The sequence below is a fragment of the Rhizobacter sp. P2_H2 genome (genome assembly GCF_056403375.1).
The window spans coordinates 1-40,480 of sequence record NZ_JBFUFP010000006.1; the positions used below are offsets into that span (position 1 = coordinate 1).

Sequence of the window (40,480 nt, forward strand, 5' to 3'; positions counted from 1 at the left end):
GTGTCGAGGCGGTGAATCTAGGATTGCGCCGTTGCATTTGAAATAGGCAGGCAGGCAAGCGATGGATGCACAGACGCAATCAAACGGAAGCTCGCCGATCGGCGCCGGCGAGCTGGCCGTGCTGCTGGCGCTGGTGCGCGGCGGCACGCTGGCGGCGGCCGGCGCGCTGGCCGGCGTCGACGGTTCGACGGTGTTCCGCACCGTGCAGCGCTGCGAGAAGGCGCTCGGCCAGCGGCTCTTCGAGCGCTCGCGCAGCGGCTACCTCGCGACCGAGCTGGGGCTGCAGCTCGCGCAACATGCCGAGCGCATCGAGGCCGAGCTGGAGTCGGCGCGCAGCGCGGCGCGGCTCGATGCCGGCGCGGTCGGCGGCCTGGTGCGCATCAGCACCACCGACACGATCCTGAACGGCCTGCTGCTGCCGGCACTGGCCGGCCTGGCGGCGGCGCACCCGCTGCTGCGGCTGGAGATCACCGCGCGCAACGAGCTCGTGAACCTGTCGCAGCGCGAAGCCGACATCGCCTTGCGCGCGACGGTCAAGCCGCCGCCGCACGTCGTCGGCCGCGAGCTGGGGCCGATCCGCTCGGCGGTCTACGGGCTGAAGCCGGCGATGCGGCAGCGCAAGCCGATCGACCTGGCCGACCTGGCGACAGCGCGCTGGATCGCCGTCGACGATGCGCTGCCCGAACACCCCTCGGTGCGCTGGCGCAGGAAGCACCTGCCGAAGGTGGAGCCGGTGCTGCGCGTCAACAGCGTGCAGTCGGTGGTCGATGCGATCGCCGCCGGGCTGGGCGTCGGCATCGCGCCGGTGTTCCTCGCGTCGCAGCGGCGCGCGCTGCAGCCGCTCGGCGAACCGCTGGCCGAATGCGAGACGCAGCTGTGGCTGCTGACGCATCCGGAGTCGCGCCACCTGCGACGCATCGCGGTGGTGGCGGCGCACCTGGCATCGGCCCTGCGGATGGATGCGCACCCACCCGCCGCCTGACCCCTCGTGACCCCTTGCCGAAGGCAGCGCGCCGTGCAGTCCTGCACGGCACGCCGGCAAAACCGGGAAAACCACCCCGTCACGGCCGCGGCGCAGTGCCACACTCGGCGGCACCGCGCAGGTCGTCAACGCGCGGACCCTCGCCGTGCCGCTCTCCTCGCCTTTGCCCCTTCTGCCGCGCGAACCGCTGGACCGGCTGGTGGCCCGGTTGTTCTTCGGCGTCGGCGTCACGATCTCGCTGCTGGGCGCGCTGATCTACCTGTCGCCCGCCCTGCCCACCCGCCCCGGCATGCGGGCCCTGCTGGTCGGCGATTGCCTGGTGCTGGCAGCGTGCTTCGCGCTCGGCCTGTGGGGCCTGCGCCGCATGGCGCTGCCGAAACTGGTGCATGTGATGGGCTGGATCGCCGCCATCGCGGTGCTGATCACCGCGATCGGCCTCGGCCAGGGCGTGCATGCGCTGAACCTCGGCTACCTCGGGCTGCTGATCTGCGTCGTCACCGTGCTGTCGAGCCCGGCCGCGGGCATCGTGCTGACGCTTGCGATGGCTGCGGCGGTCGCGGGCCTGGCCCTGGCGAACAACAAGGGCTGGCTGCCCGGGCCGATCCCGTCGGATGCCATCCCGCTGCCGGTGCGCGTGCTGACGCACTGGCTGATCTTCGCGTCGGGCGCGACCTGCGGGATGCTGATCGCCGGCGTGGTGCGCCGCGCGCTCGGCGAGGCGCGCGACCGCGAGGAGCGCTTCCGCAGCCTGCTGCTGATGGCGGCCGACTGGTACTGGGAGCTCGATGCCGACCTGCGCTTCACGCACATCAGCGACAAGCTGAACCAGTACTCCGGCATCGACGCGGCGGAGCGCCTGGGCCGCCGCCCGTGGGAGATGCCGCAGATCGGGCTGGACGCCGACACGCTGGCCCGCCACCGCGCCGACCTCGAAGCCCACCTGCCGTTCAGCAACCTGATGGCCAGCCGCCCGGGCGAGCACGGCGAGCTGCGCCACAGCGTGGTCAGCGGCCGGCCGCGCTTCGATGCCGATGGCCGCTTCCTCGGCTACTGGGGGCTGGGCCGCGACATCACCGCCGAGGTCGAGGCACGCCGCGCCACCGCCGAGAGCGAGCGCCGCTACCGCGAGCTGTTCCAGCGCTCGCCGACCGCGCTGGTGCTGCACCGCCACGGCATTGCGGTCGACGCCAACGATGCGGCCGCGCGCATGTTCGGCTTCGCGTCGGCCGCCGCGATGAAGGGTTTCGACCTGACAAGCCTCTACCCCGACGACGAAGCGCGGGAACAGGTTCGCCGGCGCGTCGCGACGCTGGAGGCGCTGCCCGTCGGCGAGGGCCTGGGCGTCGCCGACTCCACCCTGGTCTCGCTGGACCATCGACCGCTGAGCGTGCAGGCCTCGGGCATGCGGGTCAGCGCACCCGACGGCCCGGCGACGCTGTCGATGTTCCACGACATCACCGCACGCGTGCAGGCCGAGACCGCACAGCGGCGCTCGCAGGCGCTGCTGTCGCACCTGGTGGCGACCAGCCCCGACTGCATCACGCTGACCGAGGTCGCGAGCGGCCGCTACGTGATGGTCAACGAGAGCTTCACGCGCATCACCGGCTGGCGCAGCGACGAGGTGGTCGGCCGCACCGCGCTCGAGATCGGCATCTGGCACCGGCAGGCGCACCGCGAGGCGCTGGTCGCGGGCCTGGCCCAGGGCGACCTGGTGACGGACCTGCCGGCCACCTTCGTGCGGCGCGACGGCAGCATCGTGTCGCTGCTGCTGTCGGCGGCGCGCTTCCGGATGGACGACCAGGACTACCTGGTGCTGAACGGCCGCGACGTGACCGAGACCGAACGGGTGCGCCTGGAGCACGAGGCGATCCTGCAGAACGCGTCGATCGGCATTGCGCTGACGCGCGACCGCCGCTTCATGCAGGCCAACCCCTGCTTCGAGGCGATGTTCCGCTGGCCGCCGGGTGCGCTGATCGGCCTGCCGGGGCAGGTGGTGTGGAGCGACGCGGCCGCCTATGCCGAGATGGGCGCGCTGGTCGGCCCGCGGCTGGCGCAGGGCGAGCCGGTGGAGGTCGAACGCATGATGCGGCGCGGCGACGGCAGCAGCTTCCTGTGCCGCCTGCTCGCGCAGGCGGTGGACCCGACGCACCCGAGCCAGGGCGGCACGATCTGGATCGCCGAGGACGTGACCGAACGGCGCGCCTTCGAGCAGGCGCTGGCCCATGCGCGCGACGTGGCCGAGGCCGCCAACCAGGCCAAGAGCGCGTTCCTCGCGAACACCAGCCACGAGATCCGCACGCCGCTGAACGGGCTGCTGGGCCTGGCGCGGCTCGCGATGCGCCCGGGGCTCGACGCGCTGCGCCGCGACCAGTACCTGGCGCAGATCCAGGACAGCGCGCAGAACCTCGCGAGCATCATCTCCGACATCCTCGACCTGTCGAAGATCGAGGCCGGCAAGCTCAGCGTCGAGGCGGTGGCCTTCGACCTGCGCGGGCTGCTGGTGGCGGTGCACCGCGCCTACCAGTCGCTCGCGCAGGCGCGCGGGCTGTCGCTGCGGCTCGCGATGACGCCCGAGGTGCCGGGCACGGTGCTCGGCGACCCGGTGCGGGTGCGGCAGATCCTCAGCAACTACCTGACCAACGGCATCAAGTTCACCGAGCGCGGCCACGTGACGCTGGACGCTTCGGTCGGCAGCGACGGCCTGGTGCAGCTCGCGGTGCTCGACACCGGCCCCGGCATCGACGAGGCGACCCAGCAGCGGCTCTTCCAGCCGTTCACGCAGGCCGATTCGTCGACGACGCGGCGCTTCGGCGGCACCGGCCTGGGGCTGTCGATCTGCAAGGAGCTGGCGACGCTGATGGGCGGGCGCGTCGGCGTCGAGAGCGYGCCGGGCCGCGGCAGCCGCTTCTGGGCCGCGCTGCCGCTGCCGGCCACGCCGGCGCGCGAGGTCGGCACCGATGCCGAATCGCTCGACACCGCATCGCTGGCCGGCGCGCACGTGCTGATGGTGGAGGACAACCCGGTCAACATGATGATCGGCGTCGCGATGCTGGAGCAGTGGGGCATCGACGTGGTGCAGGCCGTCGACGGGCTGGAGGCGCTGGCGGCGGTGCGGCGCTCGGTCGACGACGGCCGGCTGTTCGATGCGGTGCTGATGGACGTGCAGATGCCGCGGCTGAGCGGCCATGAGGCGGCACGGCAGCTGCGCGAGCGGCACCCGGCCGACGAGCTGCCGATCATCGCGCTGACGGCGGCCGCGCTGGTGTCCGAGCGCGACCAGGCGCTGGCCGCGGGAATGAACGAGTTCCTGACGAAGCCGATCGATGCGCACCGCTTGCGGCAGGCCTTGCTGCGCGCAGTGGCGCAGGCGGAAAAGCGCCCCTGACGCTACAGGACCAGCGGCAGCGCACGCTGCCGCTTGCCCGTCAGCGCATACAGCGCATTCGCCAGCGCCGGGGCCGCCGGCGGCGTGCCGGGCTCGCCCATGCCGCCGGGTGCGCGGCTGCTCGGCACCAGGTGGGTCTCGATGCGCGGGCACTCGGCCAGCGTCAGCACCTTGTAATCCGGGAAGTTGCGCTGCTTCACCGCGCCGCCCTCGATGTCGATGCGGCCGTACAGCGCCGCCGAGAGGCCGAAGATCACGCCGCTCTCCATCTGCTGCGCGACGATGCCCGGGTTCACCACCGTGCCGATGTCGGCCGCGCAGACCACGCGGTGGATGCGCGGCCGGCCATCGGCCAGCGACACCTCCATCACCTGCGCGACGATGCTGCCGAAGCTCTCGTGCAGCGCCACGCCGCGCGCCTGGCCCACCGGCAGCGGCCGGCCCCAGCCCGACTTCGCGGCAGCGAGCTTCAGCACCGCGGCATGGCGCGGCATGTCGGCCAGCAGGCCGAGCCGGAACGCCACCGGGTCCTGGTGCGCCGCCTCGGCCAGCTCGTCGATGAAGCATTCGCTGAAGAACGCATGGTGCGAATGCCCGACCGAGCGCCAGTAGCCCACCGGCACGCCGCTGTGCGTGGCGACCTGCGCGATGCGCTGGTGCGAGATGCCGTACGGCAGGTCGTACAGGCCCTCGGCCGCGCTCTTGTCCGGCGTGTCGACCGGCCCGGCCAGCGCCGGCAGCACGCGCTCGATCCAGCGCGGCGTGATCGCGTCGCCGGCCGAGGTGATCGACAGGCCCGAGACCATGCCCTTGGCGTCCAGGCTCGCCTGCATCAGCGCGACGCCGGCCGGGCGGTAGAAATCGTGCGCGATGTCCTCTTCGCGAGGCCACACCAGCTGCACCGGGTGCCCGCCGCATTCGATCGCGATGCGCACCGCCTGCGCGACGAAGTCGACGTCGAGCCGCCGCCCGAAGCCGCCGCCCAGGTAGCTGACGTGCAGCGTGACGGCCTCGAGCGGCACGCCGGCCACGCGGGCCGCGATCTCACGCGCCATGTCGGGCACCTGCGTCGGCACCCACAGCTCGACGCCGCCGTCGTGCACGCGCGCCGTGCAGTTGATCGGCTCCATCGGCGCATGCGCGAGGTAGGGGGCGCGGTACAGCGCCTCGATCTGCCGCGCGGCGCCGGTGCGCGCCTGCTGCACGTCGCCGCGGGTGTGGAACGCGAAGCCGCCGCCGCTGTGCGCGGCCTCGCGCGCGGCCTGCTCCAGCGCCTCGTCGATGCGCTTCGTGTCGGCCCCGCCGGCCGGCGGCGGCGCCCAGTCGATCTCCAGCGCCTGCGCACCGCGCCGCGCATGCCAGGTGCTGCGGCCGACGACGGCCACCGCCGCCGTCGAGCCGGCATACGGCCCGAGCCGCACGACGCGCTGCACGCCGGGCAGCTGCATCGCCGCCTCGACCTTCACGCGCTGCGGGCTGCCGCCGAGCATCGGGCAGTGGCGCACCACCGCATAGAGCTGGCCCGGCTGGCGCACGTCGAGGCCGAAGCGCGCACTGCCGTCCACCTTGGCGGCCAGGTCGGTGCGCGGCGCGGGCGTGCCGATCAGCGTCCAGTCCTTCGGGTCCTTGGTGCGCACGTCGCCGATCGGCGTCGCCGCGGCCAGCTTCGCGAGCTCGCCGAAATGCGCATGCGGACCCGACACATGGCTGACGATGCCGCCATGCACCTGCAGCTCGGCGCGCGGCAGCTTCCATTGCAGCGACGCCGCGCCCAGCAGCTGCGCGCGTGCGGTGGCCGCGGCCAGGCGCAGCACGTCCCACGCGTCGGCGACGCTCGACGAGCCGCCGGTCACGCTGACCCCCAGCTCGCGCGCGAACTTGCTCACCATCCACTGGCCCGCCTTGACGGTCGCGGTCTCGCGGCCGGGCTCGGTGTCGTCGGGATGGAAGGGCAGCGCGCCGACGAACATCGCGACGTTGCCGTACAGCGACTGCGGCGCGGCCTGCACCAGCTTCACGCGCGACAGCGGGGTGTCGAGTTCGTCGGCCACCAGCATCGCGAGCGCGGTGTGCACGCCCTGGCCCATCTCGCTGCGCGCCATCGCGAGCTGCACCTGGCCGTCGGGCTCGATGCGGATCCAGCCGTTCAGCGTCACGCCGCCGTCGGCATCCGGCAGCAGGTGCGACGTGCCGATGCGGTTGCGCGGCGGCAGCGCGCTCCAGCCGACCAGCAGCGCGCCGCCGCCGGCCAGCGCGCTCAGCAACAGGCTGCGCCGCTTCATGCGCGCGCCTCGCTGCCCTTGTCCTGCCGCGGGGCGTCGCCACGCAGCGCGGCGGCCGCCCCCTTGATCGCGTCGCGGATGCGCGGGTAGGTGCCGCAACGGCACAGGTTGGTGATGGCCGCATCGATGTCGGCATCGCTGGGCGACGGGTTCTTCGCCAGCAGGTCGGCGGCCGCCATCAGCATGCCGCTCTGGCAGTAGCCGCATTGCGGCACCTGGTGGGCGATCCACGCCTGCTGCAGCGGGTGGGGCCGGCCGGGCGCGCCCAGCGCCTCGATGGTGCGCACCGGCTTGCCCTGCACGGCCGAGAGCGGCGTCACGCACGAGCGCACCGCCTGGCCATCCACGTGCACCGTGCAGGCACCACAGGCCGCGACGCCGCAGCCGAACTTGGTGCCGGTCAGCATCAGCACGTCGCGCAGCACCCACAGCAAGGGCATGTCGGGCGCCACGGCCTCGGGCGGCAGGGGCAGCGTCTGGCCGTTGACGTTCAAGTCCATGGATCGGGTGCTCCGGTGTCGGTCCCCATTCTGGGCCGGCCACGGGCGCGCCGATGTGGCGTCAACGAAACGGGGTGTGACCGGCCGCACACGCGTCCGGGTTTATCCTGACGGGCCTTTTTCCGAATCCATCCAACGTCCCTGCCGGAGTTCCGCTGCATGAACCGTCGTCTGTCCTGCCTGGCCGCTGCCGCGGTCGCCCTCACGCTGCCTGCAGCCGCTTCCGCGCAAACCGCTTCATCGCCAGCTTCGTCCGTCACGCTGTACGGGCTGCTCGACATGTCCGCCGGACGCTTCCAGGATGCCGGTGCGCAACGCACGCTGCGCGCCGAGAGCGGCAAGATGACGTCCAGCTTCCTGGGCTTCAAGGGCGCCGAGGACCTCGGCGGCACGCTGAAGGTGAAGTTCGCGCTCGAGCACTACCTGCGCGCCGACACCGGCGCGGCCGGCCGTGCCAACGGCGAGGCGTTCTGGGGGCGCAATGCCTATGTCGGCGTCCAGGGCGATTTCGGCACCAGCACGCTCGGGCGCAACACGACGCCGCTGTTCGTCTCGACGCTGTCGTTCAACGCGATCGGCGATTCGTTCGGCTCCTCGCCGAGCATCCGCCAGGTGTTCGCGCCGAGCACCGGCCTTGCTTTCCAGGGCGACACGGCCTGGAACAACTCGCTGCTCTACAACACCTCGAACACCGAAGGCTACAACGTCGGCCTGATCGCCAACCTGGGCGAAGGCGCGCCCGGCGCGACCGGCCGCAACATCGGCGGCAACTGGGTGCTGCTGACCGACACCTGGGGCGCGACGATCGCGTACCAGCAGGTGAAGAACGGCCTGGCCGCGGTGCCGGCCGGCTTCGAGCGCCAGGAGACGCTGCAGTTCGGCGGCTCGTACGACTTCAGCGTCGCGAAGCTGTATGCGCAGGCCACGCGCGTGAAGACGCGGGCGACGGTCGACACGAAGTCGACGATCTACGGTCTGGGGGTCGCGGTGCCGGTGGGCGCGCTCGGCAAGGTCGTGGCGCAGTACGGCCAGGCGAATGCCGATTTCAACCCGGGCGAGGTGAAGAACCGCACCGTCACGCTCGGCTACGACCATGCGCTGTCGAAGCTGACCGATGCGTATGCGGTGGTGATGAGCGACCGGCTGACGAACGCCGAGAACGGCACCAGCGTCGCGGCCGGGCTGCGCGTGCGGTTCTAGGGCCTGTCGGCAGGGCGGGAAGGCGCGGCCTCGAGCGAGCGCAGGCCGGCGAGCACCGGGTCGAGACGCTCGACCACCGCCGCGAGCAGCGCGTCGAGGTCCGCCGGGCCGGCTCCGTTCGAGCAGGCATGTTCCAGCGCCCCGGCGACCGCGCACACGGCCGTCGCCCCCAGCGTGCCGGACACGCTCTTCAGGTCGTGGGCCAGGCGCGTGGCCGTGGTCATGTCGTGCGCCGCACGGGCAGCGCCGAAACGCGCCGCAAAGCCGGCTTCCCGATCCCTGAACTTGCCCAGCAGGCGCCGATAGAGTCGCTCGTCGCCCATCAGCGCGGCCAGCGCAGCAGCGCTCTCGATGCCCGGGAAACCGTGGCCCGCCCCGGCAGCGCCTGGCCGGACCCAGCGCGCCAGCGTGGCGAACATGTCGACCACGTCGATCGGCTTGGCGATGTGGTCGTTCATCCCGGCCGCCAGCACCTTCTCGCGGTCGCCGACCATCGCGTTGGCCGTCATCGCGATGATCGGCAGGTCGCGCCACGCCGGGTCGCTGCGCAATTCGCGCGTGGCCGCATAACCATCCATCACCGGCATCTGGCAGTCCATCAGCACCGCGTCGAAGCGTTCGCGCGCCAGCATCCCGATGGCTTCGCGGCCGTTGTTCGCCACCTGGACCTCGATCCGCGCGCGGCCCAGCAGGTCACTCGCCAGCTCCTGGTTGAACGGGTTGTCCTCGACCAGCAGCACGCGCGTGCCGGCCAGGGCGGCGCAGTGGCCTTGCAGCGCTTCTTCGCGCAGTCCGCTTCGCAGGGCATGCGGCCGCGGCACGCCCCGCACCTGCAGGCAGGCGTCCAGCAACGTCGAAGGCGTGACCGGCTTGGTCAGCGTCGCCGCCACGCCGAGCCGCTCGGTCGCCAGCAGGCGCGCCACTTCATCGCGGGAAAAGGCGGTGACCATCAGCAGGGTGGGTGGCGGGTGCGCCAGCGGCATGCGCGCCAGCTGCCTGGCACAGTCGACGCCGTTCATGCCCGGCATTTTCCAGTCGAGCAGGAGCAGGTCGAAGGGCTCGCCGCGTGCATCCGCCGCCGCGACCGCGTCGATGGCCTCGTGGCCCCCGCGCGCGTCCGACGCGCGCAGCCCGAGCGCGCCGGCCATCTGCACCAGGATCTCGCGCGCGGCGCCGTTGTCGTCGACGACGAGCATCCGGGCACCCGGCAGGCCGCCGTCCTGCGCAGCCGCGTCGTGGGTGGCAGGTTCAGCCCCGAGGCCGAAGCGCGCACTGAAGTGGAACCGGCTGCCGCGCCCGGGCGTGCTGTCGACCCCGAGTTCTCCTTCCATCATGTGCACCAGGTGCTGACTGATCGCAAGGCCCAGCCCGGTGCCGCCGAAGCGGCGGCTCGTCGATGAGTCGGCCTGCGAGAACGGCTTGAACAGCCGCTGCTGATCCTCGGGCGTGATGCCGATGCCGGTGTCGCGCACCTCGAAGCGCAGGCGCACCGAGCTCGCATCGCGTTCGATCACCTCGACGGCCACGACGACCTCGCCCCGTTCGGTGAACTTGACCGCGTTGTTGCCCAGGTTGATCAGCACCTGCCCCAGCCGCCAGGGGTCTCCCACGAGCATGGCGGGCAGGTCCTGCGGCAACGCGAACACCAGCTCCAGGCCCTTCTCCTCGGCGTTCATGCCGACCAGGTTCGCGAGGTCGTCCATCACGTTGCCGAGGTCGAACGTCAGGACCTCCATGTCGAGCTTGCCGGCTTCGATCTTCGAGAAGTCGAGGATGTCGTTGATGATGCGCAGCAGCGATTCGGCGGATCGGTGCACCTTGCGCATGTAGTTGTGCTGCTGCGGATCGAGGTCGCCTTGCAGCGCCAGGCGCGACATGCCGAGGATCACGTTCATCGGCGTGCGGATCTCGTGGCTCATGTTGGCGAGGAATTCGCTCTTGGCCTGGTTCGCGACCTCGGCCCGCTGCATCGCTTCGTCCAGTTCCGCGGTGCGCTCGCGCACCGCCTCCTCCAGGTGGTCGCGATGGCTGCGCAAGTCCTCGAGTGTCCGCTTGCGTGACGTGATGTCGCTGACCAGCCCGTGGCATCCGGCCGGCCCGCCGCCTTGCTGCCACGCGTTGAGCTGGACCCAGACCGGGCTGCCGTCGGCGCGCGTCAGTTGCAGTTCCATGCCGGCGATCTCGCCGTCGCGTTCGAGTGCGGCGAACAGCGAGGCCGTCTGGTCCGGCGTGAACAGGGGCCGGCGGGCGGGCGGTGCATCGTTCACGGCCGCCATCAGCTCGACGGGCGTGGCGTAGCCCATCAGCCGGGCCAGCGCCGCGTTGGCGTCATGCAGGCTCCCCGACCGGTCCAGGTGAAAGATGCCCTCCAGCGAATTCTCGAAGATCCCCCGGTAGGTCGCCTCGCTGTCGCGCAATTGCCGGGCGGAGTCGCGCAGCCGGTCCGCCATCGCGTTGACGCGCAGGGCCAGCCGGCCCAGTTCGTCGCTCGATTCGACCGCACAGCGCGCGTCCATGTCACCGATGGCGATTCGATCCACCGTCGCCTCCAGGCGTTGGATGGGCGCGCTCACCATGCGCCTGAGCAGCAGGAAGGTCGCTGCATACAGCACGGCCACGATCGCGGCGACCAGCGCGAGAATGGTCCGGCGGGCCGTGGCGATGGCCGCCTCGACCACCGCGCGCGTCAGCACGACACGGACTTCCCCGATCTTCTGCCGGGCACCGCCAGGGGGCGCGTACTCGATCGACTGCACGCGCACGATCGGGTTGACCAGGTCCCGCGACTGGATCCGGGTCACCGCGGACACCGTGCCGTCGCCGACCGTCGTGACGCTGAACTGGGCGACCTCCGGATTGGGGGCCAGCGCCGCGAGCTGGCTGTCGATCGCGGCATGGTCGACGTTCCAGAGGGGGTAGGCCAGCGAGCGGCTGAACAGTTCGGCAATGCGCGCGGCCCGGCCCTCCAGCTCCAGGAACCGACGCTCGCGCTCGCGTTCGATCAGCACATAGGCCGCAGCGAGCGCCACCAGCGCGACCAGGATCGCCAGCGCCAGCATCAGCTTGCTGTGCAAGCTGCCGGCCCGCGGGATCACCCGAAATCGCAACGCCATGTCGGTTGTTGCTCCACCGCGCTTCGCACGACCTCCGGCGCATGAAGCGCTGCCAGCGGAGGACTGAAATGGTGTATACGTTTCGATGTTAAGACAATGCCGAGCGAGCCGACAAGCGAGAGGAGTTCCCGCATGCGAAGAACGACGATCCAGGGCGTTGGCGTGCTGGCACTGCTGGCATCGCTGCTCGTGCCGTCCGGCGCGGCCGGGCAGGCCATCCGGGTGGTGGCTGCCGAGTTCCCGCCGCTGACGACCCAGGCGGGCGGCCAGCCGGGCGGCGTCGTGCTGGAGGTGGTCCGCGAGGCCTGCCGGCGGGCGGGCATTTCACCGGCGTTCAGTTTCCTGCCGTGGCAGCGGGCGCAACTGGAAACCCAGGCCGGGAACGACGTGCTGATCATTCCGTTCACCCGCACGCCCGGGCGCGAAGCGCAGTATCAATGGGTTGCACCGGTGCTGGAGTTCCATACGGTCTTCGTGACCCTCGCCACGCCGCCCTCTTCCATCGAAGAGGCGCGGACGCTGGTCGTGGGCTATGTCCGCGGCACCAGCTTCAAGGACGAGGCGGAACATGCGGCATTGCCGTATGTCGAGGAAACCGACGACGACCTGACGAATGCCCGGAAACTGAAGCTGGGACGCATCGGCGCGTGGATGACGACGGACCTGATGGCGCACGGCGTGTACCGGCAAGCCGGCTTCGACCCCACCGAACTGAAGTACGGCCCCCGCCTGGGGCCGGTCAAGGTGTCCTGGGTCGCCGCATCCCACGGTTTCCCGAAGGAGATCGCCAGGCGGATCGCTGACGCCATCGACCAGATGAGGGCGGACGGCTCCTACCAGGCGATCGTGAAGCGCTACCGATGAAGGGCGGCTACGCCGCCCTCGCGGCGCCGTAGCCGCGCGGAATCGCCCCCAGCAAGCGCTTCGTGTACTCCTGCTGCGGCTGCTCCAGGATCTGCGCGACGCTCGCCTGCTCGACGACCTCGCCGTCCTTCATGACCAGCACCTCGTCGGCCATGAAGCGCACCACCGCCAGGTCATGGCTGATGAAGATGTAGGCGAGGCCCAGCTCGTCCTGCAGGTCCTTCAGCAGGTTCAGCACCTGCGCCTGCACCGACACGTCGAGCGCGCTGACCGCCTCGTCGAGCACCAGCACCTCCGGGTCCAGCGTCAGGCAGCGCGCGATCGCCACGCGCTGGCGCTGGCCGCCGGAGAACTCGTGCGGGTACTTGTGCATCGCGCTGTCGTCCAGCCCGACCTTGTTCAGCAGCGCCCGCGCGCGCTGCTCGCGCTCTGCGCCATCGGCGCCGATGCCGTGGATCGCCATCGGCTCGGTCAGCGTCTGCCCGATCGTGAAGCGCGGGTTCAGCGACGCATACGGGTTCTGGAACACCACCTGGATGCGCCGGCGCATCGGCAGCAGCTCGCGCCGGCTCAGCGCCAGCAGGTCCTGCCCGTCGAACATCACCTTGCCGCCGACCGGCCCGCCGTTCACCTCGTGCAGGCGCAGCAGCGTCAGCCCCATCGTCGTCTTGCCGGATCCCGATTCGCCGACCACGCCCAGCGTGTGCCCGCGCCGCAGCGTGAAGCTCGCGCCCTTCACCGCGCGGAACTCCTTGCGGCCGAACACGCCGCTGCGCAGCCAGAAGCTCTTCGTCAGGTTGCTGGCATCGATCACGATCGGCGCCAGCGCGTCCTTCGGTGCCGGCGGTGCCGCCGCCGCGCGGCCGGCGATGTGGTCGTCGATCACCATCAGCCGCGCACCGCGTTGCGCAAGCGTCGGCCGGCAGGCCAGCAGCGCCTTGGTGTACGGGTCGCGCGGCGCAGCGAAGATCTCCGCCACCGATCCCTGCTCGCGCACCGTGCCCTGGCGCATCACCACCACCTGGTCGGCAATCTCGCCGACCACGCCCAGGTCGTGCGTGATGAACAGCATGCTCATGCGGTGCTGCGTCTTCAGCTTCGCGAGCAGTTCCAGGATCTGGCGCTGGATCGTCACGTCGAGCGCCGTCGTCGGCTCGTCGGCGATCAGCAGCTTCGGCTCGCACGACAGCGCCATCGCGATCATCACGCGCTGCTGCTGTCCGCCCGACAGTTCATGCGGATAGGCCGCCAGCCGCCGCTTCGGCTCCGGCAGGCCCACCTCGACCAGCAGCGCCTCGGCACGCGCCAGCGCCTGCTTGCGCGAGAGCCCCAGGTGGCGCACCAGCGGCTCCACCAGCTGCTGCCCGACGGTGAACACCGGGTTCAGCGAGCTCATCGGATCCTGGAACACGCAGGCGATGTCCTTGCCGCGCAGCGCCTGCAGCTCGGGCAGCGTCGCGGCCAGCAGGTCGCGGCCCAGGAAGCCGATCGCGCCCTGCCGCTCGGCATTGCTCGGCAGCAGGTTCAGGATCGACATCGCGGTCACGCTCTTGCCCGAGCCCGACTCGCCGACCAGCGCCACCGTGGTGTTCTCCGGCACGTCGAAGCTGACGCCGACCGACTGCCCGTCGATCTCACGGCCCACGGCCTGCGTACGCTGCACCACCCCACCCTCGTGGCCCACGCGGAACGACACGCGCAGGTCCTTGATCGTCAACAGGCTCATTCCAGTCCCCGCAGCTTCGGATCCAGCGCATCGCGCAACGCATCGGCGAACAGCGAGAACGCCGTCACGAACACCGCCATGAACGCGGTCGCCGCCACCAGCTGCCACCAGTAGCCGAGGATCAGCTCGCTCTGCGCCTCGGCCAGCATCGTGCCCCACGACACGTCGTCGACACCGACGCCYAGCCCGAGGTACGACAGGATCACCTCGAACTTGATGAAGCCCACCACCAGCAGCGACATGCGCACCAGGATCACGTGGCTGATGTTCGGCAGGATGTGCCGGAACATGCGCGACGCCGCCGACGCACCGATCGCCTCGGCCGAGCGCACGTATTCGCGCACCGAATGCTTCAGGAACTCGGCCCGCACCTGCCGGTACATGCCGGTCCAGCCGACCAGCGCGAGGATGATGGCCACGCTGCCGATGCCGCGCCCGAAGATCACCGCGAACGACAGGATCAGCAGGATGTCCGGGATCGACGTGAACACGCTGTACAGCCACTCGAGGAAGTCGCCCATCCTGCCGCCGAAGAAGCCCGCCAGCGCGCCCAGCAGCGTGCCGATCACGCTGGCCACGATGGCCGCCAGCAGGCCGACGAACACCGAGGTCTGCGTGCCCTTCAGCGCCTTGGTCAGCACGTCGCGCCCGATGCGGTCGCCGCCGAACGGCAGCGTCTCGCGCTTGACGCTGTCCTCGGTCTTGAACTTCGCGGCGCGCTCGTCCCACTCCTTGTAGCGCGGCGCCAGCGGGTCGACCGCCGAGAGATCGACGTTCGGCCCCTTCGGCACCGGGATCGCGCTCTGCTCCACCGCGGCCGCCGGCCCCATGAAGGTCGGCGGCGCATTCGGCACGCCCACTTCCTTCTGCCAGCCGCGCGCCAGCAGCCCGACCGACCCCAGCAGCACCAGCAGCGCGAACGCCGCCACCACCACCATCGACACCATGCCGACACGGTCCGCCCGCAGCCGCTTCCAGGCGGCCTGCCAGACGCCCATCGATTGCCGTGCAGGCAGCCCTGCAGGAGAAAGCACCGCGCTCATTTGAGGACCACCCGGGGATCGATCAGCTTGTAGAGGATGTCCGCGCCCAGGTTCACCAGCATCGTCAGCATCGCCAGGTAGACGGTGACGGCCTGGATCACCGGGTAGTCGCTGCGGTTCACCGCGAGGATGATCTCGCGGCCCAGGCCCGGGATCGAGAAGAACACCTCGATCAGGAACGAGCCGACGAACACGCCCGGCAGCGCCAGTGCGATGTTGGTCACGATCGGGATCATCGCGTTGCGCAGCACGTGCTTGAACAGCACCGTGCGCTCGGTCATGCCCTTGGCGCGCGCGGTGCGCACGTAGTCGTGGCCGAGCTCGTCGAGGAAGAAGGTGCGGTACAGCCGCGTCTGCGGCGCGAGGCCCACCAGCAGCGCCAGCAGCACCGGCAGCGGCACGTAAGTCACGAGGTTGGTCCAGGTGCTGTCGCTCCAGCCCTGCACCGGGAACCAGCCGAGCTGGAAGCCGAACACGTACTGGCCGACGATGATGTAGACCAGGAACGAGACCGACAGCGCGATGGTGGAGATCACCATGATGCTGCGGTCGGCCAGCGAGCCACGCCGGTAGGCCACCCACATCGCGATCGGCAGCGCGAGCAGCGTGTCGAGCGCGAGGATCGGCAGCATCACCGTCAGCGTGGCCGGTGCGCGGGTCGCGAAGATGTTGCTGACGGCTTCCTGCGTGGCCCAGCTGTGGCCCCAGTCCAGCGTCACGATGCTGCGGAAGTAGATCAGCAGCTGCTGCCACACCGGCTTGTTCAGCCCGAGCTGCTCGCGGATCGCATCCACCTGCTGCGGGGTGGCGTTCAGGCCGCCGAGGATTTCGGCGGGGTCGCCACCGAAGTACTTGAAGAGGAAGAACACCAGCAGCACCACCCCGATCAAGGTCGGGATCATTTGCCACAGGCGCCGTATCAGGTAGGCCGCCATATCGTCGTGAGCGTCTCGGGTCGAGAAAAGAGGACCGGCCCGCCCCGCCGGCCCGGGTCGGGAGGCGGCACATGCCGGAATCTGGGCAGGCGCGAGTCTAAGGCCCGGTCCGAAGCCCCCTTCCCCGCGTTTGCCCTCAGGAACTTCGCAGCGCACGCAACTTGCATGCCGATCGGAAGTTCCCCGCGTGCAGGCCGGGGCAAGCCCGGAGGCCAGCGGCCCCGGGCAGGCCCTAGACTTCGCGCCTTCGGCATGCCGCCGCGCCACGAGCGCCGGCGGCGTGCCCTCCCACCAGGAGTTCGTGACCATGATCCGACGCGGCGCAGCCTGGCTGCTCGCCTTGCTTGCCTTCCTCGCCTCGGCCGCGGCACCCGCGCAGCCGGCGGCCCCAGCGCCCAAGGTGCTTCGCTATGCCTTCCCGGTCGCCGAGACCGGCTTCGACCCGGTGCAGCTGAGCGATCTCTATTCGCGCACCGTCACCGCCGGCATCTTCGAGACCCCGCTGACCTTCGACTACCTCGCGCGGCCGGTCCGCATGAAGCCGAACACCGCGGCGGCGCTGCCGGAGATCAGCGACGACTTCAAGACCTTCACGTTCCGCCTGAAGCCGGGCACGTACTTCCAGGACGACCCCGCCTTCAAGGACCGGCGCCGCGAACTGGTCGCGCAGGACTACGTCTACACGCTGAAGCGCCACTACGACCCGCAGTGGAAGAGCCCCAACCTGTACCTGCTCGAGAACGCGAAGCTGCTCGGGCTGTCGGAGMTGCGACAGCAGGTGATCGCTTCGAAGCAGCCGTTCCCGTACGACCGCGAGGTCGACGGCCTGCGCGCGCTCGACCGCTACACCTTCCAGGTCAAGCTGGCCGAGCCGTCGCCGCGCTTCCACCAGCAGATCATGACCGACGCCGGCGCGTTCGGCGCGATGGCGCGCGAGGTGGTCGAGTTCTACGGCACGGCGATCATGGCGCACCCGGTGGGCACCGGCCCGTTCCGGCTCGCCGACTGGCGCCGCAGCTCGCTGATCGTGCTGGAGCGCAACCCCGGCTTCCGCGAGCTGCGCTACGACGAGGAGGCGCCCGCCGACGACCCGCGCTCGCAGGCCATCGCCCGCGCGATGAAGGGCAAGCGCATCCCGATGCTCGACCGCGTCGAGATCTCGATCATCGAGGAGACGCAGCCGCGCTGGCTGAGTTTCCTGAACCGCCAGAGCGATTTCCTCGACCGGCTGCCGGCCGAGTTCTCGGGCATCGCGATCCCGCGCAACCGCCTTGCGCCCAACCTCGCGAAGCAGGGCATCCAGATGGACCAGGCGCCGCTGGTCGATGCGGTGATCGCCGGCTTCTTCAACCACGAAAACCCGGTGGTCGGCGGCTACACGCCCGAGAAGGTGGCGCTGCGGCGTGCGATCTCGCTGGCCTACAACACGCCGGCCGAGCTGCAGATCGCGCGCAAGAACCAGGCGATTCCGGCGCAGACCGCGATCGCCCCCGCCGTGTACGGCTACGACCCGACGGTCAAGACCGAGATGAGCGACTACGACCCCGACCGGGCGCGCGCGCTGCTCGACACCTACGGGTATGTCGACCGCGACGGCGACGGCTGGCGCGACCTGCCCGACGGCAGCCCGCTGCTGATCGAATACTCGACCCAGCCCGACCAGCTGAGCCGCCAGCTCGTCGAGCTGTGGGACAAGAGCATGCGCGCGGTCAACATCCGCATGGTCTTCAGGACCGCGAAGTGGCCGGAGAACCTGAAGGCCTCGCGCGCCGGCAAGCTGATGATGTGGGGCGTGGCCTGGAGCGCGACGACGCCGGATGCCGACACCTTCCTCGCGCTCGCGTACGGCCCGAACAAGGGCGGCGCCAACCACTCGCGCTTCGACCTGCCGGCCTTCAACGCGCTGTTCGAGAAGCAGGGCCGCATGCCCGACGGCCCCGAGCGCGAGGCGGTGCTGCGCGAGGCGAGCAAGCTGATGGTGGCCTACCTGCCGTACAAGATCAGCGCGCACCGCATCGCCACCGACCTGATGCACCCCTGGGTGCTGGGCTACCGCCGCAACCCGTTCATCCGCGAGTTCTGGAAATTCCTCGACATCGACACCGCGCTCGAGCAAGCGCGCACTGCCCCATGATCCGACGCCTCCTCCTGATCGCCGCTGCCGCGCTGGCGGCCGTGGCCGCCACCGCCGGCCACGCCGCCGCACAACCGCAGGCCGCTTCGGCGCCGCCCACCGGCGCGCCGTTCGCGAAGACCTTTCGCTGGGCCTTCGTGGCCGCCGAGACCGGGTTCGATCCGGTGAAGATCAGCGACCTGTACTCGCGCTACGTGACCACGCACCTGTTCGAGGCGCTGGTCCGCTACGACTACCTGGCCCGCCCGTTCAAGGTGCGGCCCGAGGCGGCGGCCGCGATGCCCGAGGTGTCGGAGGATTTCCGCACCTACACCTTCCGCATCCGCCCGGGCGTCTACTTCCAGGACGACCCGGCCTTCAAGGGCCAGCGGCGCGAGCTGGTGGCGCAGGATTTCGCGTATGCGATCAAGCGCTTCTTCGACCCCGCCAACGCGAGCCCGGCCTACTCCGACATGAACGACCAGGGCTTCGTCGGCCTGGACGAACTGCGCCAGCAGGCGATCGCGAAGAAGACGCCGTTCGACTACGACAAGCCGGTCGAAGGCCTGCGCGCGCTCGACCGCTACACGCTGCAGGTCAAGCTGAAGAGCCCGCGCCCGCGCCTGCTCTACACGCTGGCCGACAGCAGCCTGTACGGCGCGGTCGCGCGCGAGGTGGTGGAGCACTACGGCAGCGAGATCTCCGCGCACCCGGTGGGCACCGGGCCGTTCCGGCTCGCGTCATGGCGGCGCAGCTCGCAGATCGTGCTGGAGCGCAACCCCGGCTACCACGAGGCCTTCTACGACGCCGAGCCGAATGCCGACGACGCCGAGGGCCAGGCGCTGCTGCAGCGCTTCAAGGGCCGGCGGCTGCCGATGATCGACCGTGTCGAGTTGTCGATCATCGAGGAGAGCCAGCCGCGCTGGCTGGCCTTCCTGAACCGCGAGATCGACCTGATCTCGGTGCCGCTGGAGTTCGCGAACCAGGCGGCGCCGAACGGCAAGCTGGCGCCGAACCTGGCCAAGCGCGGCATCCGGATGCAGCGCGTCGTCAACCCCGACCGCACGCTGTACTACTTCAACATGGAAGACCCGGTCGTCGGCGGCTACACGCCCGAGAAGGTCGCGCTGCGCCGCGCGATCCGGCTGGCCACCGACGTGCCGCGCGAGATCGCCGGCGTGCGCCGCGGCCAGGCGATCCCGGCGCAGAGCATGGTGGCGCCCGCCACCTTCGGCTACGACCCGAACTACAAGACCGAGAACAGCGACTACAACGTGCCGCGCGCGAAGGCGCTGCTCGACATGTACGGGTACGTCGACCGCAACGGCGACGGCTGGCGCGAGATGCCCGACGGCAGCCCGCTCGTGATCCAGTACGCCACCTCGCCGGACAGCCTGTCGCGCCAGTTCGACGAGCTGTGGAAGAAGAACATGGATGCGATCGGCGTGCGCATCGAGATCAAGCCGGCCCAGTGGCCGGAGAACCTGAAGGCGGCGCGTGCCGGCCAGCTGATGGTCTGGCAGCTCGGCTACACCGCATCGACACCCGACGTGCAGGACGCGATGCAGCTGCTGTACGGCCCGGCCTCCGGCGGGCAGAATCTCGGGCGCTTCAAGAACGCGCGCTTCGACGAGATCTACGAGCGCATGCAGAGCATCGGCGACGGCCCGGAGCGGCTGGCGCTGCTCGACGAGGCGAACCGCATCGCGACGGCGCTGGCGCCGCACAAGTACAACGTGCACCGCATCGTGACCGACCTGACGCAGCCATGGGTGATCGGGTACCGCAGGCCGTTCTTCGTCAGCCGCTTCTGGCAGTACCTCGACATCGACGACAGCCTGCGGGGCGCCCGCTGAACGGCGCGGCGCTGCAGGCATGACGCTGACGCGCCGCACCTGGCTTGCCGCCTCGGCGGCGTTGTCGTGCGGTGCGCCGCGCCGCGCCGACGCGGCCGACAAGACGCTGCGCCTGGCCTTCAGCGTGGCCGAGACCGGCTTCGATCCGTGCCAGATCTCCGACGTCAACTCCGCGCAGGTGGCGAGCGCGATCTTCGAGCCGCCGCTCACCTACGACTACCTCGCGCGCCCGGTCAAGCTGCGCCCGAACACCGCCGTCGCGCTGCCCGAGATCAGCGACAACTTCAAGACCTTCACCTTCCGCATCCGCCCCGGCATCTTCTTCGCCGACGACCCGGCCTTCGGCGGCACGCCGCGCGAGCTGGTCGCGCAGGACTACGTCTACAGCGTCAAGCGCTTCTACGACCCGCGCCTGAACTGCGAGAACATCTACGTGTTCGAGAACGCGAAGCTGCGCGACCTGAGCGAGCTGCGCGCGCAGGCGCGCCGCAGCGGCAAGCCGTTCGACTACGACCGCGAGGTGGAAGGCATCCGCGCGCTCGACCGCTACACCTTGCGCATCCGCCTGGCCGAGCCGAACCCGCGCTTCCACCACTGGTTCACGCAGGGCGCGCTGGTCGGCGCGGTCGCGCGCGAGGTGGTCGAGCACTACGGCGCCGAAATCGCCGCGCACCCGGTGGGCACCGGCCCGTTCATGCTCGCGGCCTGGCGCCGCGGCTCGCGCATCGAGCTCGTGCGCAACCCGCGCTTTCGCGAGCTGCACTTCGAGGCCGAGCCGGCACCCGGCGATGCGCCCGCGCAGGAGATCGCGCGCCAGCTGGCCGGCCGGCGCCTGCCGGTGGCCGGGCGCATCGAGGTCAGCGTGATCGTCGAGGCGCAGCCGCGCTGGCTCGCCTTCGTCAACGGCGCGCTCGACGTGCTGGAGCTGCCGGTGGAGTTCACGCCGATCGCGGCGCCCGGCAACCGCATCGCGCCGCACCTCGCGCGCCAGGGCGTGCGGCTGCAACGCAGTGCGCTGGCCGACATGGCGCTGACCTACTTCAACATGGACGACCCGGTGGTCGGCGGCAATGCGCCGGACAAGGTCGCGCTGCGCCGCGCGATCTGCCTGGCCTATGACAACCGGCAGGATCTCGAGGACCTGCGCCACGGCCAGGGCATCCCGGCGCAGTCGGTGGTCGCGCCGTTCACCTCGGGCTATGAAGACGACTACCGCAGCACGATGAGCGAAACGAGCGTCGCGCGCGCGGCCGCGCTGCTCGACCTGTACGGCTACGTCGACCGCGACGGCGACGGCTGGCGCGAGGCGCCCGACGGCCGCCCGCTGGTGCTGCGGCTCGCGTCGCGGCCGGACCAGCGGCAGCGCCAGTTCAACGAGCTGTGGCGCAAGTGCATGGCGGCGGTGGGGCTGCGCATCGCGTTCGACATCGCGAGCTGGCCCGAGCTGCTGAAGATGGGGCGCGCCGGCAAGCTGATGATGTGGGGCTTCAGCTGGGTGGCGGGCACGCCGGACGGCGGCTTCTTCCTCGGCATCGGCTACGGGCCGAACGCGAACGAATCGAACGATGCGCACTTCTCGCTGCCGGCCTACGATCGCCTGTTCGAGCGGCAGAACGTGCTGCCCGACGGGCCCGAGCGGCTGGCGCTGATGCGCGAGGCGAAGAACATCCTGGTGGCGTACATGCCGTACAAGGCGCATGTGCACACCGTCGTCAGCGACGTGCTGCAGCGGCGCGTGATCGGGCACCTGAGGCATCCGTTCATGCGCGACACCTGGCAATACCTGGGCATTGAGTGAGTTCACCATGGCCGTACCGCGACCCCAGATCCTGCGCTACACCGACTGGCTGGCCCGCGAGCGCGGGCTGCGGTTCGATGCGACCACCAACGAAGGCTACGACGCGCTGTGGCGCTGGTCCGTCACCGATCTCGAGGCGTTCTGGCGCTCGATCTGGGAGTTCTATGGCCTGCAGTCGCCGACGCCGTTCACGCAGGTGCTGGCCGACGACCGCATGCCGGGCGCGCGCTGGTTCGACGGCGCGCAGCTGAACTACGCGCAGCAGGTGTTCCGCCATGCCGACGCGGCGCATGCGGCCGGGCATCCGGCGATCGTTTTCCAGGACGAGCGGCTGCGCGACTGCGCGAGCCTGCTCGAATGGAGCTGGCCGAAGCTGCGCCGCCAGGTGGCCTCGCTCGCGGCGCACTACCGGCAGCTGGGCATCGTGCGCGGCGACCGCATCTGCGCCTTCATGCCGAACACGCCGCAGGCGGTGGTCGCGTTCCTCGCGGCCGCCAGCCTCGGCGCGGTGTGGTCGGTCTGCTCGCCCGACATGGGGCCGGTCGCGGTGCTCGACCGCTTCCGGCAGATCGAGCCGACGCTGCTGGTCGGCTGCGACGGCTATGTGCATGGCGGCAACACGCACGACCGGCTCGCGCTGCTGCAGGACCTCGTGAAGGCGCTGCCGACGCTGAAGCACGTGCTGCTGTGGCGCAACCTCGGCGACGCGCTGCCGGCCGGCTGGCACGACTTCGACGCGCTGCTGTGCGGCGACGCGCCGCTGCAGGTCGACCCGCTGCCGTTCGACCACCCGCTGTGGATCGTCTACTCCAGCGGCACCACCGGGCTGCCGAAGGCGATCGTGCACGGCCATGGCGGCGTCGTGCTGGAGCACCTGAAGTTCATGGGCCTGCACAACGACCTGGGCCCGAGCGCCGAGGGCGGCGACCGCTTCCACTGGTACAGCGCGACCGGCTGGATCATGTGGAACTGCCAGCTCGCCGGGCTGCTGAACGGCACGACGATCTGCCTGTACGACGGCAGCCCGGCGGGGCGCAGCGGGCAGCCCGACTGGAACACGCTGTGGCGCTTCGTCGCCGACGCGAAGGCGACCTTCTTCGGTGCCGGTGCCGCGTTCTTCGCGAGCTGCATGAAGGCCGGCATCGAGCCGGCGCGCCTGCCGGGGCTGGCGCGGCTGCGCGCGCTCGGCAGCACCGGCTCGCCGCTGTCGGCCGACGTGTACCGCTGGGCGGCGCAGCACCTGCCGCGCGTCGCCGACCGGCCGATGTGGCTGACCTCGCTGTCGGGCGGCACCGATTTCGCCGGCGCCTTCGTGGCCGGCCTGCCGACGCTGCCGGTGGTCGAAGGCGAGATGCAGTGCCGCTGCCTGGGCGCCGCGGTCGAGGCCTGGAGCGAGCCCGATCCGGCGACCGGCCGAGGGCAGGCGCTCGTCGACGAGGTCGGCGAGCTGGTGTGCACGCGGCCGATGCCGTCGATGCCGCTGTATTTCTGGGGCGATGCCGACGGGCAGCGGTATCGGGAGAGCTACTTCGACATGTACCCCGAAGGGAATGGAAGACCTGCGGTGTGGCGCCACGGCGACTGGCTGCGCATCACGCCGCGCGGCGGCGCGATCATCTACGGCCGCAGCGACGCGACGATCAACCGCCACGGCATCCGCATGGGCACGGCCGAGCTGTACCGCGCGGTCGAGGCGCTGCCCGAGGTGCTCGACAGCCTGGTGGTCGACCTGGAGTACCTGGGGCGCGAGAGCTGGATGCCGTTGTTCGTCGTGCTGCGCGAAGGCCGCGTGCTCGACGAGGCGCTGGTCGCGCGGCTGAAGCAGGAGATCCGCAGCGCGCTGTCGGCGCGACATGTGCCGAACGAGATCTTCCAGGTGGACGCGATCCCGCGCACGCTGTCGGGCAAGAAGATGGAGCTGCCGGTGAAGAAGCTGCTGATGGGCACGCCGGCCGAGCAGGTGTTCAAGCTCGACGCGATGGCGAATGCGGGCAGCGTGGCGTGGTTCGCCGAGTTCGCGCGGCGCCGCAACGCCAGTTAGAGAGGCAGCTCGGTGAAATAGCGGCCGCCGTGATAGATCAGCGGTTGTGCGCCCTCGCGCCGCTCGCAGCGCTCGACCTCGCCGACGAAGATGACGTGGTCGCCTTCTTCGTACTGGCTGCGGTTGAAGCACTCGAACACCGCGGCCACGCCTTCGAGCACCGGTGCGCCGCCGACGCCTTCGCGGAAACGCAGCCCGGCGAAGCGGTCGACGTCTTTCGCGGCGAAGCGCTCGGCCAGCGGGCGCTGGTCGGCGGCAAGGATGTTGATCGCATAGTGCGAGCCGCGCGTGAACGCCGGCATCGATCCGGCGCGCCGCGACAGGCTCCACAGCACCAGCGGCGGCGACAGCGACACCGAATTGAACGAATTGGCGGTCAGGCCGACCGGGTTGCCGTGCAGGTCGCACGCGGTGACGATCGTGACGCCGGTGGCGAACATCCCGAGCGCAACGCGGAACTCCTGGGCCGAGAAACTGGGTGCCATGGGGCGCAGCATTGCATTCATGCCGGAATTGTGGAGGGCGGCGGCAGGCGCCGCCAACTCTCATTTGAGGGGGTCGGGCAGCTCCTACACTCGTTCAGCATGACACGATACCCGATGATTCGGCGGGCGCTGCAGGGCGTCTGCATGATGTTGGCCTGGGCGCTCGCGCCGCCGGCGCAGGCCGAGGCGCCCTGCGCCGAGCTGGTCCGCCGCCTGCCGAACCTCGGCACCGCGCTGTGCGAGCGTGCCGCGCTGAAGCCGTCCGGCGCCGCGTCGGTGAAGGGCGTGGCGCTTTACCAGCGCGACGTGCCGGCACCCCAGCCGCTGCTGCTGCCCGACGACCCGCCGCCGCCCGCGCCGCGCCGCGTGCTGGTGCTGGGCGGCATCCACGGCGACGAGCTGTCGTCGAGCGCGCTCGTCTTCCACTGGATCGCCCAGGCCGGCGACACCGGCGCCGGCCTGGACTGGCGCTTCGTTCCGGCGCTGAACCCCGACGGCCTGCTGCTGCCGAAGCCGACGCGCACCAATGCGCACGGCGTCGACCTGAACCGCAACTTCCCGACGCCGCACTGGGACAGCGACGCGCCGGTCTACTGRCTCAAGCGCACGAAGAAGGACCCGCGGCGCTGGCCGGGCCCGAACGCGCTGTCGGAGCCCGAGGCCCGTTTCGTGACCGACACGATCGAGCGCTGGAAGCCGGACGTGATCGTCACGGTGCACGCGCCGTACGGCGTGCTCGATTTCGACGGCCCGAGCGTGCCGCCGCAGCGGCTCGGGCGGCTCTACCTCGACCGCGTCGGCATCTTCCCCGGCTCGCTCGGCCACTACGGCGGCGTGCACAAGGGCGTGCCGGTGGTGACGATCGAGCTGCCGAGCGCGATCCGCACGCCGACCGACGCCGAGATGCGCCAGATGTGGCTCGACCTGCTGCGCTGGCTGGACGAACGGCTCGCGCTGCGGGAACATCGCTGAACCGCCCGGACCTCCCGCCATGACCTCGCTCGCCCGCCACCTCTACGCCAGCGCCCACAACAATGCGTGGGCCAACCACCGGCTGCTGCAGGCCTGCGGGCAACTGACGCAGGATGAGTTCAGCGCGCCGCGCACCGGCTTCTTCCCGTCGATCCGCGCGACGCTGAACCACAACCTGACGGTCGACGACTACTACCTCGACGCGATCGAGCGCAGCCTGCGCGGCGACCCACCGCACCCCGCCCCCGGTTCGTTCTTCGACCCCGAGGAGCCGTGCGCGACCTGCGCCGAACTGGTGGCCGCGCAGCAGCGCATGGACCAGCGCCTGCTCGCCGTCGCCCACGCGCTGCTGGCCGATGGCGCGCTGCTGGAGCGCGTGATCGAGGTGCCACGCACCCAGCGCATCGACCGCGAGCCGCTGCACCGCCTGCTGGCCCACCTCTACCAGCACCAGGTGCACCACCGCGGCCAGGCGCATTCGATGCTGTCGGGCACGCGGGTCGCGCCGCCGCAGCTCGACGAGTTCTTCTGCGTCAACGACCTGGAGCGGCGCGAGGGCGATTTCCGTGCGCTGGGTGTCACTGAGCCAGGAATCTGGCAGGGGATCTGAGAGTCGGGCAGCCTGCCTGCACACGGGATGTGCTGCGTGACCCATGCGTTCTGTGTCAGCAACAAAGGTGGCTTCGGAGTTACTCAAGAGCATCGAAACCACCTGTTGCGACGACAAGCATGGAGATCAGCAGTACTCCGTGTGGAGCCTATCGGCCTCGACACATTTCCACCAGAAACCTTCCGCCCCGAACGCTCGCCCAGGCACTCGATGAGCAAGTCCCCGAGTTGTCCACCGAAGTTCGACAGGCTCTGCTTCACGCTCGCGCGGGCCCCGATGTCGATCTTTCGGAGGACCCAGCCTTGACAGCAGCGGTGGTTTCCGAATTGTCGACAGCGGTGTGGGCGGCCTGGGAAGCCGAGGCCGAAGCGGAGAACTCGGCGCTTGCCAACATCTACATGCCACCAGGGATGCCCGCCATTCCGGCAGCCGTGGCGGGGCTCAAGAACCTTGCCTTCATTCGGCTGGACGGCTACGAGGGAAGGAGTGTCGATCTGCGACCCGGCGCCGAGCCGGCCGCACCTCGGCAAATCGTGTTGGACATCCAGGCCCTGCAACCGACGACCGTGCACATCCTGCGGATGGACGACGTGTTTCAACTCGATGCCGGAAATCAACCGTTGCGGTTGGTGATTCACAACGCCAGCGGAGGTTGCGATTTCGGATCCGTTCCCGTGGCCCAAGTACGTTGGGAATCGATTGATTCGTCGACGGACTCGTATGACGAACTACTGGAAACCAACGAGGAAGAATCGCTGTCGGAGGCCTCGGAGACCTCGCCGCGCAGGGCCGTCGTCTCGCTCATGAACCCCGGTGGGTTCATCGAGATGGGCCAAGGCCTGGTGTGCAATGGTGATGTCCGCCTCGTCACATCTCGCCTTGATTCCTGCACGTTCATTGCGGGGTTCAACGCAAACACGGGTGCATCCGGGGCCTATCACTACGGTGCGGAAACCTTTCGGCAGCGAGGCGTTCTGGCCGACATGACACAGTGGCTCGCGGCGTTGCAGCCGACTCGGGCAACTCTGGTGTTTGCGAAGGCTGAAGCGTCATCCCGGGATTTCATATCGCAATCCCTGTTCAAGGGCGCCTCGGCGCGCGATCGCACGGTGCTTCTCAAATGGCTGGCCAACGAAGGCAACCCCGTCGTGACGACGATCGATGCCAACTCGGCGGCCATGGAATGCATCGCCGGCGCATTTCGCGTCGGGACCATCAGCGACCTGAGCCTGGGCGTGGGAGGCGCTACCAACCTGGGTCGCTGCGAAGCCGGCGAGTACCTTGATGACGCGGGCAGAAATGTTCGCTTGTTCGGGGCCGGAGCTTGGTGACGGGTGCTCACTGTGCTCGAATCGGGAATAGACCGATCCCGTTTCGCGTAGACATCAGGTGAGCGTTCCCATCACCTTCCGCCAGCAGCTCCTCGGCACGATCCCGCGGCTGCGGCGCTATGCGCGCTCGCTGCTGATCGATGCCGCCGCGGCCGACGACCTGGTGCAGACCGCGCTGGAGCGCGCGCTGTCGCACTGGCACCAGTTCGACCAGCAGCGCGACATCCTGGTGTGGGTCATCAGCATCGCGCACAACGCCCACATGGACACGCTGCGCCGCAGCGGGCGCCTGTCGATCATGGATCCGCACGAGCTGCAGGCCGAGCAGGACCTGCGCGGCAGCGACCCCGGTGCCGACGTCGGCCTGCGCATGGACCTGGTCGCCGCGCTGCAGCGCCTGTCCATCGAGCAGCGCGAGCCGCTGCTGCTGGTGACGGTCGAGGAACTGTCCTATGCCGAATGCGCCGAGGTGCTGCGCATCCCGATCGGCACCGTGATGTCGCGCATCTCGCGCGGGCGCGCCGCGCTGCGCGCGCTGCTCGACGGCCGCGCGCCGGTGCCGTCGGCGCAGCCGCTTCGACGCGTGGTCTGAACCGGATGTCGATGATGCCCGCCCCCCTCTTCTCCTCCCCCGACGAACGCGACGACACGCTGAGCGCGTGGCTCGACGGCGAACTGCCGCCCGAGCGCCGCGCCGAGGTCGATGCCTGGCTGCAGGCCAACCCCGAAGAGGCCGCGCGCGTGCGGCTGTGGGCCGCCGACCGCGATGCGCTGCGCGCCCGCCTGGCGCCCGCGGCGACCGAGCCGGTGCCGGAACGGCTGCAGCAGCTCGTGTGGCAGCACGCGCCCGAGGCAGCCACCCCGGGGTGGCACGGCCGCGGCCAGTGGGCGGCGGCGCTCGCGATCTTCGCGCTCGGCGGCTTGATCGGCGCCGGCGCGATGTGGCGGGTGCAGCCGGCGCGCACGCTCGTCGCCCAGGCGCCGGCCGGTGGCTGGGTGCAGCGCGCAGCACTTGCGCACAGCGTCTACGTGCCCGAGCAGCGCCACCCGGTCGAGGTCGCGGTGGCCGGCAAGACCGCCGAGGAAAGCCGCGCCCAGGAAGAACACCTGTCGCGCTGGCTGACGCGGCGCCTGAACGTGCCGGTCAAGCTGTTCGACCTGCGCGAGCAGGGCTACGAGCTGGTCGGCGGGCGGCTGCTGCCCGACGGGGCCGGCGCCGGGCCCGGTGCGCAGCTGATGTACCAGGCCAGCGGCGGCACGGCCCGCGTCACCGTCTACCTGCGCAAACCCGACGAGGCCGCGCCGGCCGCGTTCCGCTTCGAGCGCGACGGCGACGTGAACCTCTTCTACTGGGTCGAGGCCGGCACCGGCTACGCGCTGGCCGGCAGCCTGCCGCGCGAGCAGCTGCTGGCGCTGGCCGAGGCCATCTACCGGCAGCAGCCCGCCGCCAACGCGCCAAAGTAACGGCCGTCACTCACTCTCTAGAATCGGGCGATGTCCGATTCCGTCCCCGTGCAGCCTGCGCCCGCGCTGCCGTCCTCCCGGGCGACCGTCGCCTTCCGGCTGCTGGTCGTCAGCGTGCTCGGCTTCGCGTCCGGCCTGCCGCTCGCGCTGACCGGCCAGGCGATGCAGGCCTGGCTCAGCGTCGAGGGCATCGACATGGCGACCATCGGCTTCCTCAGCCTGGTCGGCCTGCCCTACACCTTCAAGTTCCTGTGGGCGCCGCTGATGGACCGCTTCGAGCTGCCCTGGCTCGGCCGGCGCCGCGGCTGGCTGGTGCTGACGCAGCTGGCGCTCGCCGGTGCCTTGCTGCTGATGGCCGCCACCTCGCCCGGCAGCGCGACGCGCAGCTTCGCGCTGCTGGCGGTGCTGGTCGCCTTCGTCTCGGCCTCGCAGGACGTGGTCGTCGACGCCTACCGCACCGACCTGCTGCCGGCCCGCGAACGCGGCCTGGGCTCGTCGCTCTACGTGCTCGGCTACCGGCTCGCGATGATCCTGTCGGGCGGCGTCGCGCTGATCTGGGTCGATCCGACGCAGGGCGGCGGCTGGTCGTGGCCCGACGTCTACCGCGTGATGGCCGGGCTGATGGTCGGCGCCGCGGTGCTGTCGGCGGTCGCGCTGCCCCGCTTGCCGCTGGCGCTGCGGCCGTCGTCGGTCGCGCGGCAGGACGTGATCGGCTTCGGCGCAGTGCTGTGCGCGGTCGCGCTCGGCTTCGTGCTGAGCGAACGCTTCGGGCCGCCGATCGCCGCGGCGCTGCTGTCGCCGTGGTGGGCCGGCAGCAGCCTGCCGGCCGCGCTGCAACAGCGCTGGACCGAGCTGCTCGCGCTGCTGCTGGGCATCGCGTTCACGCTGCCGCTGGCCGCCTGGGCGGCGCGCGCGGCCCGCTTCGAGACGCTGCTCGGGGGCTTGCGCAGCTACTTCGCGCAGCCGGGCGCCGGCGCCTTCCTCGCGTTCATCGTGCTCTACAAGCTGGGCGATGCGTTCGCCGGCTCGCTGATGACGCCGTTCCTGCTGAAGGCGATGCAGTTCGGCCCGGCCGAGGTCGGCGTCGCGAACAAGCTGATCGGCCTGTGGCTGACGATCGGCGGTGCGCTGCTCGGCGGCGCGCTGATGCTCAAGCTCGGGCTGTGGCGCGCGCTGCTGCTGTTCGGGGTGCTGCAGATGCTCAGCAACCTCGGCTTCTGGTGGCTCGCCGGCCACGGCCACGGGCTGCTGCCGGGGGTCACGATCCCGGCCTTCGACTGGACCATCGTCTGGCTGAAGCAGGTGACGCCGGTCGACGGCGGGCTGCTGATGGTGATCGCGCTCGAGAACATCACCGGCGGCATGGGCACGACCGCGTTCGTCGCGTTCCTGATGAGCTTGTGCAACCAGCGCTTCACCGCGACGCAGTACGCGCTGCTGAGCGCGTTCGCGTCGGTCGGGCGCGTCTGGGTCGGGCCGGTGGCCGGCGTCACCGCCGAGACGATCGGCTGGCCGACCTTCTTCCTGCTGTCCACCGTGCTCGCGCTGCCGGCGTTGCTGATGCTCGTGTGGCTGCGCGCGCCGGTGCAGGCGCTCGAGGTCGATCCGACACAGCTTCCGGCCGATGATTGAGTCCGGGAACCGCAACCCCATCTGCCAGTCTGAACCTGCCATGAACCACGACGCCGACCTGCCCTCGATCACCTGCGGCTGCGCCTTCCACGCCCGCCGCCGCTTCGCCGCGACGCTGGCCGCCGCCGGCGCGACGCTGGCCGTGCCGGCCTGGGCCCGCGACGGCGTCGACGTGGGCAGCGAATCGCGCTTCACGAAGCTGGTGTCGGCCGACCAGATCGAGCAGGCCGCCGCACAGCAGTACGCGCAGTTGAAGCAGCAGGCCGCGGCGCAGCGCGCGCTCGGCCCCGACAGCCACCCGCAGGTGGTGCGGCTGCGCGCGATCTCGCAGCGCATCATCCCGTTCAGTTCCGAGTGGAACGAGCGGGCGAGCCGCTGGAAGTGGGAGGTCATCCTGATCGGCTCGAAGCAGGTCAACGCGTTCTGCATGCCCGGCGGCAAGATCGCGTTCTACACCGGCATCCTCGAGCAGCTGCAGCTGACCGACGACGAGGTCGCGATGGTGATGGGCCACGAGGTCGCGCATGCGCTGCGCGAGCACGCCCGCGAGCGCATGGGCAAGAACATGGCGACGCAGGGGGCGATCGGGCTCGGCGCCGCGATCCTCGGGCTCGGCAGCCTCGGCCGCTCGGTGGCCGACATGGGCGGCCAGCTGCTGACGCTGAAGTTCGGCCGCGAGGATGAGTCCGAGGCCGACCTCGTCGGCATGGAGCTGGCCGCGCGCGCCGGCTACGACCCGCGGGCCGGCGTCAGCCTGTGGAACAAGATGGCGCAGGCCAGCAAGGGCGCGCCGCCGCAGTTCCTGTCGACCCACCCGTCGGGCCCGACCCGCATCCGCGACATCGAGGCCAACCTGCCGCGCGTCGAGGGGCTGTATGCGAAGGCCGCGAAGCCCTCGCAGCGCTTCGAGCCGCCCGCGAAGAAGTCGCCCTAGATCGCCTCAGATCGCCAGCGGGTCCACGTCCAGCGCCCAGCGCAGCACGCCCTTGTGCTCGCCGCGCAGTGACGGCAGGCTCGCGACCCACGCGCTCAGCACCCGCTGCAGCACGCCGCGCGACGGCCCCTCCATCAGCATCTGCATGCGCTCGACGTTCGCGACGCGCGCGATGCTGGTCGGCACCGGCGGGTAGATCAGCAGCTGGTCGGCGCCTTCGAACTGGTTCGCCAAGTCCGCCGCCGCCTGCAGGAAATCGCGCGCCGCCTGCGGCGTGCGCGCCTCGGCCCGCAGCAGCGCCAGGTGCGTGAACGGCGGCAGCCCCGCCATCTCGCGCTCCTTCAGCTGCTGCGCCGCGAAGGCCGCGTAGTCGTGCGTGCGCAGCGCCTGGTACAGCGCATGCTGCGGGTGCCAGGTCTGCACCCACATCTCGCTCGCGCCCGATTGCGCCGCATCGCGCCCGGCCCGCCCCGCGGCCTGCATCAGCAGCGAGAACACCCGCTCCGGCGCCCGGAAATCGCTGCTGAACAGCGCGCTGTCGGGGTCGACCGCCGCCACCAGCGTGATGCGCCGGAAGTCGTGCCCCTTGGCCACCATCTGCGTGCCGACCAGCACGTCGACGTTGCCGTCGTGCACCGCCGACAGCTGCGCCTCGAGCGAACCCTTCAGCTTCGTCGAGTCGGCATCGATGCGCGCGATGCGCGCGCCGGGCAAGGCCTGCGCGAGCTGCTCCTCCAGCCGCTCGGTGCCGCGGCCCATCGGCGCGATGTCGAGGTTGCCGCAATCGGGGCAGGCGCGCGGCACCGGCTGCGTCAGGCTGCAGTGGTGGCAGCGCAGCGTGCGGTCGACGCGGTGGAACACGCGGAAGGCGCTGCAGTTCGGGCAGCCGCTCTTCCAGCCGCATTCGCCGCAGTGCAGCACCGGCGCATAGCCGCGCCGGTTCAGGAACAGCATGCTCTGCTCGCCGCGCTCGAGCCGCTTGCCGAGCGCCGCCACCAGCTGCGGCGACAGCGCGGTGCTGATGCCCTTGATCTTGGGCAGCAGGTTCATGTCGACCAGCCGCACCGCCGGCAGCGCGCCGCCGCCGATGCGCTGCCCCATCGTCAGCCGCACGTAGCGGCCCTGGTCGGCGCGCTGCCAGCTCTCGATCGACGGCGTGGCCGAGCCGAGCACCACGCAGGCGCCTTCGAGCTTGCCGCGGTACACCGCGAGGTCGCGCGCCGAGTAGCGCGCGCCTTCCTGCTGCTTGTAGGACGGGTCGTGCTCCTCGTCGACGACGATCAGGCCGAGGCGCGGCAGCGGCGCGAACACCGCGAGCCGCGTGCCCAGCACCAGGTCGGCCAGCCCGAGGTGCGCCGCGAGCCAGTGCTTGAGCCGTTGCGCCGGCGTCAGGCCGCTGTGCAGCGAGACGATGCGCCGCGGCGCCGGCCCGCTGCCGAAGCGCTCGGCGAAGCGGGCCTCCAGCTGCGGCGTCAGGTTGATCTCGGGCACCAGCACCAGCACCTGCTGGCCGGCGGCGAGCGCCCGCTCCGCGGCGCGCAGGTAGACCTCGGTCTTGCCGCTGCCGGTCAGGCCGTGYAGCAGCACGACCGGCGCCGCGCCCGGCATGTGCAGCGCCTGCAGTTGCTCCAGCACCGCGGCCTGATCGGCGCTCAGCTCGGGCGCGGCCGGCGCAGCGGCCGCCGGCACGGGTTCCGCGGCAAGCGCCTTGCGCAGGCGCGCGACGCGGTTCGCGAGCTGGTCGTTGTCGAGCTTGCGCAACTCGGGCGGCAGCACCGCCAGCGCCATCTCGCCGACGCTGCGCTGGTAGTACGCCGCCGCGAAGCCGACCAGCTCGCACCAGCGGGTGCTCAGCGGCGGCAACGCGTCCAGCACCTGCGCGATCGGCTTCAGCGCCAGCGTCGGCTCGCTGCTGGCCTCGCCCGGCCAGACGATGCCGGGCACCTCGCGCCGCCCCAAGGGCACGCGCACCAACGTTCCTGGTGAGAGCAGGCGCTCGCTTGTGTAGTCGAGCGTGCCCTGCAGCCCGCTGTGTTGCGGGGTTTCGACCGCCACCGGCAAGGCGGTGGCCAGGTTGGTGGCCGGCGGGGGCGAGTTATCGGTCAAAGCTAGAGGGCCCCACAGGAATTCCATCTAAGTCGCTGATACACAAAGCGTTTTGGAGCTTTCCCCGCGTTCTGTGGATAACTTTGTGGGAAACCTGCAGAGAGCTGCGCTAAGTTCTTGATCTGCTTGGCCTCGGCTTGCGTTGCTCACTTTCGCGGCAGTTTTCACTGCCAATGAAATCAACAACTTAGCGCGTGCACCCCGATCCGGCAGTGACCTTCGTTGATGCAAGAGCGGCCATTCGTCACATTCAGCGTTTTGGGGATAAGTCAAGCACTGTGCAAACGTACCTGGGGAAATCACTCCCCCCAGAAGACCCTGGCTTTGTAACCGCAATTCAGCGCCTGGAGGCCTCGTGCACCGCATCGACCAGCACCGACACATGCTCCGGCGGCGTGTACTGGCTGATGCCGTGGCCCAGGTTGAAGATGTGGCCGGTGCGGTCGCTGCCATAGCTTTGCAGCGTGCGCTCGACCTCGGCGCGGATCTGCGCCGGCGGCGCGAACAGCACGTTCGGGTCGAGGTTGCCCTGCAGCGCGACGCGGCCGCCGATGCGCTGGCGCGCCTGGCCGAGGTTGACGGTCCAGTCGAGGCCGACCACGTCGGCGCCGCTGCCGGCGATCTCCTCGAGCCACAGGCCGCCGCCCTTCGTGAACACGATGTGCGGGATGCGCTGGCCGTCGTGCTCCTTCTTCAGCTGGCTCAGCACGCGCTGCGTGTAGGCGAGGCTGAAGGCCTGGAACGCGCCGTCGGCCAGCACGCCGCCCCAGCTGTCGAAGATCATCACCGCCTGCGCGCCGGCCTCGATCTGCGTGTTCAGGTACAGCGCGACCGCATCGGCATTGATCGAGAGCATGCGGTGCATCAGGTCGGGGCGGCCGTACAGCATCGTCTTCACGAGGCGGTAGTCGTCGGAGCCGGCGCCCTCGACCATGTAGCAGGCGAGCGTCCACGGGCTGCCCGAGAAGCCGATCAGCGGCACCCGGCCGTTCAGTGCGCGGCGGATCGAGGTGACCGCGTCGAACACGTAGCGCAGCTTGTCCATGTCGGGCACGGCCAGCCGGTCGACGGCGGCCTCGTCGCGCACCGGCGACGCGAACTTCGGCCCCTCGCCGAGCGCGAAGCTCAGGCCCAGACCCATCGCGTCCGGCACGGTCAGGATATCGCTGAACAGGATGGCTGCATCCAGCGCATAGCGTTCGAGCGGCTGCAGCGTGACCTCGGTGGCGTAGCCGGTGTTGGTGGCAAGGCCCATGAAGCTGCCGGCCCTGGCGCGCGTGGCGCGGTACTCCGGCAGGTAGCGGCCGGCCTGGCGCATCAGCCAGACGGGCGTGTGGTCGGTGGGCTGGCGCAGGCACGCGCGCAGGAAGGTGTCGTTCTGGAGGGCGGCGTACATCGGCGAATTATCGCGCCCATAATTTGCGGTCCAACGACGGAGGTATCCATGCTCGCATCGAATGTCCTGCAGACGGTCGGCAACACGCCGCACATCCGCATCAACCGCCTGTTCGGCGGCACGCACCAGGTCTATGTGAAGAGCGAGCGCTCCAACCCGGGCGGCTCCATCAAGGACCGCATCGCGCTCGCGATGGTCGAGGCGGCCGAGGCGAGCGGCGCGCTGAAGCCGGGCAGCACGATCATCGAGCCGACCTCGGGCAACACCGGCGTGGGCCTCGCGATGGTCGCCGCGGTGAAGGGCTACAAGCTGGTGCTGGTGATGCCCGAGAGCATGAGCGTCGAGCGCCGCCGCCTGATCCTGGCCTACGGCGCGACCTTCGTGCTGACGCCGCGCGAGAAGGGCATGAACGGCTCGATCGCGCGCGCCAACGAGCTGGTGGCCGAGACGCCCGGCGCCTGGATGCCGCAGCAGTTCGACAACCCGGCCAACATCGACATCCACGTGCGCACCACCGCCGAGGAGATCGCCGCCGATTTCCCGAGCGGCATCGATGCGCTGATCACCGGCGTGGGCACCGGCGGCCACATCACCGGCTGCGCGAAGGTGCTGAAGGCGCGCTGGCCGAAGCTGAAGGTGTTCGCGGTCGAGCCGACACTGTCGCCGGTGATCAGCGGCGGCAAGCCGGGCCCGCACCCGATCCAGGGCATCGGCGCCGGCTTCATCCCGAAGAACCTGCACGTCGACCTGCTGGACGGCGTGATCCAGGTCGACCCCGAGGCCGCGAAGGAGATGGCCCGCCGCGCCGCGCGCGAGGAAGGCCTGCTGGTGGGCATCTCGTCGGGTGCGACGCTGGCCGCGATCGCGCAGAAGCTGCCCGAGCTGGCGGCCGGCGCGACGGTGCTCGGCTTCAACTACGACACCGGCGAGCGCTACCTGTCGATCGAAGGCTTCCTGCCGACCGAATGAAGCCGCGCATCCTGATCGTCGAGGACGAACCCGGCATCGCCGACACGCTGCAGTACGCGCTGCGCACCGACGGCTTCGAGCCGGCCTGGGTGGCGACCGGCGAGGAGGCCGTTGCGCAGGTGCAGGCCCAGCCGCCCGCATTGGTGATCCTCGACGTCGGCCTGCCCGACGCGAGCGGCTTCGAGGTGTTCAAGCGCATCCGCGCGCTGGCCGACGTGCCGGTGGTGTTCCTGACCGCGCGCAGCGACGAGATCGACCGCGTGGTCGGGCTCGAGCTGGGCGCGGACGACTATGTCGCCAAGCCGTTCTCGCCGCGCGAGCTGGTGGCGCGCATTCGCACGGTGCTGCGCCGCGCGGCGAAGCCGGCAGCCGCGCCGCCGGCCGCTGCAGCCGCACCGGTGCTGCCGATCGCGGTCGACGACGGGCGGCGGCAGATCCGCTTCTACGGCCAGCTGCTCGAGCTGTCGCGCTACGAGTACGGCCTGCTGAAGACGCTGGTCTCGCGCCCGGGCCATGTGTTCTCGCGCGACACGCTGCTCGAGCGCGTGTGGGACGACKCCACCGAGAGCCTCGACCGCACGGTCGACGCGCACGTGAAGACGCTGCGCGCGAAGATGAAGCTCGTCGCGCCGGGGCTGGAGCCGATCAAGACGCACCGCGGCACCGGCTACGCCTTGGCGGAAGACCTGCCGGCCACCAAGCCGGAGAGCTGACATCTCGAAGCGGACGCGGATCTTCGTCGGCATCCTGCTCGCCTACGCGTTCGGCGTCGGCGTGCTGATGTACCGCCTGCTCGGCGACATCGACCCGCGCTACCGCGAGTCGGCCGAGGAGTCGCTGGTCGAGACGGCGCACCTGATCGCCGCGACGCTGGAAGCCTCGTCGGCCGACGGCACGCTGCGCGCCCAGACCCTCGCGCCGGTGTTCGAGTCGCTGTATGCGCGGCGCTTCAAGGCCGACATCTTCGGCTTCGAGAAGACGCGCGTGGAGCTGCGCCTGATCGTCACCGACCGCGCCGGCAAGGTGGTCTACGACTCGACGCAGCGCCACCTCGGCGAGGACTACGCGCAGTGGCACGACGTGTGGCGCGCGCTGCAGGGCGAGTACGGTGCGCGCACCACGCCCGACATCGACAACGACAACCGCACCGCGGTGATGTACGTCGCCGCCCCGGTGCGCGCGCGCAACGAGATCATCGGCGCGGTCAGTGTCGGCAAGCCGGTGCAGAGCTTCGGGCAGTTCGTCGATGCAGCGCGGCGCAAGACGCTGCTGGTCGGCGTGACCTCGGTGGTCGCGGTGCTGCTGCTGGTGGTGATCGTCTCGGTGTGGCTGGTGCGGCCGTTCGGGCTGATCGCCGACTATGTGCGCTATGTGCGCGCGCAGCGCAGCTTCAGCCTGCCGCGGCTCGGCCGGCGCGCACTCGGCGCGATCGGCGCCGCCTACGACGAGATGCGCGACGCGCTGGCCGGGCGCAACTACGTGGCCGACTACGTGCAGACGCTGACGCACGAGGTGAAGAGCCCGCTGTCGGCGATCCGCGGCGCGGCCGAGCTGCTGCAGGAGCCGATGCCCGATGCCGACCGCGCGCGCTTCATCGCCAACATCGCGCGCGAGACGCACCGCATCCAGGAGCTGGTCGACCGGATGATGGAGCTGACCGCGCTGGAGTCGCGGCGCAGCCTGGAGCAGCGCGCGCCGGTCGCGTTGCGCCCGCTGGTGAACGAGGCGGCCGCGAGCGCGCAGGCCGCGGCGGCCACGCGCAAGCTGAAGATCGTGGTCGAGGACGGATCCGACGCGAGCGTCGACGGCGATGCCTTCCTGCTGCAGCGCGCGCTGTCGAACCTGCTCGACAACGCGCTCGATTTCTCGCCCGAGGGCGGCACGGTGCGGCTGTCGCTGCAGATCAACCGCCGCAGCGTCGACCTGCGCGTGCAGGACAGCGGCCCCGGCATTCCCGACTACGCCGAATCGAAGGTGTTCGAGAAGTTCTATTCGCTCGCGCGGCCGCATTCGCGCAAGAAGAGCACCGGGCTCGGGCTGTCGTTCGTCAGCGAGATCGCCGAGCTGCACGAAGGGCGCATCACGCTGAAGAACGCCGCGGCCGGCGGCGCGATCGCGACGCTGTCGCTGCCGCTGGCCGCCTGACGGCCGGCCGTTACTTGCCCGCGCCCGCCTCCGGCATCGCCGACGAATGGTGGTGCGCGATCAGCCAGCTGCCGTTCTGCCACTCGTAGACGTAGGTGTAGCGGGCATGCACCTTCTTGCCGCCCTTCAGCGTGAAGGTGTAGGTGCCGACGTCCTGCGCGACGTTGCAGCCGATCTTGATGATGCGGCGATCGATCCTGCCCTGCGGCGTGCTCTTCAGGAACTTGACGAAGTAGTCGCGGATCTCGGCCGGGTTGGTGCGCGGCATGTCCGACACGGTGGGCAGCAGCACGCCGTCGCTCGCATAGTTCGCGACGACCTTGTCCGGATCGAGCGTGCGCAGCGAATCGTTCCAGCGGTCGAACAGGGCCGCGATCTGCTTGTCATCGGTGGGTTGGCAGGCCTGGGTGGACGGCGCCTGCGCCAGGGCAGCGGTCGACAGGCTGAATCCGATCGCGGGAAGGAGAGCTGCACGCAGCAGGTTCATGAAGGGTCCTCGTCTGGTTGGATGACACCGCCTCGGCGGCGCTGCACCGCGTCGCGATGCATGGCTGCCATTGTTCGAGCGCCACATGAACGGGACCCGTGCAGCGCGATGAACGGCTGCTGACGCCCACATGAACGCCGGATGAACGGCGGCGCGCCGTCAGCCGGGCTGCGCGTCGAGCCGGTAGCCGAGCCCGCGCACCGTCTTGATCAGTGCCAGCGCATGGCCTTCGTCCACCTTGGCGCGCAGGCGGCGCACGTAGACGTCGACCACGTTGGTCAGCGGATCCTCGTTCGTGCCCCAGACGTTGGAGAGGATGCGTTCGCGGCTGTACACGCGCCCCGGCGCGCTCATCAGCAGCTCGAGGAACGCGAGCTCGCGGGCCGTCAGCGCGATCGGCCTGCCGGCCCGGCTCGCCTGCATGCTTTCGCGGTCCAGCACCAGGTCGGCCACCTGCAGGCTGCCGGCGCGCGGGCGCTGCTCGCGGCCGCGCCGCAGCAGCGCCTCGATGCGCGCCAGCAGTTCCTCGAACGCGAAGGGCTTGGTGAGGTAGTCGTCTGCACCGAGGCGCAGGCCGTTCACCTTGTCCTCGAGGCTGCCCAGCGCGGTGAGCATCAGCATCGGCACGTGGCAGCCCTCGGCGCGCAGCGTCTGGCACAGCTCCAGCCCGCTCAGGCCGGGCAGCATCAGGTCCAGGACCAGCAGCGCGGGCGCGCTGCTGCGCGTCAGCGCCAGCCCCTGCGGCCCGGTGCGGGCGAGCTGCACGGCATAGCCTTCGGCCTGCAGGCCGCGCACCAGGAAATCGGCGACCCGCACGTCGTCCTCGACCACCAGCAGGTTCATCATGCCGCCTGCTCCCGCCGGCACGGCAGCTCGATGCGCACGGTGGTGCCTTCGTCGAGGCGGCTGTCGAGGCGGATCTCGCCGCGGTGCGCGCGCACGATGGCCTGCGCGATCGACAGCCCGATGCCGGTGCCGTCCGGCCGGTGGGCACGCGCCCGGCGGCCGCGCACGAAGCGCTCGAACACGAGCGGCAACTCCTCGGCCTCGATGCCGATGCCGTCGTCCTTCACGATGATCTCCATGCGGTCGCCGCGCACCTGCCAACCCAGGCGCACCGTGCCACCGCGCCGCGAGTAGCGGACCGCATTGTCGAGCGCGATCACCACGGCCTGGCGCAGGCGGTCGGCGTCGGCGTGCACGCTGGCGGGGCCGGACGCATCCTGCGGCGGCGCATCGAGCTGCACGCTCACCTCGTGCTGCGCGCCGAGCGCCTCGGCCTGCTCGGCCGCGTCGCCGAGCAGCGCCGGCACGTCGACCGCATCGAAGCGCATCGCCAGCTGGTCGGCCTCGGCGCGCGCGATCAGCAGCAGGTCGTCGATGACGCCGGCCAGCTGCTTCACGCCACCGACGATGCGCGACAGGCTCTGCTTGTACTCGGCCACCGGCTTGTCGGTGCCGCGCAGCGCGATCTCGGCCTCGCCGCGGATCGCGGTGGCCGGCGTGCGCAGCTCGTGGCCCAGGTCGGCGAACAGCTGGCGGCGGCGCGCATCGATGTGCTGCAAGGCCTCGTGCGCCGTGCTGAGTTCCAGGGTGCGCGCCTGCACCGCATCCTCCAGCCGGTGGCGCGCCGCATCGGCCTCGCTGCGGTGTTGCTGCAGCTCGGCCGCCATCGCGTTGAAGTGCCCGGCCAGGCGGTCGAACTCGTCGCCCGAGCCGATCGCGACGCGGTGCCCCAGGTCGCTGGCCTGCAGGGCCTGGATGCCGCCCAGCAGGCGGTCGAGCGGGCGCTGCAGCCGCCGGCCCAGGTGCAGCGCCAGCAGCACCGCCACGGCCAGCGTGACCAGCACCATCGCGCCACCTTGCAGCCGCAGCATGTCCAGCCCGTGCACGGTGGCCGCACGCGCGGCCGGCACCACGATGCGCTGGCGTTCGATCGCGCCGTTGACGAGCTCGCGCAGGTCGCGGCCGCGCGCCGTGTCGAACACCTGGTTGAGTTCACGCCAGACGGTGCTGAACTCGCTGCCGCGCTCGAGCGGCGCCAATTGCAGCAGGCGCGAGCGAACGGCCGCGATGTTGTCGTCGAGCAGCTCGGTGACGGCCACCAGCTG

At 70.6% G+C, this 40,480-nt stretch carries 30 protein-coding genes; 18 read left to right on the forward strand and 12 right to left on the reverse strand.

Annotated features, from left to right (window positions below; all coding sequences use genetic code 11):
• Positions 1–61 precede the first annotated feature (61 nt).
• Together AC1D15_RS01410 and AC1D15_RS01415 are read left to right on the forward strand one after the other, a co-directional pair.
• Positions 62–982, forward strand: coding sequence for a LysR family transcriptional regulator (locus tag AC1D15_RS01410; protein WP_477824630.1), 921 nt, complete (start codon positions 62–64; stop codon positions 980–982).
• A 145-nt stretch (positions 983–1,127) separates the two neighbouring features.
• Complete coding sequence (locus AC1D15_RS01415; protein ID WP_477824631.1) at positions 1,128–4,367, forward strand: PAS domain S-box protein; 3,240 nt, start codon at positions 1,128–1,130, stop codon at positions 4,365–4,367.
• 2 nt (positions 4,368–4,369) lie between these two features.
• On the opposite strand, the gene AC1D15_RS01420 is transcribed toward AC1D15_RS01415, so the two are convergent.
• Both AC1D15_RS01420 and AC1D15_RS01425 read right to left on the reverse strand, forming a co-directional pair.
• Positions 4,370–6,649, reverse strand: a complete 2,280-nt coding sequence (locus tag AC1D15_RS01420) for a xanthine dehydrogenase family protein molybdopterin-binding subunit (protein ID WP_477824632.1) — start codon at positions 6,647–6,649, stop codon at positions 4,370–4,372.
• The gene (locus AC1D15_RS01425; RefSeq protein ID WP_477824633.1) at positions 6,646–7,149 is read right to left on the reverse strand and encodes a (2Fe-2S)-binding protein; all 504 of its coding nucleotides are present in this window, start codon (positions 7,147–7,149) and stop codon (positions 6,646–6,648) included. The genes AC1D15_RS01420 and AC1D15_RS01425 overlap by 4 nt, the downstream gene beginning before the upstream one ends.
• A 159-nt stretch (positions 7,150–7,308) precedes the next feature.
• On the opposite strand from AC1D15_RS01425, the gene AC1D15_RS01430 reads away from it, so the two are divergent.
• Entirely contained in the window at positions 7,309–8,349 is a 1,041-nt protein-coding gene (locus AC1D15_RS01430; RefSeq protein WP_477824634.1) for a porin, read from the forward strand.
• Here the strand turns inward: AC1D15_RS01430 and AC1D15_RS01435 are convergent.
• A complete protein-coding gene (locus tag AC1D15_RS01435) occupies positions 8,346–11,462 on the reverse strand; it encodes a hybrid sensor histidine kinase/response regulator (RefSeq protein WP_477824635.1) in 3,117 nt (1,038 codons plus the stop codon). The two genes, AC1D15_RS01430 and AC1D15_RS01435, sit on opposite strands and share 4 nt — an antisense overlap.
• 132 nt (positions 11,463–11,594) lie before the next feature.
• Here AC1D15_RS01435 and AC1D15_RS01440 point away from each other — a divergent pair, with 132 nt between their 5' ends.
• Positions 11,595–12,326 (forward strand): substrate-binding periplasmic protein, encoded by a 732-nt coding sequence (locus AC1D15_RS01440; RefSeq protein WP_477824636.1) that lies wholly within the window; start codon positions 11,595–11,597, stop codon positions 12,324–12,326.
• A gap of 7 nt (positions 12,327–12,333) precedes the next feature.
• On the opposite strand, the gene AC1D15_RS01445 is transcribed toward AC1D15_RS01440, so the two are convergent.
• From AC1D15_RS01445 to AC1D15_RS01455, 3 genes are read right to left on the reverse strand one after another with little or no spacing between them, the layout of a single operon-like run.
• Positions 12,334–14,052 carry an ABC transporter ATP-binding protein gene (locus tag AC1D15_RS01445; protein WP_477824637.1) on the reverse strand — a complete coding sequence of 573 codons (1,719 nt, stop codon included), beginning with the start codon at positions 14,050–14,052 and terminating at the stop codon, positions 12,334–12,336.
• A complete protein-coding gene (locus AC1D15_RS01450) occupies positions 14,049–15,086 on the reverse strand; it encodes an ABC transporter permease (protein WP_052211379.1) in 1,038 nt (345 codons plus the stop codon). The genes AC1D15_RS01445 and AC1D15_RS01450 overlap by 4 nt, the downstream gene beginning before the upstream one ends.
• A 5-nt stretch (positions 15,087–15,091) precedes the next feature.
• Positions 15,092–16,030 (reverse strand): ABC transporter permease, encoded by a 939-nt coding sequence (locus tag AC1D15_RS01455; protein WP_047501631.1) that lies wholly within the window; start codon positions 16,028–16,030, stop codon positions 15,092–15,094.
• Between the two features lie 307 nt (positions 16,031–16,337).
• Between AC1D15_RS01455 and AC1D15_RS01460 the strand changes: the two genes are divergently transcribed.
• Genes AC1D15_RS01460 through AC1D15_RS01475 form a run of 4 tightly spaced genes read left to right on the forward strand, consistent with a single transcriptional unit; the run spans position 16,338 to position 23,838 of the window.
• Complete coding sequence (locus tag AC1D15_RS01460) at positions 16,338–18,164, forward strand: ABC transporter substrate-binding protein (protein ID WP_477824638.1); 1,827 nt, start codon at positions 16,338–16,340, stop codon at positions 18,162–18,164.
• The gene (locus AC1D15_RS01465; protein WP_477824639.1) at positions 18,161–19,999 is read left to right on the forward strand and encodes an ABC transporter substrate-binding protein; all 1,839 of its coding nucleotides are present in this window, start codon (positions 18,161–18,163) and stop codon (positions 19,997–19,999) included. The genes AC1D15_RS01460 and AC1D15_RS01465 overlap by 4 nt, the downstream gene beginning before the upstream one ends.
• A 19-nt stretch (positions 20,000–20,018) precedes the next feature.
• A complete protein-coding gene (locus AC1D15_RS01470; RefSeq protein ID WP_477824640.1) occupies positions 20,019–21,797 on the forward strand; it encodes an ABC transporter substrate-binding protein in 1,779 nt (592 codons plus the stop codon).
• Between the two features lie 7 nt (positions 21,798–21,804).
• The gene (locus AC1D15_RS01475) at positions 21,805–23,838 is read left to right on the forward strand and encodes an acetoacetate--CoA ligase (protein ID WP_477824641.1); all 2,034 of its coding nucleotides are present in this window, start codon (positions 21,805–21,807) and stop codon (positions 23,836–23,838) included.
• Here the strand turns inward: AC1D15_RS01475 and AC1D15_RS01480 are convergent.
• A complete protein-coding gene (locus tag AC1D15_RS01480; RefSeq protein ID WP_465111467.1) occupies positions 23,835–24,323 on the reverse strand; it encodes a flavin reductase family protein in 489 nt (162 codons plus the stop codon). The genes AC1D15_RS01475 and AC1D15_RS01480 overlap by 4 nt on opposite strands.
• Positions 24,324–24,422: 99 nt before the next feature.
• On the opposite strand from AC1D15_RS01480, the gene AC1D15_RS01485 reads away from it, so the two are divergent.
• The 7 genes from AC1D15_RS01485 to AC1D15_RS01515 all read left to right on the forward strand — a co-directional run bounded on the left by AC1D15_RS01485 (position 24,423) and on the right by AC1D15_RS01515 (position 31,266).
• A complete protein-coding gene (locus AC1D15_RS01485; RefSeq protein WP_477824642.1) occupies positions 24,423–25,295 on the forward strand; it encodes a M14 family zinc carboxypeptidase in 873 nt (290 codons plus the stop codon).
• A gap of 19 nt (positions 25,296–25,314) precedes the next feature.
• On the forward strand, positions 25,315–25,905 hold the full coding sequence (locus AC1D15_RS01490; protein WP_477824643.1) for a DinB family protein: 591 nt from the start codon (positions 25,315–25,317) through the stop codon (positions 25,903–25,905).
• Positions 25,906–26,207: 302 nt separating this feature from the next.
• A complete protein-coding gene (locus AC1D15_RS01495; RefSeq protein WP_477824644.1) occupies positions 26,208–27,236 on the forward strand; it encodes a hypothetical protein in 1,029 nt (342 codons plus the stop codon).
• A 58-nt stretch (positions 27,237–27,294) separates the two neighbouring features.
• The gene (locus tag AC1D15_RS01500) at positions 27,295–27,828 is read left to right on the forward strand and encodes a sigma-70 family RNA polymerase sigma factor (protein WP_477824645.1); all 534 of its coding nucleotides are present in this window, start codon (positions 27,295–27,297) and stop codon (positions 27,826–27,828) included.
• Positions 27,829–27,842: 14 nt separating this feature from the next.
• Positions 27,843–28,700 carry an anti-sigma factor family protein gene (locus AC1D15_RS01505; RefSeq protein WP_477824646.1) on the forward strand — a complete coding sequence of 286 codons (858 nt, stop codon included), beginning with the start codon at positions 27,843–27,845 and terminating at the stop codon, positions 28,698–28,700.
• A gap of 30 nt (positions 28,701–28,730) precedes the next feature.
• Positions 28,731–30,332, forward strand: a complete 1,602-nt coding sequence (locus AC1D15_RS01510; protein WP_477824647.1) for an AmpG family muropeptide MFS transporter — start codon at positions 28,731–28,733, stop codon at positions 30,330–30,332.
• A gap of 40 nt (positions 30,333–30,372) precedes the next feature.
• Entirely contained in the window at positions 30,373–31,266 is an 894-nt protein-coding gene (locus AC1D15_RS01515) for a M48 family metallopeptidase (RefSeq protein ID WP_477824648.1), read from the forward strand.
• A gap of 6 nt (positions 31,267–31,272) precedes the next feature.
• Here the strand turns inward: AC1D15_RS01515 and AC1D15_RS01520 are convergent, their stop codons facing one another.
• A complete protein-coding gene (locus AC1D15_RS01520) occupies positions 31,273–33,339 on the reverse strand; it encodes a primosomal protein N' (protein ID WP_477824653.1) in 2,067 nt (688 codons plus the stop codon).
• Positions 33,340–33,709: 370 nt separating this feature from the next.
• Complete coding sequence (gene hemE, locus AC1D15_RS01525; protein ID WP_477824649.1) at positions 33,710–34,768, reverse strand: uroporphyrinogen decarboxylase; 1,059 nt, start codon at positions 34,766–34,768, stop codon at positions 33,710–33,712.
• Between the two features lie 48 nt (positions 34,769–34,816).
• Between hemE and cysK the strand changes: the two genes are divergently transcribed.
• The 3 genes from cysK to creC are packed head-to-tail and all read left to right on the forward strand — an operon-like array spanning position 34,817 to position 37,882.
• Entirely contained in the window at positions 34,817–35,737 is a 921-nt protein-coding gene (cysK, locus tag AC1D15_RS01530; RefSeq protein WP_047501615.1) for a cysteine synthase A, read from the forward strand.
• A complete protein-coding gene (creB, locus tag AC1D15_RS01535) occupies positions 35,734–36,450 on the forward strand; it encodes a two-component system response regulator CreB (protein WP_477824650.1) in 717 nt (238 codons plus the stop codon). Before cysK ends, creB begins: the two co-directional genes overlap by 4 nt.
• Before the next feature lies 1 nt (position 36,451).
• Entirely contained in the window at positions 36,452–37,882 is a 1,431-nt protein-coding gene (gene creC, locus AC1D15_RS01540) for a two-component system sensor histidine kinase CreC (RefSeq protein ID WP_477824654.1), read from the forward strand.
• 10 nt (positions 37,883–37,892) lie between these two features.
• On the opposite strand, the gene AC1D15_RS01545 is transcribed toward creC, so the two are convergent.
• The 3 genes from AC1D15_RS01545 to AC1D15_RS01555 all read right to left on the reverse strand — a co-directional run.
• Positions 37,893–38,369, reverse strand: a complete 477-nt coding sequence (locus tag AC1D15_RS01545; protein WP_477824651.1) for an SgcJ/EcaC family oxidoreductase — start codon at positions 38,367–38,369, stop codon at positions 37,893–37,895.
• 159 nt (positions 38,370–38,528) lie between these two features.
• A complete protein-coding gene (locus AC1D15_RS01550) occupies positions 38,529–39,212 on the reverse strand; it encodes a response regulator transcription factor (protein ID WP_465111457.1) in 684 nt (227 codons plus the stop codon).
• A partial coding sequence (locus AC1D15_RS01555) for a sensor histidine kinase (RefSeq protein WP_477824652.1) occupies positions 39,212–40,480 on the reverse strand: 1,269 nt, incomplete at its 5' end. The genes AC1D15_RS01550 and AC1D15_RS01555, both read right to left, overlap by 1 nt.

What these genes read in the sequence shown, in the direction of transcription:
- AC1D15_RS01410 (WP_477824630.1), top strand. Translation starts at nt 62, where the DNA reads ATGGATGCACAGACGCAATCAAACGGAAGCTCGCCGATCGGCGCCGGC.
- AC1D15_RS01420 (WP_477824632.1), bottom strand. Translation starts at nt 6,649, where the DNA reads ATGAAGCGGCGCAGCCTGTTGCTGAGCGCGCTGGCCGGCGGCGGCGCG.
- AC1D15_RS01425 (WP_477824633.1), bottom strand. Translation starts at nt 7,149, where the DNA reads ATGGACTTGAACGTCAACGGCCAGACGCTGCCCCTGCCGCCCGAGGCC.
- AC1D15_RS01430 (WP_477824634.1), top strand. Translation starts at nt 7,309, where the DNA reads ATGAACCGTCGTCTGTCCTGCCTGGCCGCTGCCGCGGTCGCCCTCACG.
- AC1D15_RS01435 (WP_477824635.1), bottom strand. Translation starts at nt 11,462, where the DNA reads ATGGCGTTGCGATTTCGGGTGATCCCGCGGGCCGGCAGCTTGCACAGC.
- AC1D15_RS01440 (WP_477824636.1), top strand. Translation starts at nt 11,595, where the DNA reads ATGCGAAGAACGACGATCCAGGGCGTTGGCGTGCTGGCACTGCTGGCA.
- AC1D15_RS01445 (WP_477824637.1), bottom strand. Translation starts at nt 14,052, where the DNA reads ATGAGCCTGTTGACGATCAAGGACCTGCGCGTGTCGTTCCGCGTGGGC.
- AC1D15_RS01455 (WP_047501631.1), bottom strand. Translation starts at nt 16,030, where the DNA reads ATGGCGGCCTACCTGATACGGCGCCTGTGGCAAATGATCCCGACCTTG.
- AC1D15_RS01465 (WP_477824639.1), top strand. Translation starts at nt 18,161, where the DNA reads ATGATCCGACGCCTCCTCCTGATCGCCGCTGCCGCGCTGGCGGCCGTG.
- AC1D15_RS01470 (WP_477824640.1), top strand. Translation starts at nt 20,019, where the DNA reads ATGACGCTGACGCGCCGCACCTGGCTTGCCGCCTCGGCGGCGTTGTCG.
- AC1D15_RS01475 (WP_477824641.1), top strand. Translation starts at nt 21,805, where the DNA reads ATGGCCGTACCGCGACCCCAGATCCTGCGCTACACCGACTGGCTGGCC.
- AC1D15_RS01480 (WP_465111467.1), bottom strand. Translation starts at nt 24,323, where the DNA reads ATGGCACCCAGTTTCTCGGCCCAGGAGTTCCGCGTTGCGCTCGGGATG.
- AC1D15_RS01490 (WP_477824643.1), top strand. Translation starts at nt 25,315, where the DNA reads ATGACCTCGCTCGCCCGCCACCTCTACGCCAGCGCCCACAACAATGCG.
- AC1D15_RS01505 (WP_477824646.1), top strand. Translation starts at nt 27,843, where the DNA reads ATGCCCGCCCCCCTCTTCTCCTCCCCCGACGAACGCGACGACACGCTG.
- AC1D15_RS01510 (WP_477824647.1), top strand. Translation starts at nt 28,731, where the DNA reads ATGTCCGATTCCGTCCCCGTGCAGCCTGCGCCCGCGCTGCCGTCCTCC.
- AC1D15_RS01515 (WP_477824648.1), top strand. Translation starts at nt 30,373, where the DNA reads ATGAACCACGACGCCGACCTGCCCTCGATCACCTGCGGCTGCGCCTTC.
- hemE (WP_477824649.1), bottom strand. Translation starts at nt 34,768, where the DNA reads ATGTACGCCGCCCTCCAGAACGACACCTTCCTGCGCGCGTGCCTGCGC.
- cysK (WP_047501615.1), top strand. Translation starts at nt 34,817, where the DNA reads ATGCTCGCATCGAATGTCCTGCAGACGGTCGGCAACACGCCGCACATC.
- AC1D15_RS01545 (WP_477824651.1), bottom strand. Translation starts at nt 38,369, where the DNA reads ATGAACCTGCTGCGTGCAGCTCTCCTTCCCGCGATCGGATTCAGCCTG.
- AC1D15_RS01550 (WP_465111457.1), bottom strand. Translation starts at nt 39,212, where the DNA reads ATGAACCTGCTGGTGGTCGAGGACGACGTGCGGGTCGCCGATTTCCTG.